The organism is Pseudomonas sp. TE6288, from assembly GCF_054062095.1.
The window spans coordinates 56,868-114,340 of sequence record NZ_JBSSEW010000014.1 but is presented as its reverse complement, the minus strand read 5'-3'; the positions used below and the strand labels follow the sequence as shown (position 1 = coordinate 114,340).

The 57,473-nt window shown below is 62.2% G+C and carries 54 protein-coding genes (1 of these 54 only partly in view); all 54 read left to right on the top strand.

The window, feature by feature from the left end:
• On the top strand, positions 1-852 hold the 3' portion of the coding sequence (rfbH, locus tag ACVWY1_RS16380) for a lipopolysaccharide biosynthesis protein RfbH (RefSeq protein ID WP_277505262.1). 471 nt of this gene lie to the left of the window's left edge; 852 of the gene's 1,323 nt are visible here — the last part of the coding sequence; its start codon lies off the left edge, out of view; it ends in the stop codon at positions 850-852.
• On the top strand, positions 852-1,547 hold the full coding sequence (locus ACVWY1_RS16375; RefSeq protein WP_457378512.1) for a sugar phosphate nucleotidyltransferase: 696 nt from the start codon (positions 852-854) through the stop codon (positions 1,545-1,547). Before rfbH ends, ACVWY1_RS16375 begins: the two co-directional genes overlap by 1 nt.
• Entirely contained in the window at positions 1,544-2,908 is a 1,365-nt protein-coding gene (locus ACVWY1_RS16370) for a GHMP family kinase ATP-binding protein (protein WP_457378511.1), read from the top strand. Before ACVWY1_RS16375 ends, ACVWY1_RS16370 begins: the two co-directional genes overlap by 4 nt.
• On the top strand, positions 2,905-4,800 hold the full coding sequence (locus ACVWY1_RS16365) for an N-acetylneuraminate synthase family protein (RefSeq protein WP_457378510.1): 1,896 nt from the start codon (positions 2,905-2,907) through the stop codon (positions 4,798-4,800). The genes ACVWY1_RS16370 and ACVWY1_RS16365 overlap by 4 nt, the downstream gene beginning before the upstream one ends.
• A gap of 10 nt (positions 4,801-4,810) precedes the next feature.
• Positions 4,811-6,007: an FkbM family methyltransferase gene (locus ACVWY1_RS16360; protein WP_158247511.1), complete on the top strand. Its 1,197-nt coding sequence runs from the start codon at positions 4,811-4,813 to the stop codon at positions 6,005-6,007.
• 7 nt (positions 6,008-6,014) lie between these two features.
• A complete protein-coding gene (locus ACVWY1_RS16355) occupies positions 6,015-7,802 on the top strand; it encodes a thiamine pyrophosphate-binding protein (protein WP_277505254.1) in 1,788 nt (595 codons plus the stop codon).
• Position 7,803: 1 nt separating this feature from the next.
• Positions 7,804-8,691, top strand: a complete 888-nt coding sequence (locus tag ACVWY1_RS16350) for a sugar phosphate isomerase/epimerase family protein (protein ID WP_102683056.1) — start codon at positions 7,804-7,806, stop codon at positions 8,689-8,691.
• On the top strand, positions 8,688-9,743 hold the full coding sequence (locus ACVWY1_RS16345) for a Gfo/Idh/MocA family protein (protein ID WP_277505253.1): 1,056 nt from the start codon (positions 8,688-8,690) through the stop codon (positions 9,741-9,743). Before ACVWY1_RS16350 ends, ACVWY1_RS16345 begins: the two co-directional genes overlap by 4 nt.
• Positions 9,736-10,566: an SDR family oxidoreductase gene (locus ACVWY1_RS16340; protein WP_457378509.1), complete on the top strand. Its 831-nt coding sequence runs from the start codon at positions 9,736-9,738 to the stop codon at positions 10,564-10,566. Before ACVWY1_RS16345 ends, ACVWY1_RS16340 begins: the two co-directional genes overlap by 8 nt.
• On the top strand, positions 10,560-11,435 hold the full coding sequence (locus ACVWY1_RS16335) for a class I SAM-dependent methyltransferase (RefSeq protein ID WP_457378508.1): 876 nt from the start codon (positions 10,560-10,562) through the stop codon (positions 11,433-11,435). Before ACVWY1_RS16340 ends, ACVWY1_RS16335 begins: the two co-directional genes overlap by 7 nt.
• Positions 11,432-12,493, top strand: coding sequence for an NAD-dependent epimerase/dehydratase family protein (locus tag ACVWY1_RS16330; RefSeq protein WP_457378507.1), 1,062 nt, complete (start codon positions 11,432-11,434; stop codon positions 12,491-12,493). Before ACVWY1_RS16335 ends, ACVWY1_RS16330 begins: the two co-directional genes overlap by 4 nt.
• A gap of 69 nt (positions 12,494-12,562) precedes the next feature.
• A complete protein-coding gene (locus ACVWY1_RS16325; RefSeq protein WP_277505246.1) occupies positions 12,563-16,072 on the top strand; it encodes an O-antigen biosynthesis protein in 3,510 nt (1,169 codons plus the stop codon).
• Positions 16,073-16,236: 164 nt separating this feature from the next.
• Positions 16,237-17,172, top strand: a complete 936-nt coding sequence (locus ACVWY1_RS16320; RefSeq protein WP_102685156.1) for a ketoacyl-ACP synthase III — start codon at positions 16,237-16,239, stop codon at positions 17,170-17,172.
• Positions 17,173-17,419: 247 nt separating this feature from the next.
• Entirely contained in the window at positions 17,420-18,274 is an 855-nt protein-coding gene (locus ACVWY1_RS16315; RefSeq protein WP_046854666.1) for a flagellin domain-containing protein, read from the top strand.
• 73 nt (positions 18,275-18,347) lie between these two features.
• On the top strand, positions 18,348-18,707 hold the full coding sequence (locus ACVWY1_RS16310) for a flagellar protein FlaG (RefSeq protein WP_102685155.1): 360 nt from the start codon (positions 18,348-18,350) through the stop codon (positions 18,705-18,707).
• Positions 18,708-18,785: 78 nt separating this feature from the next.
• The gene (gene fliD / locus ACVWY1_RS16305; RefSeq protein ID WP_277505635.1) at positions 18,786-20,192 is read left to right on the top strand and encodes a flagellar filament capping protein FliD; all 1,407 of its coding nucleotides are present in this window, start codon (positions 18,786-18,788) and stop codon (positions 20,190-20,192) included.
• 131 nt (positions 20,193-20,323) lie between these two features.
• A complete protein-coding gene (gene fliS / locus ACVWY1_RS16300; protein WP_046854669.1) occupies positions 20,324-20,719 on the top strand; it encodes a flagellar export chaperone FliS in 396 nt (131 codons plus the stop codon).
• 14 nt (positions 20,720-20,733) lie between these two features.
• A complete protein-coding gene (locus ACVWY1_RS16295; protein ID WP_046854670.1) occupies positions 20,734-21,030 on the top strand; it encodes a flagellar protein FliT in 297 nt (98 codons plus the stop codon).
• A gap of 168 nt (positions 21,031-21,198) precedes the next feature.
• Positions 21,199-22,674, top strand: a complete 1,476-nt coding sequence (fleQ, locus tag ACVWY1_RS16290; protein ID WP_277505238.1) for a transcriptional regulator FleQ — start codon at positions 21,199-21,201, stop codon at positions 22,672-22,674.
• Between the two features lie 155 nt (positions 22,675-22,829).
• Positions 22,830-24,047, top strand: coding sequence for a sensor histidine kinase (locus tag ACVWY1_RS16285; protein ID WP_457378506.1), 1,218 nt, complete (start codon positions 22,830-22,832; stop codon positions 24,045-24,047).
• Positions 24,044-25,420, top strand: coding sequence for a sigma-54-dependent transcriptional regulator (locus tag ACVWY1_RS16280; protein ID WP_277505234.1), 1,377 nt, complete (start codon positions 24,044-24,046; stop codon positions 25,418-25,420). Before ACVWY1_RS16285 ends, ACVWY1_RS16280 begins: the two co-directional genes overlap by 4 nt.
• A gap of 107 nt (positions 25,421-25,527) precedes the next feature.
• On the top strand, positions 25,528-25,860 hold the full coding sequence (fliE, locus tag ACVWY1_RS16275; RefSeq protein ID WP_046854674.1) for a flagellar hook-basal body complex protein FliE: 333 nt from the start codon (positions 25,528-25,530) through the stop codon (positions 25,858-25,860).
• 15 nt (positions 25,861-25,875) lie between these two features.
• On the top strand, positions 25,876-27,654 hold the full coding sequence (gene fliF / locus ACVWY1_RS16270) for a flagellar basal-body MS-ring/collar protein FliF (RefSeq protein WP_277505231.1): 1,779 nt from the start codon (positions 25,876-25,878) through the stop codon (positions 27,652-27,654).
• Positions 27,647-28,666 carry a flagellar motor switch protein FliG gene (fliG, locus tag ACVWY1_RS16265; RefSeq protein WP_023631000.1) on the top strand — a complete coding sequence of 340 codons (1,020 nt, stop codon included), beginning with the start codon at positions 27,647-27,649 and terminating at the stop codon, positions 28,664-28,666. The genes fliF and fliG overlap by 8 nt, the downstream gene beginning before the upstream one ends.
• A 105-nt stretch (positions 28,667-28,771) precedes the next feature.
• The gene (gene fliH, locus ACVWY1_RS16260) at positions 28,772-29,545 is read left to right on the top strand and encodes a flagellar assembly protein FliH (protein ID WP_457378505.1); all 774 of its coding nucleotides are present in this window, start codon (positions 28,772-28,774) and stop codon (positions 29,543-29,545) included.
• A complete protein-coding gene (gene fliI, locus ACVWY1_RS16255; RefSeq protein ID WP_046857712.1) occupies positions 29,535-30,890 on the top strand; it encodes a flagellar protein export ATPase FliI in 1,356 nt (451 codons plus the stop codon). The genes fliH and fliI overlap by 11 nt, the downstream gene beginning before the upstream one ends.
• Before the next feature lie 6 nt (positions 30,891-30,896).
• Positions 30,897-31,349 carry a flagellar export protein FliJ gene (fliJ, locus tag ACVWY1_RS16250; protein WP_046854677.1) on the top strand — a complete coding sequence of 151 codons (453 nt, stop codon included), beginning with the start codon at positions 30,897-30,899 and terminating at the stop codon, positions 31,347-31,349.
• Between the two features lie 99 nt (positions 31,350-31,448).
• The gene (locus tag ACVWY1_RS16245; protein WP_104445088.1) at positions 31,449-31,754 is read left to right on the top strand and encodes an STAS domain-containing protein; all 306 of its coding nucleotides are present in this window, start codon (positions 31,449-31,451) and stop codon (positions 31,752-31,754) included.
• A gap of 8 nt (positions 31,755-31,762) precedes the next feature.
• Complete coding sequence (locus ACVWY1_RS16240) at positions 31,763-33,454, top strand: ATP-binding SpoIIE family protein phosphatase (RefSeq protein ID WP_277505224.1); 1,692 nt, start codon at positions 31,763-31,765, stop codon at positions 33,452-33,454.
• 104 nt (positions 33,455-33,558) lie between these two features.
• Positions 33,559-33,855 (top strand): Hpt domain-containing protein, encoded by a 297-nt coding sequence (locus tag ACVWY1_RS16235; RefSeq protein ID WP_046857713.1) that lies wholly within the window; start codon positions 33,559-33,561, stop codon positions 33,853-33,855.
• 72 nt (positions 33,856-33,927) lie between these two features.
• On the top strand, positions 33,928-35,286 hold the full coding sequence (locus ACVWY1_RS16230) for a flagellar hook-length control protein FliK (RefSeq protein ID WP_457378504.1): 1,359 nt from the start codon (positions 33,928-33,930) through the stop codon (positions 35,284-35,286).
• A gap of 174 nt (positions 35,287-35,460) precedes the next feature.
• The gene (gene fliL, locus ACVWY1_RS16225; protein ID WP_046854681.1) at positions 35,461-35,958 is read left to right on the top strand and encodes a flagellar basal body-associated protein FliL; all 498 of its coding nucleotides are present in this window, start codon (positions 35,461-35,463) and stop codon (positions 35,956-35,958) included.
• Positions 35,959-35,968: 10 nt separating this feature from the next.
• The gene (gene fliM, locus ACVWY1_RS16220; RefSeq protein WP_046854682.1) at positions 35,969-36,937 is read left to right on the top strand and encodes a flagellar motor switch protein FliM; all 969 of its coding nucleotides are present in this window, start codon (positions 35,969-35,971) and stop codon (positions 36,935-36,937) included.
• A gap of 46 nt (positions 36,938-36,983) precedes the next feature.
• Positions 36,984-37,439: a flagellar motor switch protein FliN gene (gene fliN / locus ACVWY1_RS16215; protein WP_046854683.1), complete on the top strand. Its 456-nt coding sequence runs from the start codon at positions 36,984-36,986 to the stop codon at positions 37,437-37,439.
• The gene (fliO, locus tag ACVWY1_RS16210; protein ID WP_139673300.1) at positions 37,440-37,892 is read left to right on the top strand and encodes a flagellar biosynthetic protein FliO; all 453 of its coding nucleotides are present in this window, start codon (positions 37,440-37,442) and stop codon (positions 37,890-37,892) included.
• On the top strand, positions 37,892-38,647 hold the full coding sequence (gene fliP / locus ACVWY1_RS16205) for a flagellar type III secretion system pore protein FliP (RefSeq protein ID WP_046854685.1): 756 nt from the start codon (positions 37,892-37,894) through the stop codon (positions 38,645-38,647). The genes fliO and fliP overlap by 1 nt, the downstream gene beginning before the upstream one ends.
• Before the next feature lie 21 nt (positions 38,648-38,668).
• Positions 38,669-38,938 (top strand): flagellar biosynthesis protein FliQ, encoded by a 270-nt coding sequence (gene fliQ, locus ACVWY1_RS16200; RefSeq protein WP_046854686.1) that lies wholly within the window; start codon positions 38,669-38,671, stop codon positions 38,936-38,938.
• A 7-nt stretch (positions 38,939-38,945) separates the two neighbouring features.
• A complete protein-coding gene (gene fliR / locus ACVWY1_RS16195; RefSeq protein ID WP_102685144.1) occupies positions 38,946-39,722 on the top strand; it encodes a flagellar biosynthetic protein FliR in 777 nt (258 codons plus the stop codon).
• Between the two features lie 2 nt (positions 39,723-39,724).
• Positions 39,725-40,867 (top strand): flagellar biosynthesis protein FlhB, encoded by a 1,143-nt coding sequence (gene flhB / locus ACVWY1_RS16190; RefSeq protein WP_277505218.1) that lies wholly within the window; start codon positions 39,725-39,727, stop codon positions 40,865-40,867.
• A gap of 247 nt (positions 40,868-41,114) precedes the next feature.
• Entirely contained in the window at positions 41,115-42,848 is a 1,734-nt protein-coding gene (locus tag ACVWY1_RS16185) for a hypothetical protein (protein ID WP_457378503.1), read from the top strand.
• A 413-nt stretch (positions 42,849-43,261) separates the two neighbouring features.
• Entirely contained in the window at positions 43,262-45,391 is a 2,130-nt protein-coding gene (gene flhA, locus ACVWY1_RS16180) for a flagellar biosynthesis protein FlhA (RefSeq protein WP_277505214.1), read from the top strand.
• Between the two features lie 11 nt (positions 45,392-45,402).
• A complete protein-coding gene (gene flhF / locus ACVWY1_RS16175; protein ID WP_139673288.1) occupies positions 45,403-46,716 on the top strand; it encodes a flagellar biosynthesis protein FlhF in 1,314 nt (437 codons plus the stop codon).
• A 114-nt stretch (positions 46,717-46,830) separates the two neighbouring features.
• Entirely contained in the window at positions 46,831-47,664 is an 834-nt protein-coding gene (gene fleN / locus ACVWY1_RS16170; protein ID WP_023630864.1) for a flagellar synthesis regulator FleN, read from the top strand.
• Complete coding sequence (gene fliA, locus ACVWY1_RS16165) at positions 47,661-48,401, top strand: RNA polymerase sigma factor FliA (protein ID WP_038706555.1); 741 nt, start codon at positions 47,661-47,663, stop codon at positions 48,399-48,401. Before fleN ends, fliA begins: the two co-directional genes overlap by 4 nt.
• Before the next feature lie 105 nt (positions 48,402-48,506).
• A complete protein-coding gene (locus tag ACVWY1_RS16160) occupies positions 48,507-48,881 on the top strand; it encodes a chemotaxis response regulator CheY (RefSeq protein WP_023630863.1) in 375 nt (124 codons plus the stop codon).
• Positions 48,882-48,900: 19 nt separating this feature from the next.
• Complete coding sequence (locus ACVWY1_RS16155; protein ID WP_102685099.1) at positions 48,901-49,689, top strand: protein phosphatase CheZ; 789 nt, start codon at positions 48,901-48,903, stop codon at positions 49,687-49,689.
• A 12-nt stretch (positions 49,690-49,701) separates the two neighbouring features.
• On the top strand, positions 49,702-51,915 hold the full coding sequence (locus ACVWY1_RS16150) for a chemotaxis protein CheA (RefSeq protein ID WP_457378502.1): 2,214 nt from the start codon (positions 49,702-49,704) through the stop codon (positions 51,913-51,915).
• Positions 51,916-51,960: 45 nt separating this feature from the next.
• The gene (locus ACVWY1_RS16145; RefSeq protein ID WP_102685097.1) at positions 51,961-53,079 is read left to right on the top strand and encodes a protein-glutamate methylesterase/protein-glutamine glutaminase; all 1,119 of its coding nucleotides are present in this window, start codon (positions 51,961-51,963) and stop codon (positions 53,077-53,079) included.
• Positions 53,079-53,819, top strand: coding sequence for a flagellar motor protein (locus tag ACVWY1_RS16140; RefSeq protein WP_023631606.1), 741 nt, complete (start codon positions 53,079-53,081; stop codon positions 53,817-53,819). The genes ACVWY1_RS16145 and ACVWY1_RS16140 overlap by 1 nt, the downstream gene beginning before the upstream one ends.
• Before the next feature lie 3 nt (positions 53,820-53,822).
• Positions 53,823-54,680 (top strand): flagellar motor protein MotD, encoded by an 858-nt coding sequence (gene motD, locus ACVWY1_RS16135; protein ID WP_139673281.1) that lies wholly within the window; start codon positions 53,823-53,825, stop codon positions 54,678-54,680.
• A 78-nt stretch (positions 54,681-54,758) separates the two neighbouring features.
• Complete coding sequence (locus ACVWY1_RS16130) at positions 54,759-55,547, top strand: ParA family protein (RefSeq protein WP_023631839.1); 789 nt, start codon at positions 54,759-54,761, stop codon at positions 55,545-55,547.
• Positions 55,547-56,467, top strand: a complete 921-nt coding sequence (locus ACVWY1_RS16125) for a CheW domain-containing protein (protein ID WP_457378501.1) — start codon at positions 55,547-55,549, stop codon at positions 56,465-56,467. Before ACVWY1_RS16130 ends, ACVWY1_RS16125 begins: the two co-directional genes overlap by 1 nt.
• A gap of 67 nt (positions 56,468-56,534) precedes the next feature.
• A complete protein-coding gene (locus ACVWY1_RS16120; RefSeq protein WP_023630607.1) occupies positions 56,535-57,014 on the top strand; it encodes a chemotaxis protein CheW in 480 nt (159 codons plus the stop codon).
• 1 nt (position 57,015) lies between these two features.
• On the top strand, positions 57,016-57,411 hold the full coding sequence (locus tag ACVWY1_RS16115; protein WP_023630608.1) for a DUF2802 domain-containing protein: 396 nt from the start codon (positions 57,016-57,018) through the stop codon (positions 57,409-57,411).
• Positions 57,412-57,473 lie beyond the last annotated feature (62 nt).

Genomic DNA, 57,473 nt, shown 5'->3' with positions numbered 1-57,473 from the left:
ATCGGCCCGCGCACCAAGGCGATCATGCTCGCTCACACCCTGGGTAACCCGTTCAACCTCAAGGTCGTGCGGGAGCTGTGTGACCGCTACGGGTTGTGGTTGATCGAGGATTGCTGCGATGCCCTGGGTGCCACCTACGATGGCCGTCAGGTCGGCAGCTTTGGTGACCTTGGCACGCTCAGTTTCTATCCCGCGCACCACATCACCATGGGGGAGGGTGGGGCGGTGTTCACCGATTCGCCGCTGCTCAAGCGTATCGTCGAGTCGTTCCGGGACTGGGGGCGCGACTGCTATTGTGGCCCAGGCGAAGACAATACCTGCCACAAGCGTTTCTGCTGGCAACTCGGCGACCTGCCCCAGGGGTATGATCACAAGTACACCTATTCGCACCTGGGCTACAACCTGAAGATCACCGACATGCAGGCTGCCTGCGCGCTGGCGCAGATGGACCGGGTGGATGACTTCATCGCCGCGCGCAAGCGTAACTTCGCCTGGCTCAGCGATCGCCTGGCCGGGTGCACCGAGCAACTGATCCTGCCCCACGCCACCCCCGACAGCGACCCCTCGTGGTTCGGTTTCCCGTTGACCCTGCGCGATGGCTGTGGCGTAGAACGCCTGGACCTGTTGCGCCACCTCGATGCGCAGAATGTTGGCACACGCTTGCTGTTTGCCGGCAACCTGACCCGCCAGCCGTACATGAAAGACCAGCAATACCGGGTAGCCAGTGACCTGAGCGTGACCGACAAGGTCATGAAGGACACGTTCTGGATCGGCCTGTGGCCGGGTTTGGGCGAGGCGCACCTGGAGCACGCGGCAAGCAGCATCGAAAGCTACGTGCGGAGACTGCGCTGATGCGCGCCTACGTGCTGTGTGGCGGCTTTGGCACGCGCCTGCAGAGTGTGACCCAGGGCGGTCAGAAAGCCCTGGTGCCGGTGCATGGCGCACCGTTTCTGCAGGCGGTCCTGTGCCAGTTGGCGCAGGCGGGCGTGACCGAGGCGGTGCTGTGCGCACATTTTCGTGCCGACCAGATGGCCGAGCACCTCAGCGTGTTGGCAACGGCCAGTGGCCTGTCGCTGCATCTGGTGGTCGAAGCCCAGCCACTGGGCACCGGTGGGGCGTTGCTCAATGCATTGCAGGAGCAGCCCGCGCAGGCCCGTTATCTGGTGCTCAACGCCGATACCTACCTGGATGCGCCGGCCTATCGCCAGGCGCTGCAGGCCGACGGCAATTGTGTGGTCGGGGTCAAGGTTGCTGACCGCAGCCGCTACGGTAGCCTGGCGCTCGACGGCGAGGGTGGCTTGCGTGCGATAGAAGAAAAAGGGCCTGCTGGCCCGGGCCTGATCAACGCGGGGGTTTACGCCTTTGTTGCCACGGCATTTGCCGGTGCCACCGTGCAGGCATGTTCACTGGAGCGCGACCTGCTGCCCTCGCTGCTGCAACGGGCAACGGTGGGCGTAGGTGAATACGAGGGGCGCTTCATCGATATCGGCACGCCGGAGTCGTTCGCCCGTTATGCCAGTGAATTCCAGGGGGGCACTGCACCATGAACTCACTCGTCCAGACCCTGAGCATCAGCGCGCGGCGCAGCATTCTCGATGCCATCGAACATATCGAGGCCGGTGCCTTGCAGATCGCCTTCGTTGTCGACGATGGCGGTTGCCTGGTGGGTGTGGTGACCAATGGTGATGTGCGTCGACACCTGCTGCAGGGGGGGCAGACCGACGCCCCCGTCACTACCTGCATGAACCGCCAGTTCAGGGCGGTAGCTGTCGGCACTTCGCGAGAAGAGCTGCTGAAACTGTTCGACCTTGGCTACATTGCCATCCCAGGGGTAGATGCTGAGCAGCGCCTGGCTGAAGTCTACACCCGCCAGTTGGCCGCAAGTGCCGAGGTGCCGGTGCTGGCGCGGGCTCGAGCGCCGGTGCGCATGAGCTTCTGTGGAGGCGGTACCGACCTTACCTATTTCTTCATCGACCACCCGGCGGCGGTGCTCAGTTGCACGGTCGGTTTGTATGCCCATGCCACGCTGGTGCCACGCAAGGACCAGCAGATCAGCATTCATGCTGAAGACCTGGGGCGCGAGGAGCACTTCCATTCGCTGGCTGACCTGTTGGCAGCCCCTGAGAAAAGCCTGCTGGCCACCATCATTGCGGTGATCAAGCCTGACTACGGGTTTGACCTGTTCCTGCGTTCGGACTTCCCGGTGGGCTCTGGCCTTGGCGGGTCTTCGGCGGCCACCACGGCGACCATTGCAGTGTTCAACGAGCTGCGCCAGGACCGCTGGAGCACCTACGAGATCGCCGAGCTCGCCTTCCAGGCCGAGCGCCTGTGCTTTGGCATCGCGGGGGGCTGGCAGGATCAGTACGCCTCCGCGTTCGGCGGTTTCAACCTGATCGAGTTCGAGAACCAGCGCAACCTGGTGCACCCGATTCGCCTGGAAGACGCGATCCGCAACGAATTCGAATCGTGCCTGCTGCTGTGCAATACCGGCATCTCCCACGATTCGGGGCGCCTGCACGAACTGCAGCGCGAAGAGATTGAAGCCCAGGACTCGCAAACCGAACTGCTGCACGCCAGCGTGGCGTTGTGCCGGCGGATGCATCGCCACCTTATCCGTGGCGAACTGCGCGGTGTCGGGGTTTGTCTTGATGAGGCCTGGCGCCTCAAGAAGCGCTTCTCAACCGCGATCAGCCACGGTCGGCTCGACGATATCTATGAAGCGGCCATTGCCGCTGGCGCGGTGGGAGGCAAGTTGCTGGGCGCAGGCGGCGGCGGCTTCTTCCTGTTCTATGTCCAGCCACAGCTGCGCCAACGGGTGATACGCGTGTTGTCCGAGCTTGGCTGCGAAACCCAGAATTTCCGATTTGAATCCAGCGGCGTAACCTCATGGCGAGCGAAAATCCAATGACCCCCATTCTTCTTGACGGCACCCCGCTGGGCGGCGAGCACGTCTATGTCATCGCCGAGGTGGGCAACAACCACAACGGCTCCCTGGATTTGGCCCTGCGCCTGGTCGATGCCTCCATCGAAGCCGGTGCCGACTGCGTCAAGTTCCAGTTGCGCAACCGTGAAGCCCTGTACCGACGCAAGGCTGATGGCTCGCGAGCCGAAGACCTGGGCGTCGAGTACATCCAGGACCTGCTGGACAAGGTCGAGCTGAGTTTGGACGAGCACCGCCAGGTGCGTGACTACTGCGCCCAGAAGGGCATTACCTACCTGTGCACGCCCTGGGACGAGCCCAGTGTCGATGCGCTGGCGACCTTCGATGTGGCGGCGCTGAAAATCGCATCGGCCGACCTGTGCAACCCGTATCTCATCGCTAAGGCCGCCAGCCTGGGCAAGCCGTTGATTCTGTCTACCGGCATGTCGTTCGAGCACGAAATCATTCGTGCAATCGAGCAACTCAACGCGCTCGGCACGCCATTCGCGCTGCTGCATTGCAACAGCGCCTACCCGGCGCCGGAGTCCGATATTCAGCTGGGCTATCTGCGCCGTTTGCAGGAGCTGCACGGGCTGGTTGGCTACTCCGGCCATGAGCGAGGCATCGCCATCACCCTCGGCGCTGTGGCGCTGGGTGCCAAGCTGGTGGAGCGGCACATCACCCTGGATCGCGACATGGAAGGGCCGGACCACCTGGCCAGCCTTGAGCCGACCGAGTTCCGCCAACTGGTCGACGGTATTCGCCAACTGCAACTGGCCTTGCCGTGGCAAGGGCCTGGGCGTCATGCCAGCCAGGGTGAATTGCTCAACCGCGAGAACCTGGCTAAAAGCGTCATCGCGGCCCGCGATATCAGCCGAGGCACCCTCATCAGCGCCGATATGCTGCGGGTGGCCAGCCCCGGCCAGGGCCTGGCGCCGTATCGCCTCGAAGAGCTGCTGGGCAAACCGGCAAACCGTGATATCAGCCAAGGCGATTTCCTGTTCGACAGCGACCTGCAAGAGCAGCAGGCGAGCCAGCCTTTGACGTTCAACCTCCCCGTACGCTGGGGCGTACCAGTTCGGTACCACGACTTCGCCGATTATCATCGCCGCATTACCCCCGACCTGTTCGAGTTCCATCTCTCGTACCGTGACCTGAGCCTGGCACCGGCGCCTTTCCTGGCGCGCACCGAGTGTTCGCGGCTGGTCGTCCACGCCCCGGAGCTGTTCGAGAACAGCGAACTGCTGGACCTGGTGGCCGATGACCCGGCGTATCGTCAGCGCTCGATCGACAATCTGCAGCGGGTGGTGGATGCCACCTTGCAGATTGGTGAGTTCTTCCCCCACGCCGATGCCAGGTTGATCGTCGCCAACATCGGAGGTTTCTCTGCCGACCAGCCGCGACCGCTGGCTGAGCGTCGTGAACTGTACGAGCGCTTCCACGAGGCCTGTGCGCGGGTCGACTTTGCCGGAACCGAATTGATCCCGCAGAACATGGCGCCGTTCCCTTGGCATTTTGGTGGCCAGCGCCACCAGAACATCTTCATGATGCCCGACGAGCTGGCGGAGCAGGCACGCACCCATGGCTTGCGCTTGTGCCTGGACTTGTCCCACCTGCAGATGACCTGTTTCCACTTCGGCCTCGACTTCCAGGTTGCGCTGCGCGAGCTGCTGCCGTACTCGGCGCACTTGCATGTGGCCGATGCCAAGGGCACCAACGGTGAAGGTGTGCTGATGGGCACCGGCGACATCGATTGGCCTGCCAGTTGGGCACAGATTGCACAAAACACCCATGCCAGCTTCATCCCTGAAGTCTGGCAGGGCCACAAGGACCACGGTGCCGGCTTCTGGTCGGCGTTGCGTTTCCTCGAATCATTGTGAGGCGCCATTGATGACTGTTGAACATCTGAACGACCGCCTGGAGCGCTTGCTGAGCGAGCCCGTGGAAGCCATCCGCCAGCGCCAGCACGAAACGCTTGATCACCTGCTCGGCGGCCTGGACAAGCCCTTCATCCTGTTTGGCGCCGGCAACCTGGGGCGCAAGGCTGTCAAGGTCCTGCAAGGCATGGGGCTGCGCCCCGAGGCGTTCATCGACAACAATCCGGCTCTCTGGGGCAGCGAGGTTCAGGGCGTCCCGGTGTTCAAGCCAGCAGACTACGTGGCGCAGCACCAGGGCGAGCTGCCAGGCATGATCGCCACTATCTGGTGCGGCGAAGCGACCGATCGCATGCAGGATCGCCTTGAGCCCTTGCTGGCCTTGGGCTTCCAACGCATCGCGCTGTTCGGGCACCTGGCATGGCGTTACCACGAGAGCTTCCTGCCGCACTATTCGCTGGACCTCCCGGAAAAGGTGGTTGCCCAAGCCGAGCGCATTCGCCAGGCTTATGCCTTGCTGGGCGACGACGCATCGCGCCAGTTGTTCGTCGATCACGTGCAATGGCGTCTGTTCCTCGACTACGACCTGCTGCCGCCTGCTTCGCCACGTGCAATCTACTTCGATGCAGCGTTCAGCAACACCAGGGCTGACGAGGTGGTCTACGACATTGGCGCGTTCAATGGCGATTCTGTCGAAGGGTATCTGCACAGCGGCCGCCCGTTCAGCCAGATTCATTCGTTCGAGCCATCGTCGGCCAACCACGCGGCGTTGCGTGCCACGCTGGCGGCATTGGAGGGCAGCGAGCGCTTCCATGCCCACCAGAAGGCTGTCGGCGACAGCAGCGGTGAAATCTTCATGGAAGCCACTGGTGGCCCTGCTGCCCGTGTTGGCAGCGGCAGTGAGCGCGTGCAGGTGACAACCCTCGATGAGCTGGCCGAAACCATCGCCTCCCCGACGTTCATCAAGATCGATATCGAAGGGTTCGAACCGCAGTGCCTGGCTGGCGGCAAGCGCCTGATCAGCGAGCGCCAGCCGCTTATCGCCGTGTGCGTGTACCACGAGCAAGACCACCTTTGGAGCATCTTGCTGCAACTGCACGGTTACTACCCGGGCTACCACTTCAGCCTCGGGCCGCACCTGGCAGAAGGCTGGGACCTGGTGCTGTACGCCGTGCCTGCCGACCGTCTTCCCACTTTGAATCGTGCCGAGTAAAGCCCCCATGCGCGTTGCCGACTATATCTTCCAGTTCATCGCCGACCAGGGCATCGGGCATGTGTTCTTCCTGCCTGGCGGTGGTGCCATGCACCTGAACAATGCCTTGCTGCGCCAGCCGCGTCTCAGTGCGGTCAGCATGCTTCACGAGCAAGGCGCGGCCATCGCTGCCGAAGGCTATGCCCGTACCTCGGGGCGCTTCGGCGCCTGCCTGGTCACCTCCGGCCCTGGGGCCACCAACGCTATTACCGGCCTGGCCGGTGGCTGGTTCGAATCCACGCCGATGTTCTTCGTGTCGGGCCAGGTCAAGCGTGCCGATCTCAAGGGCGAGACTGGCCTGCGCCAGTTGGGGACCCAGGAGCTGGATATCGTCAGCGTGGTCAGCCCGCTGAGCAAGTACGCTGTGTGCCTGCTCGACCCCCTGCGCGTGCGGTACGAGCTGGAAAAGGCTGCCTACCTGATGCTGAACGGGCGCAAAGGCCCGGTGTGGCTGGATGTGCCTCTGGATGTTCAGGCTACCGAGATCGACCCTGGCCAGTTGGAAGGCTTCGAGCCGCCCGAAGATGACGCCCACTTGCCCGACGCGGCTGCGTTGCAGCGTTTGGCTCAGCGTTTGAAAGAGGCACAGCGCCCGGTACTGCTGGTTGGCAATGGTGTGCACTGTGCCTCGGCTGAAACCAGCCTGCGTCAGCTGGTCGAGCAACTGGGTATTCCGACCCTGACCACCTGGATCGGTGCCGACCTGCTGGAATTCGATCACCCGCTCTACTTCGGGCGTTGTGGTACGGTTGCCGCCCGTGGGGCCAACTTCACTGTGCAGAATGCCGACCTGGTACTGGCCATCGGTTGCCGCATGGATTTCTCCATCACCGGTTTCAACCGCGCGCATTTCGCCCGTGCTGCCGACATCGTGGTGGTAGACATCGATGCGGCCGAAATCGACAAGCTCGGTGATATGCCTGACGAGCGCTTCGTCTGCGATGCCAAGGCGTTCATCGACGGCCTGAGCCAGGCCACGGCGCAGGGTGGACATGCCTATCCCGCCTGGATCGAGCGTTGCACGACGTGGAAGCACAGCTACCCGGTAGTGCTGCCGGAGTACCGTAAGCCGAGCCCTTACGTAAATACCTATGTGTTTGCTGAAACCCTGTCGGCAGCCATGGCCGAAGGCGACCAGATCATTCCGGGTAGCTCCGGTGCGGCGCTGGACACCTTCTGGCTGGCCGTGCGCCTCAAGCGTGGCCAGCGCGCGGTGGCCACAGGCGGCCTCGGTTCGATGGGCTATGGCCTGCCAGCGTCCATTGGCGGCTGCCTGGGCAGCGGACGGCGGCGGACCATTTCGGTGGATGGTGACGGTGGTTTCGTCATGAACATTCAGGAGCTTGAAGTGGTACGCCGCCTGCGCCTGCCGATCAAGTACTTCATCCTCAACAACAACGGTTACGCCTCGATCCGCGCATCCCAGGGCGGGTACTTCAAGGAAACCATCGGCTGTGATCCGGACTCGGGGCTGACCCTGCCGGATATCAGCGCCCTGGCTGCAGCCTTTGGCCTGGCGACCGTGCGTATCACCGGTGAGGATGACTTGCGTGCCAGCCTGGACAAGGTATTGGCCCAGGAAGGCCCGGTGCTCTGCGAACTGATGGTCGAACCTGACCAGGCCATCGGTCCACGGGTGACTTCGCGCATCGGCCAGAACGGCGCGATGGTCTCAAGGCCATTGGAGGACTTGTTCCCCTTCCTTGAGCCAGAAGAGTTGCAGGCCAACATGCTGATTCCGCTGGTGGAGCAATGACATGAGCGATTACCTGAGCCAGTACGCCGACGCCGGCCTGTACACCATGCAAGGCCGGTTGGGGGCGCCCGAGGGCGGGCGCTTCCAGTCCTTCCCCCGCGATGGCTGGATGCGCGAAATCGAGAATGCCCGCAAAGCCGGGCTGCGTGGTATCGAGTGGATCTACGACCTGTATGGCGAAGGGGCCAACCCGCTGGAAACCCCGGAAGGCCGCGAGCAACTGCGCCAGGCGCTGAACGCCCACGAGGTTTCGGTGGTATCGATCTGCGCCGATTACTTCATGGATCGCCCGCTGCTGCGCTGCAGCGAAGCGGAGCATCAGCAGTTGCTTGAACGCCTGCAGTGGCTGTTGGGCATCTGCCCGGAAATGGGCGTTACCCGCGTGGTATTGCCGTTTGTCGATGCTTCCAGCATGCGTACCGTGGATGAGTGCGAGCAGGTCGTCAAGGCGCTGACCAAAGTGCTGCCCGAAGCCGAGCGCTTTGGGGTGGAACTGCACCTGGAGACCGACCTGGGGCCTCAGGATTTTGCGGCATTCCTGGCACGTCTGGACCACCCGATGGTGTGGGTGAACTACGACGCGGGCAACAGTGCATCGCTGGGGTTCCGCCCGGCAGATGAGTTTGCTGCCTACGGCAAGCGCATTGGCAGTTTCCACATCAAGGACCGGCGCCAGGGCAGTACTACCGTGCCCCTGGGGCAGGGGGATGCTGATTTTGCCGAGCTGCTCGAACAACTGCGCCGTTATGACTACCGCGGCGATTTCGTGCTGCAGGTGGCACGCGGTGAGCCGGGTGATGAAGTGCGCTGGCTGGCGCAGATGGCGACGCTTGCCTGTGAGTGGCTGCGTGGCAACGCCTTGAGCGAGAAAAAGGGAGCAAACCTGTGAAAGTGCTGTTCTGTGGCCTGGGTGGGATCGGCCAGCGTCATTTGCGCAACCTGCGCCAGTTGCTGGGCGAGCGCCTTGAGGTGCACGCCTATCGAGTACGTGGCCAGAAGATCAAGCTGCGCGACAACCTGACCATCGATGAAGGCGCCGACCTGGAAACCGACTACGGAATCACCGTGCACCGGGACCTGGACGCGGCGCTGGCGGTGGCGCCGGACGCTGCGTTCATCTGCAACCCAAATGCGCTGCACGTACCGGTAGCGCTGGCCTGCGTCAAGGCCAACGTACCGGTATTCATGGAAAAGCCCCTGGCCAGCGACCTGCACGGTGTGGCCGAGTTGCTGGAGGAGGTTCGCCAGCGCCGCCTGGTGTTCCACGTGGGCTACCAGTTCCGCTTCCACCCTGGCCTGCAGCGCATGAAAGCCTTGCTCGACAGCGGCTTCTTCGGTCGCCTGATCAGTGTGCGTGCCGAAATCGGCGAGTACTTGCCCAATTGGCATCGTTATGAAGATTACCGGCAGATGTATGCGGCCCGTGCCGACCAAGGTGGCGGCGTGGTGCTTTCGCAGATCCATGAAATGGACTTGCTCTATTGGTTCTTCGGGCTGCCGCAGAGTATCACCAGCCATGGCGGCCAGTTGAGTGGCCTGGAAATCGACGTCGAAGACAGTGTGTCTTCGTTGCTGCGTTATGAGAGTTCCGCCGGGCGCTTCCCGGTGATGCTGCATCAGGACTACCTGCAGCGGCCGCCGGTGCGTGTGTTCAAGATCGCAGGCGATGCCGGTGTGGCTGAGATGGACCTGCTGGCCAACCGCCTGCGGGTGTATGACACCCAGGGTGAGTTGTGCGAGCAGGATGCCTTTGAAGGTTTTGCGCGCAACGACATGTTCCTTGCCCAGGCCGGGCATTTCCTGGAATGCGTGGCCAGTGGCGAGCGGCCGGTCGTGGACTTGCATGATGGCTTGCAGAGCCTGCGCCTGGCTCTGGCTGCCCTGCGCTCGCTGAAGGATCAGCGCGAAATCCGCCTTGATGAGGTTCAGGTCGATGAATGACGTGCAGGCACTGTTTGATCTGAGCGGCCGCGTGGCAGTGATCACCGGTGGTGCCGGCTTGCTGGGTTACCAGCATGCCGCCACCATTGCCGGTCTGGGCGGCACGCCAGTTTTGCTGGATATCGACGCCTCTGGTCTTGAGCGCAATGCCGCGAAACTTCAGGAAACCTATCCCTGCAAGCCCCTTGCCCTGGTCGCCGACATCACCGACCTGGCTGCCGTGAAAGATGCCGCCGATCAAGTGCAGGCCGCGTTCGGCAAGGTCGATATCCTGATCAACAACGCTGCCCGCAACCCCAAGGTCGAAAACACCGACGGCCAGGATTTCTCGCGGCTTGAGCATTTTCCCTGGGAGCAGTGGCGCCTGGATATCGACGTGGGGCTGGGGGGCGCTTTCAATTGCGCCAAGATATTTGGCAGCCAGATGGCGAGCCAAGGGCGTGGGGTGATCATCAACATTGCCTCTGATCTTGGCGTCATTGCGCCGGACCAGCGTCTGTACCGTGTCGATGGCCGTGAGGCGGACAACCAGCCGGTGAAGCCTGTGACCTACTCGGTGGTCAAGCATGGCCTGATTGGCCTGACCAAGTACCTGGCCACTTACTGGTGCGAGCAGGGCGTACGTTGCAACGCCTTGTCTCCAGGGGGTGTTTTCGCTGGGCAGAACGATGTGTTTCTCAGCCGCCTGACCCAGCTCATTCCGCTGGGGCGCATGGCCGAGGCTGACGAGTACCGGGGGGCGATAGCCTTCCTGTGCTCGGATGCCAGCACTTACATGAACGGTACGAACCTGGTGGTCGACGGGGGGCGCAGCACATGGTGACCTCGCCTGGGGACTTCATTGCCCGCGCCTGCATCTGTTGTGCCAGCGAGCAGTTGGACAAGTCCGGCGCGGTGCTGATGCCCTTCGTGGCCAAGCGGGTCTTTGATCACGACCCTGTCGAGATCACTACCGAATGGGGCCTGCGCGACCTGCGTGTTGGCATGGCCTACACCCTGTGCAATTCGGTGCAGTGCCAGGTGTGTGGCGCGCTGTTTCTCGACTACCGCTTCACGGATACGCAGATGGCCGCGTTGTATGCAGGTTATCGGGACGAAGCCTACACCCGTCAGCGCGACCACTACGAACCCGGCTATGCCGCCGTGGCCGAGCATTACCACGGGCGTGAGGACTATATCGCCGACGTCGAGCACTGGCTGGCAAGGCATGTCCCCAGGCAGCCTGCGGTGCTCGACTGGGGAGGTGGCAGCGGCCTGAACACGCCGTTCCGGGGGCAGCATTCGCTGCTGCACGTGCATGACATATCGGCGGTAGAGCTGGCCGATGGGGCTGAGTCGATCAGCCCGGACCAATTGGTGCGTGGCCGCTACGATCTGGTGACATGCTGCCAGGTGCTGGAACATGTCTCATCGCCAAGGTCGCTCCTCGAGCAGATCCTCCCAGCGATGGGTCGCGACACTTTGCTTTATCTCGAAGTGCCTCATGAGGCGCTGATGCGCGAGCATCCGGATAGCCTGACCCTCGCCAGGGCCAAGAAGCACTGGCACGAACACATCAACTTCTTTACCCAGCAAGCACTCCATCGGCTGGTAGAGGGTGCCGGGCTGAGGGTGGTCGATAGCCACCTGTTGCCGGTTGACCTCGGCTGGCGCAAAGCCGAGGTGATGGGCGTGCTGGCGAGGTTGGCATGATGTTCGAGGCGTTCGACCCGCGTAGCGATGGCCAGGTTGGCGAGGAGCTACGGCGCCTGCCCGTGCTGGCTGAGTTGCATGAAGCGTTGGCCGGCAAGCACTTGTTGGTGACCGGGGGAACCGGCTTCTTCGGGCGCTGGCTGCTGGCGCTGGTCAATCAGCTCAACCGCGTAGGGGCTGACATCGAGGTGACGCTGGTCTCGCGGGATCCGGCTGCTTTCCTGGCGGCAATGCCGGGCTATCGCGAATGTGCCTGGCTGCGTTGGCAGGTCACCGACATTCGCCGCTTGGGCGCGCTGCCCGGGCGGCCTGCGCAGTTGATCGTGCATGCAGCAGCAGATACTTCGGCCGCTGCTCATGCGCAGCCCTTGGCGTTGTTCGAAACAATTGTCGAAGGCGCCCGTCGGGTGTTTGACCTGGCTGTGCAAAGCGGTTGCGAGCGCGTGCTAATTACAGGCTCTGGCGCCCAGTACGGCGACTTGCCCAGTGACCGTGGGGTGCCAGAGCAGCATGCCGGTGCCTGCCCAAGCAACCAGGCCGGCAGCGCGTACGGCGAAGGCAAGCGGGCGCAGGAAACCCTGGCCGCCCTGTATGCCCAGGCCCATGGCCTGCCGGTAGTGATGACCCGCTGCTTTGCTTTTGCAGGCCCCGGCCTGCCACTGGATGCACACTTCGCTATCGGCAACTTTGTGCGCGATGCCCTGTTCGCCGACGAAATCGTACTCAATTCAAGCGGCGAGGCTGTGCGCAGCTACCTACATGGTGCCGACCTGGCTGCTTGGCTACTGCTGTTGCTGGTGCGCGGCGAACCTGGGCAGGCCTACAACGTCGGCTCCGACCAGCCAGTGACTATCGCCGAGCTGGCTGCGCGGGTCATTGCCCGTGTCGCGCCGCACAAGCCGCTGCGCATCCTGGGGCGGCCAGAGGGCGCAGCGCGCTCTTTCTACGTGCCCGATACAAACCGTGCCAAGGCACTGGGGCTGCAAACCTGGACTTCGCTGGACGGCTGCATCGACAGCATGGCCCGTTGGGCCCGTGCACTGCCGCGTTCGGCCTGAGCTTCAGTGCCATCGATCCGGGGCTGTAGCCCCGGCGACCTTCCATTTCTTGCTCAAGGTGTGACGCTGATGCGTGAACTCTTTTCCAGGCGGCCTCAGCCCTATTACATCTATGTGTCGGAATACCGGCGCAGCTCTGCAGGCATTCGCGTTTTGCACATGCTCTGCGACGCGCTGAACCGTTCTGGCCAGGAGGCCTACATTGTCACTGTCCAAGGCCAGCCAGAATTGGTGACGCCCTTTCTCAGTGACGACATCAAGCGCCGCCATGAAGCGTTGGGGCTGGAGCCCATTGCCGTTTACCCAGAGGTCATCGACGGCAACCCCTTGAACGCCAATATCGTGGTGCGCTATCTGCTGAATCAGCCAGGGTTCATCAGAACCACCGCAGATTTCGGCGATAACGACATCTTTTATGCCTACACCCGTGACCTGGTGCAGCCAGGCATGCCGGCCGACCGCGTGATGTTCCTCCCGGCGTTCGATCTGAGCGTTTTCCGTCCCAGCGATGACCCCAGCAAGCGGGTTGCGGGCAAAGTTTGCTACTACCTGGGGCGTAGCCAGCAGGCCACGATCGATCCGTCACTGCTGCCGGCAGACGCTGTCGAGATCACGCCGCACTGGCCAGACAGCTGGGAGGCACTGAGCGATTTGTTCCAGCAGTGCGAGTACTTCTACTGCGGTGAGTCCTCGGGGCTGGCCGCCGAGGCTGTGCTGTGTGGTTGCCTGGCTGTGGTTCTGCCGAGCCGCTGGGCACCCAACAAGATTGCCCAGCACGAAAGCAAAAGCCATGGCGTAGCCTGGAGCCTTGAGCCGGATGAGCTCGAGCGGGCCAGAAGCACGATTGGCATGCTGCGTGAGCGCCTGTTGATGCAGCAGCGTGAGTTTTGGGAGGCTCTGGATCGCTTTATCGAAACGACCCAGGCAGCTGCGCGCATGCTACTGGCGACGGCCCCTGCGCGCTCGCTGCCTGCCTGGCTGCAGGGGCGCCACAGCATGGCGCAGCGACGTTTGGCATCGACCGATGCCAGCCTGCGCCCGGCAACGGCAACTCTCGACATACGGGTGCTCGCTGATGGCGCTGTTGGCTCTGCAGCATTGGCTCGTACGCTGCAAAGCCTGGAGGGCTGCCCGCTCGATACGCTTCAGGTGACGGTGCTTGCCCCCTCGCAGGTGGTGCCTGGCGTGGAGCATGTGTTCTGGGACGGCAACCAGACGGCCAGTGTAGTCAATGCCCTGGTGCAGCGGTCGACGGCGCGCTGGCAGTTGATCGTGCGGGCGGGGGTGGTCTTTAGTCATGATGCGTTGCTGGTCATCGGTCGTGAGCTGGCGGTGCTGCCCGATGAATGTGTGGCGCTGTATGCCGATGAGGTCAGTCGCGCCGCGGATGGCAGCCTTGGCGAGGTGCTGCGCCCCGATCTGAACCTTGACCTGTTGCTGGGAGACCCGGGCGGGCTCGGTGGGCACTGGTTGTTGCGCCAGGACGCGTTGCTGCAACTGGGCGGTTTCGATGGCGCTTATGGGCAAGCCTTCGAACTTGACTACCAGCTGCGCCTGATCGAGCATTTTGGCCTTGGTTGCGTTGCTCATGTGGCTACGCCCTTGCTGGTCAAGGATTTGGCGCAACGCCAGGCGTGCCCTCACGAGCAGGCCGCTATTGCTCGGCATCTCAACGCCCGTGGCTATGATCTGGGGAAGGTGACGACCCTGCCTTCAGGGCGCTACCGCATCGCCTATGGCCAGGCCTCGCAGGCCTCGGTAAGCATTCTCATACCGCTGCGAGGAACATTGACGCAGTTCCAACGTTGCATCACTTCGCTGCTGGAACGCACTCGCCATGAAGTGCTGGAGGTGCTGCTGATTGCACCTACCGACCTCGACGAAGAGGTTCACGCCTGGCTCGCGGCCGTTGAACAGATTGCAGGTGGGCTATTGCGTGTCCTGTCGTTCAAGGCGGGTCTGCCCTGGGTGTACCTGTGCAACCAGGCTGCCCAGCAGGCCAGCGGTGAGTATCTGGTCTGGCTGGAAGGCGCCACGACGGAACTTGGGCAGGACTGGTTAGGCCTGCTTCTGGAGCACGCCCGGCGCCCGGAAGTAGGGGCGGTGGGCGGCAAGCTGCTGACACCGGCAGGCGACATTTTCAGTGCGGGCATGGTGCTGGGGCTAGAGGGGGTGGCGGGGGCCGCGTTCGAGGGGCTTGGGCATCAGGACGCTGGCTACATGCATCGTCTGGAGCTTGCGCATTGCGTTTCGGCGCTGAGTCACCACTGCCTGGCGCTGCGTCGCGATCTGTTTCTTCAGGCGGGCGGTTTCGACGAGGACCCCTTGTTCGATCGTTGGGTCGCTGTCGACCTGTGCCTGAAACTTCAGCAAGCGGGCTACCTGAACATCTGCACGCCTTGGGTCCAGTTGATTGTCGACCCGCCGCAAGTCGATGCGCCAAGCGACGATGAAGAGCTGGCCATGTACCGGCGCTGGCTGCCCGCGTTGGCAAGCGACCCTGCCTACAACTGCAACTTCTCGCTCAAAGGCAAGGGCGGCTTTTCTGCACGCAAAAGGCCCTTGATCCGTGAGTTGAATGTCCAGGGCACTTCCCAGGCCAAGGTCATCGTTTACCCGGATGGGGTGCGTCCGATATCCGCACTGCGTGGTCTGCACCCGTTCGATAGCTTGCGCGCCAGCGGGGCTGTCGATGGCATGGTGGCGTTGGAGCCGTTGTCGGTTGTCGAGCTTGAACGGGTCAACCCGGATGTGATCGTCATGCAGCAGCATCTGAGCGAGGCGCGCTTGGCTGCAATGGCACGGATGCGAACCTTTTCGAATGCCTTCAAAGTGTTCGACCTGGGTGAATGGCTGGCGCCGCCCCTGCGCGACAGCCGCCTGATGCGAGCCAAGGATATGCCCGACCACTTGCGCCGCGGGCTGGCACAGGTTGATCGGTTCATTGTCGCCACGCCTGCGATGGCCGAACTGTACATGGGGCTGCATGCTGACCTGCAGGTACTGCCGACGCGCCTGCCGGCGCACCTTTGGCGCGGGCTTTCCAGCCGGCGTAAGGTTTCGCCGCGACCGAGGGTCGGGTGGATTGCAGATGCTGCTGGCGATGCCGATCTCGCGTCTGTACTGGATGTGATCAAGCAGTTGGCCGATGAAGTGGACTGGGTGTTCTACGGCCATTGCCCGGAAGAGCTGCGCGGTTGCATCCGGCAGTTCCAGCCCGTGGTGGTGGAGGCGGCGTTCCCGGCGCTGCTCGCCGGGCTCGACCTCGACTTGGCGCTGTTGCCTCGCGAAGCGTCCCTGATCAACGACTGCAGGGACGATGTGCGCCTGTTGCAGCTGGGCGCCTGCGGTGTGCCGGTGATCTGCAGCGACGTGCGCAGTTATCAGGAGTATGGCGCGTATCCGTTCAAGCGGGTGGCCAACACGGCACAGGCATGGCTGGATGCCATCAGGTTGCATCTGTCCGATCCAGACGCGTGTGCCATGCTGGGGGATGCCCTGCGTGAGGCGGTCATGGCAAACGGGCTTCTTGAGGGGCAGGCGCTGATGCAATGGCATGCTGCCTGGCAGCCTGACTGACGACTGAAAAGGGGCGCGGCGTTGCCGTGCCCGGCCGTTTGGTCGTATAACCGTGACTTGGCAGTCGAAACGCGCATCTTTAGTCTATCGAGTCAGGACAGCCACGTCTGAAGGGCTTGCAAGGCCTGTCCCGCAATATCCGCCATGTCTACCGGGAAGCCACAATGATTGGCATTAAAAGCATCGCCAGTTACGTACCTGTGGAGGGTGTCGACAACTACGCCCAAGGTGCGAAATTCGGCAAGGATCAAGAATTCATTTTCGGCAAGATCGGCTCGACCTTCTTGCCGCGCAAGGCCGATACCCAGGAAACCTCCGACCTGTGTGTCGAGGCCGCCAGAAATCTGTTCGCCGCCAACCCGGCGCTGGACCCAGCGTCCATCGACATCGTCATCGTCGTCACCCAGAACGGCGATGCCGAGGGGCTGCCGCACACCGCCGCTATTGTCCAGCACAAGCTTGGGCTGCCGACCGCCATCGCGGCGTTCGACGTTTCGCTGGGCTGCTCGGGCTATGTCTACGGGCTGTATGCAATGAAGGGGTTCATGGAAGCTGCAGGTCTGAAGAACGGCTTGCTGCTGACCGCCGACCCCTATTCGAAGATCGTCGACCCCGAGGACCGCAACACCACCATGCTGTTCGGCGACGCCGCCACGGCAACCTGGATGGCCGACGGGGCTGCCTGGCAGTTGGGCAAGTCGTTGTTTGGCAGCGACGGTGCCGGTGCCGAGCACCTGCGTACTACGGATGGCAAGTTCTTCATGAATGGCCGTCAGGTCTACAACTTCGCACTGGTCAAGGTGCCGGCGCACTTGCAGCAGTTGCTTGAGGCTAGCGCGTTGAAGGCCGGGGATATAGACCTGTACTGTCTGCACCAAGGCAGTGCCGCCATTGTCGACGCGGTTTCCGCGCGTTTCTGCGAGGGCGCGTACAAGGAAAAATTCGTCAAGGACATGGTCGAGACTGGCAATACCGTTTCTTCGAGCATTCCACTGTTGCTGGAGAAACATGTACTTGGCTCGCAGCACAAGCGCGTGGCCCTGAGCGGATTTGGTGTGGGGCTGTCCTGGGGTTCGGCCATCATCGAACGCAATGCCTGACCTTCGGCGGGGATGAACAAGAAGCGCTGGCCAGACACGGCCGGCGCTTTTTTATTTCTGATGTGCAATTCCTGGCGTCAAACCCTTGATTTCATTGGGGTGGCAGGATGCCAGTAAAAAATTTGAGAAATCGCCCTAAAGCAAACTGCCCTGACGACGATAAACATTACGAAGGTTCTCTAGGCCACCTACCCGGCGAATTGCCAAGGCCGGAAGCCGTAGTACCCAATCCAACGAGGAATTCGTCATGGCTTTGACTGTAAACACCAACACCACCTCTCTGGGCGTTCAGAAGAACCTGAACCGTGCTTCCGACGCACTCAGCACTTCGATGACCCGTCTGTCCTCCGGCCTGAAAATCAACAGCGCCAAAGACGACGCCGCCGGCCTGCAGATCGCTACCCGCATGACCTCGCAGATCCGCGGTCAGACCATGGCTATCAAGAACGCCAACGACGGTATCTCCATCGCCCAGACCGCTGAAGGCGCGATGCAAGAGCAGACCAACATGCTGCAGCGTATGCGCGAACTGGCCAACCAGGCGCGAAACGACTCCAACAGCACCCTGGACCGTGAAGCTCTGGACAAAGAGTTCCAGTCGATGCTGAAGGAAATCGACCGTATCTCCGCCAGCACCGAGCTGAACGGCAAGAAACTGCTGAACGGTACTTCCGGCGTCATGACCTTCCAGGTCGGCTCCAACACCGGTAGCGACAACCAGATCACCATCAGCCTGAGCTCGTCGATGAGCACTGGCACCGGTGGCGCTCTGAGCGGCCTGAACGGTAAAGCAATCACCGGTACCAGCGCCAACATCGAAGCCAACTTCACCGCTGCCATGAGCGCCATCGACGACGCTCTGCAGGCAATCAACACCTCGCGTGCTGACCTGGGTGCTGCCCAGAACCGTCTGACCAGCACCATCAACAACCTGCAAAACGTCAACGAGAACGCCGAAGCCGCTCGTGGCCGTGTACAGGACACCGACTTCGCTGCCGAAACTGCCCAGCTGACCAAGCAGCAGACCCTGCAGCAGGCTTCGACCTCGGTTCTGGCCCAGGCCAACCAGCTGCCATCGGCAGTACTGAAGCTGCTGGGCTAATCTGCCTGATAGCTGATGGCGGGGGAGTGCTCTCCAGGCGCTTCCCCGCCTTTTTCATTGTGAGGTGGTAGGCATGGACATGAGCGTCAAGCTGAACCTGTCTTACCCGGCCGCGCGGACGGCCGAGCAGGTTGCCGAAAAACCGGTTGCCCGGTCGGTGGATTTTTCCGCTGATGGCGAAAAAAAACAGGACCCGATCAAGGTGCATGACGCCGACAAGGTCAAGGGTGCTGTCTCGGAAATCGAGAAGTTTTTCAAGGAAACCCGACGCAACCTGGAGTTCGTCACAGACGAAGAGTCCGGTAAGATCGTGGTTAAAGTCATCGCCAGCGAAACCGGTGAGCTGATTCGACAACTACCCTCGGAAGAGGCGCTGCGAATTGCCCACAGCCTGAGCGATGTCAACAGTGTTTTGTTCGACGCCAAGGTCTGATCCGGCGGCGAATACAGTCTTGTGATTCAGTCGGCCTTGCAAGCGCAAGGCTGGCGCAATGAGCAGAGGAGCGACAGCATGGCAAGCCCGATTACTACGAGCACGGGAGCAGGCTACGGGCTCGATATCACCAATATCGTCAAGGTGTTGGTCAATGCCGACACGTCGGCCAAGGCCAACCAGATTGCCCGGCAGACCAGCAACAACTCGGCGATGATCTCGGGTATCGGCTCTCTGCGCAGTGCGTTGACTGCATTCCAGGACGCCATGAAGAAGCTCAACGACAAGGACGCTCCTTCGTTCAATGCATTCGCGGGCACGTCGGCCAATGAAAGCGTGGTCAAGATCAAGGCGGGCAACACCGCCGTGGCTGGCAGCTATGACGTGCGGGTCACCCAGTTGGCGACCGGCTCGAAGGTGGCCTCCGCGAAATTCGTGGGTGGCGCCGATACGCCCATACCTGCTGGCGAGATGACCATCAGCCAGAACGGCAAGGACTACAAGATCGACGTCCCTAATGGTGCCACGCTCAAAAGCGTGCGTGACCAGATCAACAAGGAGATCGGGGCCAAGGGTATCACCGCCAACATCATCAACGAAGCGGGTGGTTCGCGTCTGGTGTTCGGTTCCACCACGACAGGTGCAGGCAGCGATATTTCTGTAAGCGGCCTGGGGCTGGATATCGACGGCACCCAGAAGATGGTGGGTGATGGTGCGGGATACATCAATGGCCTGGCCCAGGATGCGAAGTTCTCTATTGATGGCTTGGAGCTGACAAGCTCGAAGAATACCGTTGATGACGCGGTCAGCGGCTTGAGCCTGGAACTTACCGGTGTCTCCGATCCGAAGGTCACCAGCGGCGTCAAGGTAACCGTGGCGCTGGATAATGAAGGCCTGAAAAAGTCGGTACAGTCGTTCGTCGATGCCTACAACACCCTGCAGAAAGCGGTGAGTGCGCTCACCACGCCTACCAAGGATGAAAATGGCAAGGTCACCAGTCTCGGCCCGCTGAGCAACGACCCGACGACCAAGGCGCTGCTGGGCGATCTGCGCAAGGTAATCGCAGACACTGCAGGCAACGGCAACCTGAACACGCTCAGCCAGCTGGGGATCAACACCCAGAAAGATGGCACCCTGGAGTTCAACAGCACCAAGTTCACCGCTGCCTTGAACGACAAGAAGCTTGGTGCAGAGATTCAGGGGCTGTTCACGGGTGACCAAGGCGTGTTTACGCGGATGAACAAGGCTATCGATCCGTACAATGCGTCGGGCGGTACGCTGGACAGCCGCAAGAACAACCTTGACCAGGCTGCCAAGAACCTCGCCAACCAGAAGGACGCGCTGGACAACCGTATCGAGTTGTTGACTGTATCGTTGACCAAGAAGTTCTCGGCGCTTGACGCAGCCTTGGCCAAGATGCAGAAGCAGGGTGAGCAGATCACCTCCATCTTCGAAGCGATGAACGCCCAGGCCAAGAAATCCTGATCGAATCGCGTGATGCAAGCCCGGCGACACCTTTGAGGTGCTCCGGGCTTTGCTGTTTTCTGGCTAAAGTTTTTTGACGTAACGGCGATACAGCAGGTATATGCACCTTTTCGCTGCAACGAGGTAGATCCATGAACCCGATGTTGGCCCTTCGGCAATACCAGAAAGTCAATGGCGCGGCACAGACTTCCGAAGCCAGCCCCCACCGTCTTGTGCAGATGCTCATGCAGGGTGGTCTCGACCGCCTGGCTCAGGCCAAGGGCGCCATTGCCCGCAAGGATGTCGCCCAGAAGGGCATTCTGCTCGGCAAGGCCATCGATATCATTGGCGGCCTGCGCGAAGGGCTGGACCTGGAAAACCATGGGCAGGAGCTGGCGGACCTGGACAACCTGTACACTTACATGAGCAGACGCCTGGTCGAGGCGAATGCCAAGAGTGATCCGCAGATCATCGACGAGGTTGCTCGCTTGCTGATCACGGTCAAGGAAGGCTGGGATGCTATCGGCGATCAGCAGCCGACGCCCTGAATCAGGAGGTTGTCATGAGTGAGGTAATCGAGCGTATCGATCAGACCCGCAAATTTCTGTTGGACGCCCTGGCCGCTCGTGATTGGGAGGCAGTGGGGGAGCTGGATCTGGAATGCCGTCTGTGTGTCGACGATGTGCTGGCCGAGGCACTGTCGAATGAGGACGAAGTGCGAGCGAGCCTGGAGGAGCTTCTGGTGGTCTACCGCCAGCTAATCGAAATTGCAAGTGGTGAGCGTCAATCAATAGTCGATGAGATGGCGCAGATCCGTCAGGCGAAAAACGCCACGAAGGTATACCATCTGTTCAGTTGACCACGGATGTTTTATCAAAACGGCGCGCCATAAATTTGACTGTGTGCCGTTTTTTGACTTTACTAGTGGCTGTTTTCCAAATTCAGACGTCCGAACACTGACCATTCAGTCGGAATGATGTCGTGCACGCCCAGCGGGCGCCGATATGACTAGGGAAGTTGCTATTGCATGTGGCGTGAAACCAAGATTCTCCTGATCGATGACGACAGCGAACGCCGCCGCGATCTGGCGGTGGTCCTGAATTTTCTCGGTGAAGAAAACCTCTCTTGCTCCAGCCAGGACTGGCAGCAGGTGGTCGAGGGTTTGTCTTCCAGCCGTGAAGTGCTGTGTGTTCTCATCGGTACCGTAAATGCCCCGGCCAGCGTACTGGGGCTCCTTAAGACAGTGGCCGGGTGGGATGAGTTCCTTCCGGTTCTGCTTCTGGGGGAAATTTCTTCTGCGGACTTCCCCGAGGACCTGCGCCGTCGTGTGCTGTCCAATCTCGAGATGCCGCCGAGCTACAGCCAGTTGCTCGATTCCCTGCACCGTGCCCAGGTTTACCGCGAGATGTACGACCAGGCCCGCGAGCGCGGTCGTCAGCGCGAGCCCAACCTGTTCCGCAGCCTGGTGGGTACCAGTCGTGCCATCCAGCATGTGCGGCAGATGATGCAGCAGGTCGCCGACACCGATGCCAGTGTGCTGATCCTCGGCGAGTCCGGCACCGGCAAGGAAGTGGTGGCGCGCAACCTGCACTACCACTCCAAGCGCCGCGAGGCACCGTTCGTGCCGGTCAACTGCGGGGCGATCCCGGCGGAGCTGCTCGAAAGCGAATTGTTCGGTCACGAGAAGGGCGCCTTCACCGGGGCGATCACCAGCCGTGCTGGGCGCTTCGAGCTGGCCAATGGTGGCACGTTGTTCCTCGACGAGATCGGCGACATGCCGCTGCCGATGCAGGTCAAGCTGCTGCGCGTACTGCAGGAGCGCACCTTCGAGCGGGTCGGCAGCAACAAGACCCAGAGCATCGACGTGCGCATCATCGCTGCGACGCACAAGAACCTCGAGACCATGATCGAGGATGGGACCTTCCGCGAAGATTTGTATTACCGGTTGAACGTGTTCCCTATCGAGATGGCGCCGTTGCGTGAGCGGGTGGAAGATATTCCGCTGCTGATGAACGAGTTGATCTCGCGCATGGAGCACGAGAAGCGTGGGTCGATCCGGTTCAACTCAGCGTCGATCATGTCGTTGTGCCGCCACGGCTGGCCGGGCAACGTCCGCGAGTTGGCCAACCTGGTGGAGCGCATGGCAATCATGCATCCGTATGGGGTGATCGGCGTGGCGGAGCTGCCGAAGAAATTCCGCTACGTCGATGATGAAGACGAGCAGTTGGTGGACAGCCTGCGCTCCGACCTGGAAGAGCGCGTGGCGATCAACGGCCATGCGCCGAATTTCGCCAACCACGCCATGCTGCCGCCGGAAGGCTTGGACCTCAAGGACTACCTCGGCAGCCTGGAGCAGGGCCTGATCCAGCAGGCACTGGATGATGCCAATGGCATCGTTGCGCGTGCTGCCGAGCGTCTGCGTATCCGTCGGACCACGCTGGTCGAGAAGATGCGCAAGTACGGCATGAGCCGGCAAGGTGGCGAAGACCAGGCCGACGAGTGACGTTTGCTCGCCCGGGGTCGCGATGCGGCCCCGGGCGTTGACGTCGATCAGCGTGCAATGCTGCCTGGTGTCATTGTCCCCATCTTCGGCACGGCTATTGCTACACCGCAGGCAACATACCGTTTTTATGACGGTCAGCCATGCGAGAGAGCACGATGCCCCAGGCCGCCCACCGTTCCCCAGCCCCCGATTCGCGAGGGCACACCCCGCTTGAGCAGGAGAGCCGGCAGGGTCTTGAGCAGGCGTTCGCCCTGTTCGATCAGGTCTCCAGCCAGTTGAGCCACTCGTACAGCATGCTTGAGTCGCGGGTCAGCGAGCTCAAGGGCGAGTTGGCAGTGGTCAGTGCGCAGCGCATGGCCGAGCTGGACGAGAAAGAGCGCCTGGCCAACCGTCTGCAGAATTTGCTCGATCTGCTGCCTGGCGGGGTGATCGTCATCGATGGTGAGGGCTGTGTGCGCGAGGCGAATCCGGCGGCTTGCGAGCTGCTGGGTGAACCTTTGACGGGGCTGCTGTGGCGCCAGGTGATTGCGCGCAGTTTCGCGCCGCGCGAGGACGACGGTCATGAGGTTTCCTTGCGTGACGGGCGTCGTTTGTCCATTGCCACCCGCTCTCTGGATGCCGAACCTGGGCAGTTGGTGCTGCTCAATGACCTGACCGAAACGCGTCGCCTTCAGGGTCAGTTGGCGCGACACGAGCGTCTGTCTTCGTTGGGGCGCATGGTTGCCTCCCTTGCGCATCAGATTCGCACGCCCTTGTCGGCCGCGATGCTCTATGCCAGCCACCTGGCGGACCCGGAGCAGGCGTTGGCCTGCGACACGCGCCTGCGTTTTGCCGGCAATCTCAAGGAGCGCCTGCACGAACTGGAGCATCAGGTTCGCGACATGCTGGTGTTCGCCCGTGGCGAGCTGCCACTCAATGATCGAGTCAGCCCCAAGGGGTTGTTCCAGGCCTTGCAGCAAGCCGCTCACTCCCATGTGCAGGGGCATGCGGTGCGCTGGCAATGCGATACCCATCTGGGAGAACTGCTGTGCAACCGCGATACGCTGGTGGGTGCATTGCTCAACCTGATCGAAAATGCCGTGCAGGCCGGTGGCGAGTCGGCGCGTTTGAAGATTCATCTGCTGCGCCGCGAAAACGCTGTGCACCTGTGTGTCAGCGATGCAGGCAGTGGTATCGATAGCCAGTTGTTGACTCGCTTGGGGGAGCCGTTTTTGACCACCAAGTCCACGGGTACCGGGCTGGGGGTGGCTGTGGTCCAGGCAGTGGTGCGGGCGCACCGCGGTACGCTGCGCCTGCGTTCCCGGGTGGGGCGCGGTACATGCGCCACCGTGGAGCTGCCATTGATCGGTGTTCAGGAGGAGGCGGGGCAATGACGATGAAGGTGCTGCTGGTCGAGGATGACCGAGTCCTGCGCCAGGCGCTGGCCGACACCCTGGAGATCGGCGGCCTCGCTCACCGTGCAGTTGGCAGTGCTGAGGAGGCGTTGCGGGCGGTCGCAGAGGAATCCTTTGCGCTGGTGGTCAGTGATGTGAACATGCCGGGCATGGATGGCCACGAGCTGCTGGCACAATTACGCCGTCACCACCCGCACTTGCCGGTGCTGCTGATGACGGCTCACGCGGCTGTGGAGCGTGCGGTGGAGGCCATGCGCCAGGGAGCGGTCGACTATCTGGTAAAACCATTCGAACCCAAGGCCTTGCTCGACCTGGTGGCACGCCATGCCGTGGGTGGCGGTGCCGTGGGTGACGAGGCGGGGCCTGTTGCCTGTGAGCCTGCCAGTCGGCAACTGCTGGAGCTGGCTGTAAGGGTTGCGCAAAGCGACTCGACGGTGTTGATTTCCGGTGAGTCCGGCACAGGCAAGGAAGTGCTGGCGCGTTTCATTCACCAACAGTCGCGCCGGGCCGGGCAGGCGTTCGTGGCGATCAACTGCGCCGCGATCCCTGACAACATGCTCGAAGCCACGCTTTTCGGCCATGAGAAGGGTGCCTTTACCGGGGCTATCGCCGCGCAGGCTGGCAAGTTCGAGCAGGCGGACGGCGGTACCTTGCTGCTCGATGAGATCTCTGAAATGCCGTTGGGGCTGCAGGCCAAGTTGCTGCGTGTGCTGCAGGAGCGTGAAGTGGAGCGGGTGGGCGGGCGCAAGCCGGTGGTGCTGGATATTCGCGTGCTCGCTACCACCAACCGCGATCTGGCGGAGGAGGTTGCGGCCGGGCGCTTCCGGGAGGACCTGTACTACCGCCTATCGGTATTCCCCATGGCTTGGCGTGCATTGCGTGATCGGCCGGCCGACATCGTGCCGCTCGCTGAGCGTTTGCTGGCACGTCATGTCAGCAAGATGCGCCACGCTCAGGTCAAGCTATCCGCTGAGGCGCGGGCCTGCCTGCAGGCTTATGCCTGGCCTGGCAACGTTCGCGAGCTGGATAATGCGCTGCAGCGGGCGTTGATCCTGCAGCAGGGCGGAGTGATCGAGGCGGCGGATTTTTGTCTGGCTGGCGCCATTCCATTGTCGGCATCCAAAGTGGCCACTATTGAGCCAGTATTTGCGGATTCTGCGGTTGAGCCTGGTGGCCTGGGTGATGACATGCGTCGCCACGAATACCAGATGATCATCGACACCTTGCGTGCCGAGCGCGGTCGTCGCAAGGAGGCGGCCGATCGTCTGGGGATCAGCCCTAGAACCTTGCGTTACAAGCTTGCGCAGATGCGTGACGCTGGGTTCGATGTCGAGGCTAGTCTGTTCGGCTGATACGTCCTTTTGAATGTTTTCTGAATGGCTGGCACTTCTCTTGCTAGCTCCATCACTATTCGCTGCATGAGTGTCAAAAAAAGTGCGGCCGCCGGAGAGAGAAGTCCATGACCCAAGGTGTTGAATTCAATCGTCTGATGTTGGACATGCGCGCCATGCAGGCCGATGCCATGTCCCTGCCCAAGGTTGGCGCCGCGCCTGAGCTCGCGCCCGGGCAGAGCAGCTTTGCCGATATGCTCGGCCAGGCCATTGGCAAGGTGAATGAGGTTCAGCAGGCATCCAGCCAATTGTCCAGCGCCTTCGAAATTGGCAAGAGCGGTGTTGACCTGACTGACGTGATGATCGCCTCGCAAAAGGCTTCCGTGTCGTTCCAGGCACTTACCCAGGTTCGTAACAAGCTGGTGCAAGCGTACCAGGACATCATGCAGATGCCGGTATAAGGGCGAGAGTGAGTCATGGCCGAAGCAGTCGTCGATAACGCCCCCGCCAAGAGTGGCCCCCCAGTAGCCAAGCCGCCGCTGTTCGGCATGTCGTTCCTGGAAAACATTTCGCAGATGCCCATGCTGCGTCAGGTCGGCCTGCTGGTCGGGCTGGCGGCAAGCGTGGCCATCGGCTTCGCCGTGGTGCTCTGGTCGCAGCAACCGGACTACCGCCCGCTCTATGGCAGCCTGGCGGGCATGGACACCAAGCAGGTGATCGATACCCTGGCCACCTCCGACATCCCGTATCGCGTGGAGCCCAACTCCGGCGCGCTGCTGGTCAAGGCCGACGATCTCTCCCGTGCGCGTCTGAAACTCGCTGCGGCCGGCGTGGCGCCGAGCGATGGCAATGTCGGCTTCGAATTGCTCGATAAAGAGCAAGGGCTGGGTACCAGCCAGTTCATGGAAGCTACCCGTTACCGTCGCAGCCTTGAAGGCGAGCTGGCGCGTACGGTATCGAGCTTGAACAACGTCAAGGCTGCCCGTGTGCACCTGGCGATCCCGAAAAGTTCGGTGTTCGTGCGCGACGAGCGCAAGCCCAGCGCCTCGGTACTGGTCGAGCTGTATCCGGGGCGCGCTCTGGAAGCTGGCCAGGTGATGGCGATTGTCAATCTGGTGGCGACCAGTGTGCCGGAGCTGGACAAGTCCCAGGTGACCGTAGTCGACCAGAAGGGCAACCTGCTCTCCGACCAGTTGCAAGACACGGCCCTGACCATGGCCGGCAAGCAATTCGACTACAGCCGTCGCATGGAAAGCATGCTCACTCAGCGTGTGCACAATATTCTGCAGCCAGTGCTGGGTAACGACCGCTACAAGGCAGAGGTGTCTACTGACGTCGACTTCAGTGCTGTCGAGTCCACCTCCGAACAGTTCAACCCCGACCAACCGGCGCTGCGCAGCGAGCAATCGGTCAATGAGCAGCGTGCCAGCAGCCAAGGGCCGCAGGGTGTGCCGGGGGCGTTGAGCAACCAGCCGCCGGCCGGCGCCTCTGCCCCCGAAAACGCTACCGCTGGCGCGACACCTGCCGGCGCGATCCAGCCGGGCCAGCCGCTGCTGGATGCCAATGGCCAACAGATCATGGACCCGGCGACTGGCCAGCCGATGCTGGCGCCATACCCGAGCGACAAGCGCCAGCAAAGCACCAAGAACTTCGAACTGGACCGTTCCATCAGCCACACCCGCCAGCAGCAAGGTCGCCTGACCCGCCTGTCGGTAGCCGTGGTGGTGGACGACCAGGTCAAGCTCGATGCCGCTACCGGCGAAGCCACCCGCACCCCGTGGGGCGCCGAGGACCTGGCGCGCTTCACCCGCCTGGTACAGGACGCGGTGGGCTTCGATGCCAGCCGTGGTGACAGTGTCACCGTGATCAACGTGCCGTTCGCCGCCGACCGTGGCGACGAGCTGGTCGATATTCCGTTCTACTCGCAGCCCTGGTTCTGGGACATCGTCAAGCAGGTGCTGGGCGTGTTGTTCATCCTGGTGCTGGTGTTCGGCGTGCTGCGTCCGGTGCTCAACAACATCACAGGTGGCGGCAAGCAGGCGGCCACGGACAGCGACATGGAGCTGGGCGGCATGATCGGTCTGGATGGCGAACTGGCCAACGACCGCGTCAGCCTGGGTGGCCCGACAAGCATTCTGTTGCCGAGCCCGAGCGAGGGTTACGAGGCACAGCTCAACGCAATCAAGGGCCTGGTGGCCGAAGACCCGGGCCGGGTGGCCCAGGTCGTGAAAGAGTGGATCAACGCCGATGAGTGACAATCGAGCCATTACCGCCAAGCTGAGCCGCGTCGACAAGGCGGCCATCCTCCTGCTCTCGCTTGGCGAGACCGATGCCGCGCAGGTCCTGCGCCACATGGGGCCCAAGGAAGTTCAGCGGGTCGGTGTGGCCATGGCGCAGATGGGCAACGTCCATCGCGAGCAGGTCGAGCAGGTGATGAGCGAGTTCGTCGAAATCGTCGGCGACCAGACCAGCCTGGGTGTCGGCTCCGACGGCTATATCCGCAAGATGCTCAACCAGGCCCTCGGCGAGGACAAGGCCAACGGCCTGATCGACCGCATCCTGCTCGGTGGCAACACCAGCGGCCTGGACAGCCTCAAGTGGATGGAGCCGCGTGCCGTGGCCGATGTCATCCGCTACGAGCACCCGCAGATCCAGGCCATTGTGGTCGCCTACCTCGACCCCGACCAGGCCGGCGAGGTGCTGAGCAACTTCGACCACAAGGTGCGCCTGGACATCGTCCTGCGCGTATCGTCGCTCAACACCGTGCAGCCGGCGGCACTCAAGGAGCTCAACCAGATCCTCGAGAAGCAGTTCTCCGGCAACTCCAATGCCGCGCGTACCACCCTGGGTGGCATCAAGCGCGCCGCCGATATCATGAACTTCCTCGACAGCTCTGTGGAAGGTGCGCTGATGGACTCGATCCGCGAGATCGACAGTGACCTGTCGGAGCAGATCGAAGACTTGATGTTCGTCTTCAACAACCTGGCCGACGTCGACGATCGCGGCATCCAGGCGCTGTTGCGCGAAGTGTCGTCGGACGTGCTGGTGGTGTCGCTCAAGGGCGCCGACGAGCGGGTCAAGGACAAGATCTTCAAGAACATGTCCAAGCGTGCGTCCGAGCTGCTGCGCGACGACCTGGAGGCCAAGGGGCCGGTACGGGTCAGCGACGTGGAAACGGCGCAGAAGGAAATCCTCACCATCGCCCGCCGCATGGCCGAGGCCGGCGAGATCGTGCTTGGCGGCAAGGGCGCCGAGGAAATGATTTAAGCGGCAGGTTTCAAGCTGCAAGCGACAAGAAACAGCGGGTCAAGCAAGGGCTGCCGTTTCTTGCTGCTTGAAGCGTGATGCTTGCAGCTAAAGAGGTTTTTGAGCATGTCCACCACCGAACACCCCAGCGATCTGATCCGTGCCCGCGACCTTGAGGGCGTGGATGTATGGTCGTTGCCTAGCTTCGATCCGGAGCCTGAACCACAGCCTGAGCCTGAGCCGACCGTCGTCGAGGAAGAAGTCGAAGAGGTGCCGCTGGAGGAAGTCCAGCCCCTTACCCTCGAAGAGCTTGAGGCCATTCGCCAGGAGGCCTACAACGAAGGTTTCGCCACGGGCGAGCGGGAAGGCTTCCACAGTACCCAGCTCAAGGTTCGTCAGGAGGCCGAAGTGGCGCTGGCCGCCAAACTTGCGAACCTGGAGCAGGTCATGAATCACCTGCTGGAGCCGATCGCCGAGCAAGATACGCAGATCGAAAAGGCGCTGGTGCTGCTGGTAGCGAACATTGCCCGCCAGGTCATCGGCCGCGAGCTGCGCGCAGATTCCAGCCAGATCACCCATGTGCTTCGCGAGGCACTGAAGCTGCTGCCAATGGGCGCTGACAACATCCGTATCCATCTCAACCCCCAGGACTTCGAGCTGGCCAAGACCCTGCGCGAGCGCCATGAGGAAGATTGGAAGCTGCTTGAGGACGAAGCCCTGCTGCCTGGCGGTTGCCGGATCGAAACCGCCCACAGCCGCATCGACGCGACCATGGAAACCCGTATCGAGAAGGCCGTGGCGCAGCTGTTCGACCAATCCCATGACCAGGCATTGCACCCCGCGGCGCCAGATATTCAGGTCGAACTCGATGAGCCTGCAGGTGAAGCCGATGCGCCTTGAACGCACCAGTTTCGGCAAGCGCCTTGAAGGCTACGCCGATGCGGTGAGGCTGCCTGAGCAGCCAATCGTCGAGGGCCGCCTGCTGCGTATGGTCGGCCTCACGCTTGAGGCCGAAGGCCTGCGGGCAGCAGTGGGTAGCCGCTGCCTGGTGATCAACGACGACAGCTATCACCCTGTGCAGGTCGAGGCCGAAGTCATGGGCTTTGCCGGTGGCAAGGTGTTCCTGATGCCGGTCGGCAGCATTGTCGGGCTGGCGCCCGGTGCCCGCGTGGTGCCGCTGGATGACAGCGGCCGCTTGCCGATGGGCATGAGCATGCTCGGGCGGGTGCTCGATGGCGCCGGCCGTGCGCTGGATGGCAAGGGCGGCATGAAGGCCGAGGATTGGGTGCCGATGGATGGCCCGGTCATCAACCCTCTGAACCGTGACCCGATCAGCCAGCCATTGGACGTGGGCATTCGCAGCATCAATGGCCTGCTTACCGTGGGTCGCGGCCAGCGTCTGGGGCTGTTCGCCGGTACTGGTGTGGGCAAGTCGGTGCTGCTGGGCATGATGACGCGCTTTACCGAGGCCGAAATCATCGTGGTGGGGCTGATCGGCGAACGGGGCCGCGAGGTGAAGGAGTTCATCGAGCACATTCTTGGTGAAGAGGGGCTCAAGCGTTCGGTGGTGGTGGCCTCGCCTGCGGATGATGCCCCGCTGATGCGCCTGCGGGCAGCCATGTATTGCACGCGAATCGCCGAATATTTCCGTGACAAGGGCAAGAACGTCCTGCTGTTGATGGACTCGTTGACCCGTTTCGCCCAGGCCCAGCGTGAGATCGCCCTGGCAATCGGCGAGCCGCCGGCCACGCGTGGGTATCCGCCGTCGGTGTTCGCCAAGTTGCCCAAGCTGGTGGAGCGTGCCGGTAATGGCGAGCCGGGCGGTGGCTCGATCACCGCGTTCTATACCGTGCTCTCCGAGGGCGACGATCAGCAGGACCCGATCGCAGACTCGGCGCGGGGCGTGCTCGACGGACACTTTGTGTTGTCCCGGCGCCTGGCCGAAGAGGGGCACTACCCGGCCATCGATATCGAAGCCTCGATCAGCCGGGTGATGCCTCAGGTGGTAGACCCTGATCACTTGCGCCAGGCGCAGAAATTCAAGCAGTTGTGGTCGCGCCTTTCGCAAAGCCGCGACCTGATCAGCGTCGGTGCGTATGTGGCTGGCGGTGATCCGGAAACCGACCTGGCCATTGCCTTGCAGCCCAAACTGGTGGACTTCCTGCGCCAGGGTCTGGATGAAAACGTGGGCATGGCCCAGGGCCGCGAGCAGTTGGGCGCAATCTTTGCGCCGCCGGGGAACTGATAGGCCATGGCCCAGCCCAGCCGTGCCGCACGCCTGGCTCCCGTGGTGACCATGGCCGAGGAGGCCGAGCGCAAGGCCGCTCAGCGGGTTGGGCACTTTCAGCGAATGTTGACCGATGCGCAGGCCAAGCAGGCCGAGCTTGAAAGTTTCCGCGAGGCCTACCAGCAGCAGTGGATCAGTCGTGGCTCCAAGGGGGTCGACGGCAACTGGCTGGTCAATTACCAGCGTTTCCTCGGTCAGTTGGAAACGGCCATGACCCAGCAGCGCCAGAGCATGGCCTGGCACCAGAACAACCTCAACAACGCACGCAACGCCTGGCAGCAGACCTACGCACGGGTGGAGGGGTTGCGCAAGCTGGTGCAGCGCTACCTCGACGAGGCACGCAGGGCTGAAGACAAGCGCGAGCAGCGCCTGCTCGACGAGTTGTCCCAGCGCTTGCCGCGGCAGGGGCATCTGTAGGAAGGAGCTTGGCCGCCCGGCGCCAGCGCCTTGCACCAGCCCATGGTGCCTGCTAAACCTTCAGGAGTTGCATTCGCCATCACCGAAGGAATCGCTCGTATGGCAGTCGAAACTGATTTTTCACAGGACGGGAAAAAGCTGACGATCAAGGTCAAGGGTCGTTTCGATTTCGGCAAGCATCAGGAATTCCGGGATGCCTACGAGCGCCAGCGCCCGCGCCCGGATTCCGTGGTGGTCGACCTGAAGGAGGCCACTTATCTCGACAGCTCGGCGCTGGGCATGCTGTTGTTGCTGCGCGACCATGTCGGCGGTGAGGAGTCGGATATCCGCGTGGTCCATGCCAGCCCGGACGTGCGCAAGATCCTCGCCATCTCCAATTTCGAAAAACTGTTCGACATCAGTTGAGTGCCGTCATGCCCGCCGAGCAGGCGTTGACCGTGCTGGTGGCCGAAGACGGCGCCGCAGATCGCCTCTTGCTGGCGCAGATTGTCCGCCGCCAAGGGCATGAGGTGTTCACCGCCGAGAACGGTGAACAGGCCGTGGCGATGTTCACCGAGCGACGGCCGCAACTGGTTCTGCTCGACGCCTTGATGCCGGTGATGGACGGTTTTGAAGCTGCGCGGCGAATCAAGGCGTTGGCTGGCGAAGCCCTTGTGCCGATCATCTTCCTGACCTCACTCAACGAAGAGGAGGGCCTGGTACGCTGCCTGGAGGCCGGGGGCGACGACTTCATGGCCAAACCTTACAGCGCCGTCATTCTTGCAGCGAAAATCCGCGCCATGGACCGTTTGCGCCGATTGCACGCCACGGTGCTTGAACAGCGTGACCAGATCACCCGTCACCATCACCACTTGCTCAACGAGCAGCGCGTGGCCAAGGCGGTGTTCGACAAGATCGCCCATTCCGGCTGCCTGAAGGCGGCAAATATCCGTTACCTGCAATCGCCCTATGCACTGTTCAATGGCGACCTGCTGTTGGCAGCATTCACGCCGTCTGGCGACATGCATGTACTGCTGGGGGATTTTACCGGCCACGGTTTGCCGGCTGCAGTGGGGGCCATGCCGCTGGCGGAGGTGTTCTATGGCATGACCGCCAAGGGCTATGGCCTGGCCGAGACGCTGCGGGAAATGAACGCCAAGCTCAAGCGTATCCTGCCGGTGGACATGTTCTGCTGCGCGCTGTTGCTCAGCCTTAGTTTTCAGCGCGGTACGGTCGAGGTCTGGAATGGCGGGATGCCGGATGGCTATCATCTTTCTGCCGAAGGTGAGGTGCTGGGCATGCTGTGTTCCCATCATCTGCCATTGGGGGTACTGGCACCGGAGCAGTTCGACGATGCCACACAGGTGTTGCCACTGGCGGTCGGCGAGCGGTTGTTCCTGCTGTCCGATGGAGTGGTGGACACGGGGGATGCCCAGGAACGCTTGTTCGGGGTCGATCGCTTGCGCGATGTGCTGGCTGGCAACCGCAACCCCGATCTATTGTTCGATGAGGTGATGCAGGCTTTGGCAGGTTTCGGCGGGCAGTCGCGTGATGACATCAGTTTGTGCGATATCCGCATGTCTGCCCCCGATGAGTTGGTGGCACAACCAGTGGTGTACTCCGACAGTGGTAGTTCGAGCCCTCTGGACTGGTCGCTGCGGTTCGAATTGCGGGGGCAGAGCCTGCGCCGCTTCAACCCCGTGCCTTACCTGGTGCAACTGTTGCAGGAAATTCACGGACTCAGGCCTAGCAGCGGGCGCCTGCACAGCGTCCTGAGCGAGTTGTATTCCAATGCGCTGGAGCACGGCGTGCTGGCGATGGACTCCCGGCTCAAGCGCGACGCCCAGGGCTTTGCGCAGTATTATCGGCAGCGTGCCGAGCGCTTGATGCACGAGGTGGACGGGTTCGTGAGCATCGGGCTGCAGGTTGAACCGCGGGGTGCTGGCGGGCGTCTGATGATCGAGGTACGAGACAGTGGCGCAGGCTTCGACGTGGCGCGTGAGCTTGCCAGGGCGCCTGAGCAGCAAGCTTTCAGTGGACGAGGCATGGGTCTGGTACAGCGCCTGGCAGGTCAGGCCCGCTGGCTGGAGGGTGGTCGCCTTGCCCAGGTGGATTTTGAATGGTGAGCCTGCGGGATGCCTGCGGGGTCTGGCTAAGCGAGGCTTGATCAGGGAGTGAGCAAGTGGACGTTCACATCAATCAACAGGTGTTGAGTGACTTGCAGGAGGTCATGGAAGATGGCTACCTGCAGTTGCTGGAGACCTTTCTGGAAGACTCCGAGCGACGCCTGAACCAGTTGCACAAGGCCAGGGATGCCGATGAGCTGGGCATGGCAGCGCACAGCTTCAAGGGCAGTAGCAGCAATATGGGGGCCGTTGGCCTGGCCGCCTTGTGCCAGCAGCTTGAAGAACGTGTGCGCCAGCAGCCTTTGTATGGTATCGAGGACCTGATCAATCGCATCGATCAGGAATACCTGGTGGTCCAGCGTTACTATCGCAGTGAACGGCAACGAGTTTCCGCGCAATAGCCGAACCTGGCGCGAGTTTTGCTTTTCCAGCCCCAGACGTATTTTTCCAGGTTCTGGAGCGGAGATTGTTCAATGCCAGTCGCACCCAATCAATTGTTGCAAGCCGGCCTCGCCAATCAGGCGCAACGCCAAGCTGCCAGTGCGGCGGAAAAGCCGCTGCAGGCCGCGAAGCAAGGCGCCGGCTTTGATCAGGTGATGGCCCGACAAGAGCGTGACAGCACCCCGGTCAAGAGTGCCCCGGCAAGGGATGAAAAGCCCGTCAGCCAAGTGCCGTCGGCGAAGAACAAGGCGCAGCCTGACCCAGCCGCGGGCGGCAAGCAGGCCGCGGGTAAGGCGCCGGCCGTTGCCGATGACGGCAAGAGCTTGCCATCGACTGCATCTTCGCAGTCCGCCGACGACACTGATGAGGCCGCCGATGGCAGTGCAGTGCCCCCGCTCGATGCCAGCCTGGTCGCCGGCCAGGTGACCGATGCCCAGGCCGGGGCGCAACTGCTCCAGGCCCAGGCGGAAGCGGTGGCGCCCGTGTTGCAGGCGGCGGTTCAAGCGCCGCTGCAGCCTGCACCAGCGCCGGTGCAGGTAGCGCAAGAGGCTGAGCAAACCACGGCGTTCGACCCCGAGGCCGATGCGCTTGCCGATATGCCGGCCTTGCGCCTGGCGCTTGAACAGGATGCGCAGTCCAAGGGCAAGACGTCTGCCCATGCCGTTGTCGATAACAACGGTCAGCAAACTGCCAGTCCTGCTGCTGCAGCCGTCAATACCTTGGCGACTTTGGCCGAGAAAGGGGAGTCGGAGCCGGGGCAGGGTGAGCGTGGTGACAAGGCCTTTGCCGGCCTGCTCGATGACGGCCTCAAGGATATCAAGGGTGCCAGCAGTGATACCCGCGTCGACGATTTCGCCAACCGCCTGGCCAGCCTTACCCAGGCGGTGACGCCCAAGACCGCCAACACCGTGCCCGTCACGCCTGGCCCGCTGCAGCAACCGTTGGCGATGAACCAGGGCGGCTGGACCGAGGGGTTGGTCAACCGGGTCATGTACCTCTCCAGCCAGAACCTCAAGTCTGCGGACATCCAGCTTGAGCCGCGGGAGTTGGGACGCCTGGATATTCGCGTCAACGTGGCGACAGACCAGTCGACCCAGATCCACTTCGTCAGCGGCCATGCCGGTGTGCGCGACGCCCTCGACAGCCAGGTGCATCGCCTGCGAGAGCTGTTCGCCCAGCAGGGCTTGGCCCAGCCCGACGTCAGCGTGGCTGATCAGTCCCGTGGCCAGCAGCAACAGCAAGAGGCGCAGCAGGGTGGGTCGGGCCTGTCCGGCGTGGCGGCGCGGCGTGGCAACGCAGCGGACGGGGACGATGCCGATCCCGCTGAAGTCGCGCGCCCTGTCGAGCAGCAGGTGGTGGTAGGCGACAGTGTGGTCGATTATTACGCTTGATTGTTCGGGCTTGCCTGGCGTTGCCTGTGTGCAGCGACGCCAGGCGAAATTTTACAGATGCCGCATCTCGTAAAGTGGTTGCACCCCCAGAAGCTCGCAAAGGCAAATCTGGCATAACACTTGCTCAGCCACGTCATCCTTCTTTGAAACCCCGATGGACGACGGATTATTGGCATGGCGAAGAGCGACGCAGTGAAAGACCCCGCCACTAAAGGCAAACTCAAGCTGATCCTGCTGTTGGTGCTGGCGCTGCTTCTCGCAGTCGGCCTGTCGGTGGGTGCGACCTGGTTCTTCATGCACAAGAGCGAGTCGGCTCCGGCGCCTGAAGCAGCTCAGAGCAACATCAAGCCAGCGGCGATCTACGAGCCCCTGGCACCGGCCTTTGTCGTCAACTTCAACCAGAATGGCCGCCAGCGCTACATGCAGGTGAGTATCACCATGCAGGGCCGCAGCCAAGCGGACCTGGAGGCGCTGAAAGTACACATGCCGGTGATCCGCAACAACCTGGTGATGATGTTCTCCGGGCAGGGTTTCGACACCCTCGCCGCGAGCCCGGTCGGCCAGGAAATGCTGCGCCAGAAGGCTACTGCGGTGGTCCAGGAAGTGGCGCAGAAGGAAGTCGGCAGGCCGGTCGTCGACCAGCTGCTGTTCACCAATTTCGTATTGCAGTAGGAGCACATAGATGGCCGTGCAGGACCTGCTGTCCCAGGATGAGATCGACGCCCTGCTGCATGGGGTGGACGATGGGCTGGTACAAACCGAGAGCACCGGCGAGCCCGGCAGCATCAAGAGCTACGACCTGACCAGTCAGGATCGTATCGTCCGGGGGCGCATGCCGACCCTGGAAATGATCAACGAGCGTTTCGCCCGTTACACCCGCATCAGCATGTTCAACCTGCTGCGCCGCTCCGCCGACGTGGCGGTGGGCGGCGTGCAGGTGATGAAATTCGGCGAGTACGTGCACTCGCTGTACGTGCCGACCAGCCTGAACCTGGTCAAGATCAAGCCGTTGCGCGGCACCGCGCTGTTCATCCTCGACGCCAAGCTGGTGTTCAAGCTGGTGGACAACTTCTTCGGTGGCGACGGCCGTCATGCCAAGATCGAGGGGCGTGAATTCACCCCGACCGAGCTGCGCGTAGTGCGCATGGTCCTGGACCAGTGCTTCGTCGACCTCAAGGAAGCCTGGCAGGCGATCATGCCGGTCAACTTCGAGTACATCAACTCCGAGGTCAACCCGGCCATGGCCAACATCGTTGGCCCCAGCGAGGCCGTGGTGGTTTCGACCTTCCACATCGAACTCGATGGCGGTGGCGGCGACCTGCACGTGACCATGCCGTACTCGATGATCGAGCCGGTGCGTGAAATGCTCGATGCCGGCTTCCAGTCCGACCTGGACGACCAGGACGAGCGCTGGGTCAAGGCGCTGCGTGAGGATGTTCTGGACGTCAATGTGCCGCTGTCGGCCACTGTTGCCCGCCGCCAGCTCAAACTGCGCGACATCCTGCACATGCAGCCAGGCGACGTGATCCCGGTGGAACTGCCGGAGCACCTGGTATTGCGCGCCAATGGCGTGCCGTCGTTCAAGGCGCGGCTGGGATCGCACAAGGGCACCCTGTCGCTGCAGATCATCGACCCGATCGAGCGCCGCTGACGGCGTGCCGGTCGCTTAAACGTATTGAATGCCTGTCGAGGAAATCATGGCTAACGAAAACGAGATCAACTCTCCAGAGGAACAGGCCCTGGCCGATGAGTGGGCTGCGGCCCTGGAAGAGACCGGCGATGCCGGCCAGTCCGACATCGATGCGCTGTTGGCTGCAGACTCCGGCGCCGGCCGCCTGCCGATGGAAGAGTTCGCAAGCTCCCCCAAGCCCAACGAGAATGTCAGCCTCGAAGGTCCCAACCTGGATGTGATCCTGGATATTCCGGTGAGCATCTCGATGGAAGTGGGCAGCACCGAAATCAACATCCGCAACCTGCTGCAACTCAACCAGGGTTCGGTGATCGAGCTTGATCGCCTCGCCGGCGAGCCGCTGGATGTGCTGGTCAACGGCACGCTGATCGCCCATGGCGAGGTCGTGGTGGTCAACGAGAAGTTCGGCATTCGCCTGACCGACGTGATCAGCCCCAGCGAACGTATCAAGAAGTTGCGCTGAGTGAAGCGCATGGTGCGGGCCATGCTGGCCCTTGGCACGTTGCTGGCCAGTGAGGTGGTGATCGCCGCTGCCGAGCCGGTAACCGTGCCGGCTGCGGCGCCTGCCCCTGGCGGCTTCGGCGCGCAGCTGGCGCAGACCGTATTCGGCCTGCTGGTGGTCGTCGGCCTGATCTTTTTCCTGGCCTGGTTGCTGCGGCGCATGCAGGGCTCGGTGCAGCGGGGCGCTCCGGTCATCGAGATCGTCGGCACCCGTGCCATTGGCCCGCGCGACCGGCTGCTGCTGATCCAGGTGGGCAAGGAGCAGATTCTCATTGGCCATACCCCTGGCAGCATCGAGGCGTTGCATGTGCTGGCCGAGCCTGTCGACGTGCCCGCCGATGCGCGCCAGGCCACGCCGGAATTCGCCCAGCGGCTGCTTGAGCTGATGGGCAAGGATCAGAAGGACAAGAAGTGATGACCGGCGCACTGCGCTTACTGTTGACGCTGGCGCTGCTGCTGGCTGCACCGCTGGCCCTGGCTGCCGACCCGTTGTCCATCCCGGCCATCACCCTGTCCAATGGGGCGGACGGGCAGCAGGAGTATTCGGTCAGCCTGCAGATTCTGCTGATCATGACTGCGCTGAGCTTCATTCCGGCGTTTGTCATCCTGATGACCAGCTTTACCCGCATCATCATCGTCTTCTCGATCCTGCGACAGGCTCTGGGCCTGCAACAGACACCCTCGAACCAGATCCTCACCGGCATGGCGCTGTTCTTGACCATGTTCATCATGGCGCCCGTGTTCGAGCGAGTGAACAAGGATGCCATCCAACCTTATCTGGCCGAGCAGATGACGGCCCAGCAGGCCATCGACAAGGCCCAGGGTCCGTTGAAGGACTTCATGCTGGCGCAAACCCGGCAGAGCGACCTGGACCTGTTCATGCGCCTATCCAAGCGCACCGATATCGCAGGCCCGGATCAGGTGCCGCTGACGATCCTGGTGCCGGCGTTCGTGACCTCCGAGCTCAAGACGGCGTTCCAGATCGGCTTCATGATCTTCATCCCGTTCCTGATCATCGACATGGTGGTCGCCAGTGTGCTGATGGCCATGGGTATGATGATGCTGTCGCCGCTGATCATTTCGTTGCCGTTCAAGATCATGCTGTTCGTGCTGGTCGATGGATGGGCGCTGATCATGGGTACCCTGGCCGGCAGTTTCGGCGGTGTCTGATGCCACCAAGGAGAGTCTTGCATGACACCTGAAGTCGCAGTCGACCTGTTCCGTGAAGCCTTGTGGATGACCTCCATGATGGTGGCTATCCTGGTGGTGCCGAGCCTGCTGGTCGGCCTGGTGGTGGCAATGTTCCAGGCGGCCACGCAGATCAACGAACAGACCCTGAGCTTCCTGCCGCGCCTGTTGGTGATGCTGGTCACGCTGATCATCGCCGGCCCTTGGCTTGTGCAGAAGTTCATGGAGTACTTCATTGGCCTGTACACCAGCATCCCGCAGTTGATCGGTTGACGCGGCCATGCTGGAGCTGACCGATACTCAGATCGGTACCTGGGTGGCCACCTTCATCCTGCCGTTGTTTCGGGTGACGGCGCTGCTGATGACCATGCCGATCTTTGGCACCAAGATGCTGCCGGCCCGGGTGCGGCTGTATGCGGCATTGGCCATTACCGTGGTGATAGTGCCGGCCCTTCCGCCGTTGCCACCGATTGACCCCTTGAGCCTGCGCGGCGTGCTGTTGTGCGGCGAACAGGTGATCGTTGGGGCGTTGTTCGGGTTTTCCTTGCAGTTGCTGTTTCAGGCCTTCGTGATTGCGGGGCAGATCATTGCGATCCAGATGGGCATGGCGTTCGCCTCCATGATGGACCCGACCAACGGCGTCAACGTGGCGGTGGTCAGCCAATTCATGACGATGCTGGTGAGCGTGTTGTTCCTGTTGATGAATGGTCACTTGGTGGCGTTCGAGATCCTCACCGAGAGCTTTACCACGCTACCGGTTGGCAGTGCCCTGGTGGTCAACCATTTCTGGGAGATGGCGGGGCGTTTGAGCTGGGTGCTGGGGGCTGGGTTGCTGCTTGTCTTGCCAGCCATTGCGTCGCTGCTGGTGGTCAACATTGCCTTCGGTGTAATGACCCGCGCAGCGCCACAGTTGAATATTTTCTCCATCGGCTTCCCGCTGACACTGGTGTTGGGCCTGATCATTTTCTGGATCGGCCTGGCCGATATTCTTTCCCATTACCAGGCACTGGCCAGCGAAGCGCTGCAGTGGCTGCGTGAGCTGGCACGGGCGCGCTGAGCATGGCAGAGAGCGAGAGCGGTCAGGACAAGACAGAGGAACCCACCGACAAGCGCAAGAAGGACTCGCGCGAAAAGGGGGAGATTGCCCGTTCCAAGGAGCTGAACACCGTCGCGGTAACCTTGGCCGGCGCGGGTGCGCTGATGGCGTTCGGTGGCTACCTGGCCGAGACGTTAATGGCCTTGATGCGCATGAATTTCAGCCTTACCCGGGAGGTGGTGGTCGACGAGCGCTACATGGCGGCATTCCTGTTGGCCTCGGGCAAGATGGCCATCTGGGCTGTGCAGCCGGTAATGCTGCTGCTGTTCGTGATTTCATTCGTGGCGCCCATTGCGCTGGGAGGGTTCTTGTTCTCGGGCAGCTTGCTGCAGCCGAAGTTCAGCCGCATGAACCCGCTGTCGGGGATCAAGCGCATGTTCTCGCTGAATGCGTTGACCGAGCTGGTCAAGGCCATGGCCAAGTTCTTCATGATCCTGATCGTTGCCCTGGTCGTGCTGTCGGCGGACCGTCAGGCGTTGCTGGCCATTGCCAATGAGCCGCTCGAGCAGGCGATCATCCACTCGGTGCAGGTGGTGGGGTGGAGTGCGCTGTGGATGGCGGCGGGGCTGCTGTTGATTGCGGCGGCGGATGTGCCGTTCCAGCTTTGGCAGACGCACAAGAAAATGAAGATGACCAAGCAGGAAGTGAAGGACGAGTACAAGGACAGTGAGGGCAAGCCTGAGGTCAAGCAGCGTATCCGGCAGTTGCAGCGTGAGGCGTCGCAGCGGCGGATGATGGCCGCAGTGCCTGAGGCGGATGTGATCATCACCAACCCGACTCACTATGCGGTGGCGTTGCAGTACGACCCTGAGAAGGGGGGGATGGCGCCGTTGCTGGTGGCCAAGGGCACCGATTTTGTCGCGCTGAAGATCCGTGAGATCGGTGCCGAGCACAATGTGCAGATACTGGAGTCGGCGGCCCTGGCGCGGGCCATCTACTACTCTACCGAGATCGAGCAGGAGATTCCGGCGGGGTTGTACCTGGCGGTCGCACAGGTGTTGGCCTATGTGTTCCAGATCCGCCAGTACCGCGCCGGCAGGGGCAAGCGGCCAGAGCCATTGAAAGAAGACCTGCCGATTCCGCCAGATCTTCGCCGCGATAACTGAAATCCGTGAGGCCTACGCAGGCTTTTTGACTGGCCCATGTGCTGATAGCGCAACATAATCGTGCGCACGCTTGACCGGTTGAAACGGGGCTGCGAGAACAGTCCAAAGCGTTTCAGTGTCAGTCCCCATCCCTTTGTTATTTAATGCTGGGAAATATACCTAGTATTTTTGTCAGTTGTGGAGAGCTCCGGGTAAGGCTTAAATGGCTAAGTATCATTATTTATCTTAACTTGGATGTGAGGGTCTGATGATGAACTTTAGCAGAAAGCCGCGCCAGTCAGAGCTTGATCATTTTTATGAATTGCTGCCACCAATTGCAAATTCTAGCTATAAGTATATTTTTCCTGATGCCTTTGTTCATGATTTGCCGAGTGGGGACGCACCGGTGGGTATTAATGCCAGTGCGTTGAATGCTGATGATGAACTGGTTTGGTGGCTGGAAACGCCGACTAGTGTCGAAGGCTATCCTATCCAATTGACGCTGGAGGGCGCTGACGCTACTTCTGTTCCAATCGTTTACGCCGGTACGATTCCTTTCGATACACAAGGGGTGCTCGAGTTCACAGTTCCCAAGGCCGATGTGGTAGAAGGGATTGTTGAGGTCTACGCGAGTATCACTAACCCCGATACTGACGTAAGTGAACTAACACCGAAATTGAAAGTGAAAATCGATCTGCAGGCGCCCGGCGGCCCGGTCGATCCCTCCGGTGTTCAGCAAAACCTGGCTCTGGTCACTGCAGCGTTGCTTATTCCCGGGGAAATCAGTGGGGTGGAGCTGCAGCAAGGCATTACCTTTACAGTCGCTCCCTACCCTGGGATGAAACAATGGGACACGGTGGAGCTGAAAATGCCGGGGGCAACGCTGAGCAAGCGTCTGGATACAGCGGCGGAGGTCAATCAGCCCGTGGTATTTACCGTACCCCCCCAAGAGCTTCTCTGTTTTGCTGGGCGCACATCGGTAGGCATCCACTATAGAATCGTGGATGAGGTGGGCAATGTGAGTCAGCCTTCACCCAGTGCTGAGTTCATCATCGACAACATTCAAAACCCGCAAGCTGCCCCGCAGTTCTTGGATGTCAATCCTTCGTCTGGCACGGTGGCGCTCGCTGCTTTGCCTGGGCCCAATACGGCGGTACGTGTAGCGACCTCTGGGTTGTTTGTGGGGGAGGTCGTGACGTTGAAGTGGTCTTTGGTGACGACCAACGGAACGACGCTTTCTGGAACGCGGGTTGAAACGGTAGCGTCGTCGTCCACCGACCTGACGTTCGACGTCCCCGGCAATTCCGGGTTGGCCCTGGAGGCAGGGCAGCTGACTGCCTATTACGAGGTGCCCGGCAGGAGTCGCTCAAGTAAAACCGTTGCCACGCTTACCGGCGCTTTGGTCAGCCACCCTTTGACATTTGGCGCCGACATCAGCATCACGGCAAGCCTCAGGTACATCATCCTGAAGGGGCGAGCACCTCTGCATCCAACAGCCGATTCCAAGGGCTCTTATCAGCGGCAAGGCAGTGGCGGCCAGCCGCCCTACACTTACTCGTCAAGTAACGAGGCGGTTGCCAAGGTTAATGGTCAGGGCGTGGTAGTTGCGCAGGACAACGGTGTGGCGGAAATCAGCGTGACCGATGCCAATCAGCAAGTCGCAAAGTACAAAATTACATTCAGTGGCGTCAGACTGGTTGAGGTGCGCCCGAATCAGTGGTGGACCGGGCATGTATTCCACGGAAGCCGCCCGGAGTTTCACTCACTCTCGGTCTTGCAGATGCAGTCGTTCTGGGAGCAGTACAGAAACGATGACGTTACTAAGAGCGTGGCTACTATTCTTGGGTGGACTCAACCCTTGCTGTGGTCCGGCGATAACTACTACCCCGCTGGTACAGCCTATGTTCTGGACTTTAGTGTGTTGAATCCTGATTTCCGTGGTGAAGAAAAAAGAAGTGGAGGTACTCAGCTGCCATCGTTGGCACGGGTGGGCTGGTCATGAGCGCTTATCAATAATCTGCTGTTGAATGAATGTAACAGTTTTCTGATCTTGATATGGGGTCTACACCTTCTCAGGTAGGTCGCCACCTCTCAATATGCCCGATGCAGTGCATCGGGCTTCTTTGCAGTGGCATGTGAGGGCGCGCTGTGGGCCGCTTTGCGTGGAGGCTCGTGATGAAGAGCTTTCAGTTGGGAAGCCGCACAGCTGCGGCTTGCGTGATCAGCTCCGTCATGGCCTGGCAACAGCGAGCAGCAGGGAGCCGCTGAAGAAATCTTGCCTCTTCCGCTGGGTCTGCCCGCGAAGAGGTCGGTACATGTAACAAAAGCTCCAGGCGAGCAAAGTTGGAAAGCTTCTTGCAGAGCCACGCCCGAGCGCCCCTTGGGCGTCAAAGTTTTGCTTGAAGAGGAATCGCGGTGGATCGCACTCAGTTAATCAGCAGCGCCCGTAACAACCTGGCCGGCCTCGGTCGGGGCAATCTCGGCGTGCCGCTGCTGCTGCTGGTGATGTTGGCAATGATGATGTTGCCGATACCGCCGTTCCTGCTCGATGTGTTCTTCACCTTCAACATCGCCCTGTCGATCGTGGTGCTTCTCGTCTGCGTCTATGCGCTGCGTCCCCTGGACTTCGCAGCCTTCCCGACGATCTTGCTGGTGGCGACCCTGTTGCGTCTGGCGCTGAACGTCGCGTCCACCCGTGTGGTCATGCTGCACGGCCAGGAAGGCCATGGCGCCGCGGGCAAGGTGATCCAGGCCTTCGGTGAAGTGGTGATCGGCGGCAACTATGTCGTCGGTGCCGTGGTCTTCGCCATCCTCATGATCATCAACTTCGTGGTGGTGACCAAGGGTGCTGGGCGTATCTCCGAAGTGAGCGCCCGGTTCACTCTCGACGCTATGCCCGGCAAGCAGATGGCCATCGACGCCGACCTCAACGCCGGCCTCATCGACCAGGCCCAGGCCAAGGCGCGGCGTAGCGAAGTTGCCCAGGAAGCCGAGTTCTACGGTTCCATGGACGGTGCCAGCAAGTTCGTGCGCGGTGACGCCATCGCCGGCCTGCTGATCCTCTTCATCAACCTCATCGGCGGCATGCTCATCGGCATGCTCCAGCACGGCATGAGCTTCGGCGACGCCGGCAAGGTCTATGCCTTGCTGACCATCGGTGACGGTTTGGTGGCGCAACTGCCCTCGCTGCTGCTGTCCACCGCCGCCGCGATCATGGTCACCCGCGCCTCGGGCTCCGAGGACATGGGCAAGTTGATCAACCGTCAGATGTTCGATTCGCCCAAGGCGCTGGCGGTGTCTGGCGGGTTGATGATTGTCATGGGATTGGTGCCGGGCATGCCGCACATGGCCTTCCTGGGCCTGGGCGGGGTGGCCTGCGGTGGCGCCTACCTGCTCTGGAAAAAGCAGCAAAAGACCAAGGTCGCGGCCCAGCAGGAGGCCGAGCGCCAGCAGGACCTGTTGCCTTCGCCGCAGCGTGCCATGGAAACCAAGGAACTGGGCTGGGACGATGTCACCCCAATCGACATGATCGGCCTTGAGGTTGGCTACCGCCTGATTCCGTTGGTCGACCGCAATCAAGGGGGGCAGTTGCTTGCGCGCATCAAGGGCGTGCGCAAGAAGCTCTCCCAGGACCTGGGCTTCCTCATGCCCACCGTGCATATCCGCGACAACCTCGACCTGCAGCCCAGCGCCTACCGCCTGACGCTGATGGGTGTGATTCTGGCCGAGGCCGAGATCTACCCGGATCGGGAGCTTGCGATCAATCCGGGCCAGGTGTTCGGTGCCCTCAACGGCATCGCCTCACGAGATCCGGCATTTGGCCTGGAGGCAGTATGGATCGATGTCGGTCAGCGTGCCCAGGCGCAATCGCTGGGCTATACGGTGGTGGACGCCAGCACCGTGGTCGCCACCCACCTCAACCAGATACTGCAGAAGCACTGTCACGAACTGATCGGGCACGAGGAGGTGGTGCAACTGCTGCAGGTGCTGGCCAAGGTCTCGCCGAAACTGGCGGAGGAGGTGGTGCCGGGCGTCATTTCCTTGTCGGGCCTGCTCAAGGTCCTGCAGGCACTGCTCGCCGAACAGGTGCCGGTGCGTGACATCCGCAGCATTGCCGAAGCCATCGCCAACAACGCGGCGAAGAGTCAAGATACCGCCGCGCTGGTGGCGGTGGTGCGCGTCGGGTTGTCCCGCGCCATCGTGCAAAGCATTGTCGGCGTTGAGTCCGAGCTGCCTGTGATCACCTTGGAGCCAAGGTTGGAACAGATCTTGCTCAATAGTCTGCAAAGGGCCGGGCAGGGTCAGGAAGATGGTGTTCTTCTTGAGCCGAGCATGGCCGAAAAGCTTCAGCGTTCGTTGATCGAGGCAGCCCAGCGCCAGGAAATGCAGGGCCAGCCGGCCATCCTTCTGGTAGCCGGCCCGATCCGCGCCATGCTGTCGCGCTTCGGCCGCCTGGCTGTACCGAATTTGCATGTTTTGGCGTATCAGGAAATACCTGACAACAAGCAAGTCACCATCGTTGCCACCGTGGGCCCGAACGGCTGAGGTAGTGGGTTATGCAAGTTAAGCGTTTTTTTGCCGCCGATATGCGTCAGGCCATGAAGCTGGTCCGGGATGAGCTCGGCTCCGACGCCGCCATCATCGGCAACCGGCGCATTGCCGGCGGTGTCGAGCTGACGGCTGCGCTGGACTACAAGCTGTCCGCCCTGGCCCCGCGCGTGCCCAACGCAGAGCTCGAAGACGAGCTGCGCAAGACCCAGTCGCGCATCGTTACCGCCCAGGCCGAACTGACCGGGCGTGGCGATGCCGTCGAAGGCGGCAACCGGCAATTGTTCGCCGGGCAGCCGCTGACCGCCTCGGAGCCGCTGATCGAGCCTCATGTCGACGAGCCCGCGCCGGTTGCCGCGCCAGCCTCGGCACCCGTTGATCCACGTCTGTTCGATGCCATGCGTTTCGAACTGACCGGCTTGCGCGAGCTGCTTGAAGTCCAGCTCGGTTCGCTCGCCTGGAGCCAGCTGCAAGGCAGCAAGCCGCAGCAGGCCAACCTCTGGCGCCGGCTTCAGCGCCTCGGCCTTTCCGGTGGCCTGGCCCGCGAACTGCTCGACCTCACTGCCGGGATCGAAGAACCACGCCATGCCTGGCGCATGGTCCTGGCGCACCTGGCGCGGATGATCGACGTGCCCGAGATCGAACCGATCGAGGAGGGCGGAGTGATCGCCATGGTCGGCCCGGCTGGCATGGGCAAGACCACCACGCTGGCCAAGCTGGCCGCCCGCTATGTGCTCAAGTACGGCGCGAACAACCTGGCGCTGGTGAGCATGGACAGCTTCCGCATTGGCGCCCAGGAACAGCTCAAGACGCTGGGCCGCATCCTCAATGTGCCGGTCACCTACGTCGACCCGGGCGAGTCGCTGGCCCAGGCCCTGGAGCCGCTGCTGCGCAAACGTGTGGTGCTGATCGACACCGCCGGCCTGCAGGCCAGCGACCCGGCGCTGCGCATGCAGCTCGAGACCCTGGCCGGGCGCGGCATCGCCGCAAAGAATTACCTGGTGCTGGCGACCACCAGCCAGAAGCAGGTGCTCACCGCCGCCTACCATAGCTACAAGCGCTGCGGCCTGGCCGGGTGCATCCTGACCAAACTCGACGAAACGGCCTGCCTCGGCGAAGTGCTGAGCCTGGCAATCAGTCATGAATTGCCGGTGGCCTATCTGACCGATGGGCCGCGCATTCCCGACGACCTGCAGCTACCGCGCAAGCACCAGTTGGTAAGCCGCGCAGTCAGTGTGCAATTGCAGGAAGAGCCCAGCGACGAGGCCATGGCCGACATGTTCGCTGATCTGTACCACAACCCTGGCAAGCGCGCGGGTTGAGGGTGAATACTGTGCAAAGTACCTACATCATGGGGTTGCCCGGCCGGACCGTGGCCTTGAATGTTCAGCCCCTCATGTGGCCTGGGTCCAAGCGAGACAAGGTAAAGAACAGACATGGGTAGCATGCATCCCGTACAGGTGATCGCCGTGACCGGTGGCAAAGGTGGCGTCGGCAAGACTAACGTTTCAGTGAACCTGTCCCTGGCGCTGGCCGAACTCGGCCGCCGGGTGATGTTGCTGGATGCCGACCTGGGCCTGGCCAATGTCGACGTTCTGTTGGGGCTCACGCCCAAGCGCACCCTCGCCGACGTGATCGAAGGCCGTTGCGAGCTGCGTGATGTGCTGTTGCAGGGGCCGGGTGGTGTGCGCATCGTCCCGGCGGCCTCCGGCACGCAGAGCATGGTGCACCTGGCGCCCGCGCAACACGCCGGCCTGATCCAGGCCTTCAGCGACATCGGCGACAACCTCGATGTGCTGGTGATCGACACGGCTGCGGGTATCGGTGACTCGGTGGTCAGTTTCGTTCGCGCCGCCCAGGAAGTGCTGCTGGTGGTGTGCGACGAGCCGACCTCGATCACCGACGCCTATGCGCTGATCAAGCTGCTCAACCGCGATTACGGGATGAATCGATTCCGTGTGCTGGCCAACATGGCCCAGAGCCCGCAGGAAGGCCGCAACCTTTTCGCCAAGTTGACCAAGGTCACGGACCGCTTCCTCGACGTCGCCCTACAATACGTCGGTGCCGTGCCTTACGACGAATGCGTGCGCAAGGCCGTGCAGAAGCAGCGGGCGGTCTATGAGGCCTTCCCTCGGTCCAAGTGCGCGCTGGCGTTCAAGGCCATCGCGCAGAAGGTCGACAGCTGGCCGCTGCCTGCCAACCCGCGTGGGCACCTGGAATTCTTTGTCGAGCGCCTGGTGCAGCCCACCAGTGCAGGGCCGGTGCTATGAACGCGAGCGGTTTCAAGATGTACAGCAAGGCCGCCAAGGATGCGCAGTACGAGCTGATCGAACGCTATGCGCCGTTGGTCAAGCGTATCGCCTATCACCTGCTGGCGCGCTTGCCGGCCAACGTCCAGGTCGAGGATCTGATCCAGGCCGGGATGATCGGCTTGCTGGAAGTGGCCAACAAATACGATGCCAGCAAGGGTGCCAGTTTCGAAACCTACGCCGGTATCCGTATTCGCGGCGCCATGCTCGACGAGGTGCGCAAGGGCGATTGGGCGCCACGTTCGGTACACCGCAATACGCGCATGGTCAGTGACGCGATCCGCTGTGTCGAAGCAAAGACTGGCCGCGACGCTAAAGATCACGAGGTTGCTGCCGAACTCCAATTGAGTCTCGATGATTACTACGGGATTTTGAATGACACCTTGGGCAGCCGCCTGTTCAGTTTCGACGATCTGCTGCAGGACGGCGAACATGAAGGGCTGCACGAGGACGGAGCCAGCGGCCAGCTGGAGCCGGCGCGTGACCTGGAAGACGAGCGCTTCCAGGCTGCGCTGGCCGATGCGATCGCCAACCTGCCGGAGCGCGAACGCCTGGTCCTGGCGCTGTACTACGACGAAGAGCTGAACCTCAAGGAAATCGGTGAGGTGCTGGGGGTCAGCGAATCGCGTGTCAGCCAGTTGCACAGCCAGTGCGCCGCGCGTTTGCGCAGCCGCCTTGGGGAGTGGCGGGCACGTTGAACCCGGGTTCAGTGCAGTCGTTTTTTTTGTAGTGCCGAATTGATTGAGCGCGCGCTCGGCGCCGAGCGCGTTTAAGACTGCTTGGAGGTCTAATTGAACAAAGACATGAAAATCCTCATCGTTGACGACTTTTCGACGATGCGGCGGATCATCAAGAACCTGTTGCGTGACCTGGGGTTCACCAACGTCAAGGAAGCTGATGACGGCAACACGGCACTGCCGATGCTCACCAGCGAGCATTTTGACTTTCTGGTGACCGACTGGAACATGCCGGGCATGACTGGTATCGACCTGCTGCGCGCCGTTCGCGCCGACGAGCGCCTCAAGCACCTGCCGGTGCTGATGGTCACCGCGGAAGCCAAGCGCGAGCAGATCATCGAAGCTGCCCAGGCCGGCGTGAACGGCTATGTGGTCAAGCCTTTCACCGCCCTGGCGCTGAAAGAAAAGATCGAAAAGATCTTCGAACGCGTCAACGGCTGAGTCACGTCTGGGGGGCGCAATGGAGTCAACCAACAACTCTTTGGGTGAGTTCGAATCAACCCTGAAGAAGCATGCGCAGGAGCTGGTCGAGAGCCTGGAGCGCGGCCGCTTCGGTGAGGCGGTGCAGCTGATCCACCAACTGAACCAGACCCGCGACCGCGGGCTGTACCAGGAAGTCGGCAAGCTCACCCGCGAACTGCACAGTGCAATCGTCAACTTCCAGATCGACCCGGCCATGCCGCAGGCCGAGGAAGTGTCGCAGATTACCGATGCCGCCGAGCGCCTCTCCTACGTGGTCCGTCTGACCGAAGGTGCGGCCAACCGCACCATGGACCTGGCGGAGGCGTGCACCCCGGTGCTCAACGACCTCGCCGCCGAGGCCCAGAGCCTGTCCGCCGACTGGCAGCGCTTCATGCGTCGCGAAGTGGCGGCGCCGGAGTTCCGTGAGCTGGTCAAGCGTGTGGACAGTTTCCTGACGCACAGCGCCGAAGGTAATCAGAAGGTCGCCGGCCATATCAACGATATTGTCCTGGCCCAGGATTATCAGGATCTCACCGGCCAGGTGATCAAACGGGTGACCACCCTGGTCACCGAAGTCGAAAGCAATCTGCTCAAGCTCGTGCTGATGGCAAGCCAGGTCGACCGCTTTGCCGGTATCGAACATGACCACCAGCAGCTGCGTGCTGAAAAAGATCAAGAAAAACATCCGACTCGGGGTGAAGGTCCGCAGATTCATGCCGATAAGCGTGAAGACGTCGTGTCCAGCCAGGACGATGTCGACGATCTGTTGTCCAGCCTGGGTTTTTAAGGAGCACGTTTAATGAGCTTCGGCGCCGATGAAGAAATCCTTCAGGATTTCCTGGTAGAAGCCGGCGAAATCCTCGAGCAACTGTCCGAGCAATTGGTCGAGCTGGAAAGCCGGCCCGATGATGCGGACCTGCTCAACGCGATTTTCCGCGGTTTCCACACTGTAAAAGGGGGCGCCGGCTTCCTTCAGCTCAATGAGTTGGTGGAGTGCTGCCACATTGCCGAGAACGTGTTCGACATCCTGCGCAAAGGTGAGCGCCGGGTCGACGCGGAACTGATGGACGTGGTGCTCGAAGCACTCGACACGGTCAACAGCATGTTCGGCCAGGTGCGCGAGCGCACCGACGTCACGCCGGCCACCCGTGAGCTGCTGGCGGCGCTGTCGCGCCTGGCCGAGCCCGCTGGCGCCGACGAACCGGCCCCGGTCGAGGTGGCTGTTGTCGCCGAAGCGCCGGCTGCCGAGCCCGACATCACCGACACCGAGTTCGAGCAACTGCTCGATTCGCTTGATGCAGTCAAGGCTGAAGCCCAGGTTCACGAGCAATTGCAGGGTGAGCAGGTCAGCGCGGGTGGTGACGAGATTACCGACGCCGAATTCGAGTCGTTGCTCGACCAGCTGCACGGCAAAGGCCAGTTCTCGCCCGATGCCGCTGCCAGTGAGCCAGCGGCCGTTGCCCCTGCCAGTGATGAGATCACCGACGACGAGTTCGAGTCGCTGCTCGATCAGTTGCACGGCAAGGGCACCTTCGCCGTCGATGCATTGCCTGGCGTCGCTGCGCCTGCAGCCACCGCGGCACCAGCGGCGGCTGACGAGAGCATCACCGAACACGAATTCGAGGCGTTGCTCGACCAGTTGCACGGCAAGGGCAAGTTCTCTGGCGAGGCGGTTGTGGCCGAGGCGCCAGCCGCCGCCGTCGCCGCGCCTGTCGCGGCCAAGGCCGAAGCCAAGCCGGTTGCCAAACCTGCGCCGACGCCTGCTTCCGCGCCAGCCGCCGCCAAGCCTGCCGCACCGGCCCGGGCGCCGGCGCCGGCCGCCGACAAGCATGGCGCCAGCGAGGCGGAGACTACCGTGCGGGTCGACACCGCGCGTCTGGACGAGATCATGAACATGGTCGGTGAGCTGGTGCTGGTGCGTAACCGCCTGGTGCGCCTGGGGCTCAACAGCGGTGACGAGGCCATGTCCAAGGCCGTGTCCAACCTCGATGTGGTCACCGCCGACCTGCAGACCGCAGTCATGAAGACGCGCATGCAGCCGATCAAGAAGGTTTTCGGGCGTTTCCCACGCCTGGTTCGCGACCTGGCCCGCCAACTCAAAAAAGAGATCAACCTGGAGCTGGTCGGCGAAGAAACCGACCTGGACAAGAACCTGGTCGAGGCCCTGGCCGACCCGTTGGTGCACTTGGTGCGCAACGCCGTCGACCATGGCGTCGAGATGCCCGACGAACGCGAGGCTTCCGGCAAGTCGCGCATGGGTCGGGTGGTGCTGTCCGCCGAACAGGAAGGTGACCACATCCTGCTGTCGATTTCCGATGACGGCAAGGGCATGGACCCGAGCATCCTGCGCGCCAAGGCCGTGGAAAAGGGCCTGATGGACAAGGACGCGGCCGACCGCCTGAGCGAGTCGGACTGCTACAACCTGATCTTCGCCCCGGGGTTCTCGACCAAGACCGAGATTTCCGACGTGTCCGGCCGCGGCGTCGGCATGGACGTGGTGAAGACCAAGATTTCCCAGCTCAACGGCTCGATCAACATCTTCTCGGCCAAGGGCCAGGGCTCGAAGATCGTCATCAAGGTGCCGCTGACCCTGGCGATCATGCCGACGCTGATGGTGATGCTGGCCAACCAGGCGTTCGCCTTCCCGCTGGTCAACGTCAACGAGATCTTCCACCTCGACCTGTCGCGCACCAACGTGGTCGACGGCCAGGAAGTGGTGATCGTACGCGACAAGGCGCTGCCGCTGTTCTACCTCAAGCGCTGGCTGGTCCAGGACCACGAGCACGAGGAGCAGCACGAAGGTCATGTGGTGATCCTGTCGGTTGGCACCCAGCGCATTGGCTTCGTGGTCGACCAGTTGGTCGGCCAGGAAGAAGTGGTGATCAAGCCGCTGGGCAAGATGCTGCAGGGAACCCCGGGCATGTCCGGCGCGACCATCACCGGTGACGGCCGTATCGCGCTGATCCTCGACGTCCCGAGCATGCTCAAGCGTTACGCCGCCCGGCGTATTTGATTTCGGTGGCGCGCCCAGGCGGGTGCGCCGCCTAACGGAGTGTTTATGGCAGTCAAGGTCCTGGTGGTGGATGATTCCGGTTTCTTCCGCCGCCGTGTCTCGGAAATTCTCGCGTCCGACCCGACGATCCAGGTGGTGGGTACGGCGACCAACGGCAAGGAAGCGATCGACCAGGCGCTGGCGCTCAAGCCCGATGTCATCACCATGGACTATGAAATGCCCATGATGGACGGCATCACCGCGGTGCGTCACATCATGCAGCGCTGCCCGACGCCGGTATTGATGTTCTCCTCGCTGACCCATGAAGGCGCCCGCGTCACCCTCGACGCCCTGGATGCCGGTGCGGTCGACTACCTGCCGAAGAACTTCGAAGATATCTCGCGCAATCCGGAGAAGGTCAAGCAGATGCTCTGCGAGAAGGTCCACACCATCTCGCGCAGCAACCGCCGTTTCAGCGCCTATTCCAGCCCGGCCCCGGCCGCGGCGCCGGCCAGCAGCCAGGCCCCGGCCAGCAGCTTTGCCGGCACCGCGCCTGCGCGCACTGCCGCCCCGGCCCGCGCCGCTGCGCCGGCTGCCACGCATTCGCCGGCGCCCAAGCGCAAGCCGTACAAGCTGGTTGCCATCGGCACCTCCACGGGCGGCCCGGTGGCGCTGCAGCGGGTGCTGACCCAACTGCCCGCCGGTTTCCCGGCGCCGATCGTGCTGATCCAGCACATGCCGGCTGCCTTCACCAAGGCCTTCGCCGAGCGTTTGGACAAACTGTGCAAGATCAGCGTCAAGGAGGCCGAGGACGGTGACGTGCTGCGCCCGGGCCTGGCCCTGCTGGCCCCGGGTGGCAAGCAGATGATGGTCGATGGCCGTGGCACGGTGAAGATCCTGCCGGGCGACGAGCGCCTGAACTACAAGCCTTGCGTGGATATCACCTTCGGTTCCGCCGCCAAGTCCTACGGCGACAAGGTGCTTTCGGTGGTTCTCACCGGCATGGGCGCCGATGGCCGCGAGGGCGCGCGCCTGCTCAAGCAGGGTGGCAGCACCGTGTGGGCGCAGGATGAAGCCAGCTGCGTGATCTATGGCATGCCCATGGCCATCGTCAAGGCCAACCTTGCCGACGCCGTCTACAGCCTGGACGAGATCGGCAAGCACCTGGTCGAGGCGTGCGTCTGATGGATGTGTTGAGCCTGATCGGCCTGATCCTCGCGTTTGTCGCCATTGTCGGCGGCAACTTCATGGAGGGTGGCCACGTCGGTGCGCTGATCAACGGCCCGGCGGCGCTGATCGTGCTGGGCGGTACCCTGGCGGCGGCATTGCTGCAGTCGCCACTGTCGTCGTTCAAGCGTGCCCTGCAGATCATTCGCTGGATCTTCTTCCCGCCACGGGTCGACCTGGCCGGAGGCATCGATCGGGTGGTGAACTGGAGCCTGACGGCGCGCAAGGAAGGCTTGCTGGGCCTGGAGGGCGTGGCCGACGCCGAGCCCGACCCTTATGCGCGCAAAGGCCTGCAGTTGCTGGTCGACGGTGCCGAGCCGGAAGCCATTCGCAGCATCCTCGAAGTCGACTTTCTGACCCAGGAGTCCCGTGACATCCAGGCCGCCAAGGTGTTCGAGAGCATGGGCGGCTACGCGCCAACCATCGGCATCATCGGTGCGGTAATGGGCCTGATCCATGTGATGGGCAACCTGGCCGATCCTTCGCAGCTGGGCAACGGCATTGCCGTGGCCTTCGTCGCCACCATCTATGGCGTGGCCAGTGCCAACCTGATCCTGCTGCCGGTTGCCAACAAGCTCAAGGCCATCACCCTGCGCCAGTCGCGTTACCGGGAGATGCTGCTCGAAGGCCTGCTGTCGATCGCCGAAGGCGAGAACCCACGCTCGATCGAGCTGAAGCTGCAAGGCTTCATGGAGTAAGCCATGGCCCGCCGTCGCAAAGTCGAAGAGCACGAGAACCACGAACGCTGGCTGGTCTCGTATGCCGACTTCATCACCCTGCTGTTCGCCTTCTTCGTGGTCATGTACTCGATTTCGTCGATCAACGAAGGCAAGTACAAGCAGATTTCCCAGGCGCTGATCGGGGTGTTCAACGACCCCGAACGCAGCATGAAGCCGATCCCGATCGGCGATGAGCGCCCGCTGAGCGTCAAGCCGGCCGAGCCGCTGATCAAGGACAGCGAGCAGACCGATGCGGGCCTGGCCCAGACCAGCGCCGACCCGCTCAAGACCATTACCGACGATGTGCGTGATGCCTTTGGCGACCTGATCAAGTCCGACCAGATGACCGTGCGCGGTAACGAGTTGTGGGTGGAGATCGAACTCAATTCCTCGTTGCTGTTCGCCAGTGCCGACGCCATGCCCAGCGATGTCGCCTTCGAGATCATCGAGAAGGTGGCCAGGATCCTCAAGCCGTTCGCCAACCCAGTGCATGTGGAAGGGTTCACCGACAACCTGCCGATCCGCACCGCGCAGTACCCAACCAACTGGGAGCTTTCGTCGGCGCGGGCGGCAAGCATCGTGCGCCTGCTGGCCATGGAGGGGATCAACCCGGCCCGCATGGCCTCGGTGGGGTACGGCGAGTACCAGCCGGTGACCGGCAACGACACTGCCGAAGGCCGTGCGCGCAACCGCCGCGTGGTCTTGGTGATTTCGCGCAACCTCGAGGTGCGTCGCAGCCTGACCGGCAGCGGCAGCGCCAATGCCACCCCGGATGCGGCGATGCGCCGGGCTGGCACACAAAGTGCACCAGCCTCGCCAGCACCGAGGACCGGGGGCTGATTTCGTCAAATCCCCGTCACTGAACTTCACACCGTTCCCGGCAGGGCAGGCGGCCATACCGGGAGGAAGCAACGCACGATGAGAGTCTGGGCAGTAGCCAATCAAAAAGGTGGCGTCGGCAAGACCACCACCACCATCGCCCTGGCCGGCCTGCTGGCCGAGGCGGGCAAGCGCGTGGTCGTGGTCGACCTTGACCCGCACGGCTCGATGACCAGCTATTTTGGGCACAACCCGGATGCGCTGGAGCACAGCTGCTACGACCTGTTCCTGCACAAAGGCACGGTGCCCGACGGGCTGCCGGGTCAGCTGCTGCTACCCACCAGTGACGAGCGTATCTCGCTGCTGCCGTCGAGCACCGCGTTGGCAGTGCTCGAGCGTCAGTCGCCGGGCCAGAGTGGCCTGGGCCTGGTGATCGCCAAGAGTCTGGCGCAGCTGTGGCAGGATTTCGACTTCGCCCTGATCGACAGCCCCCCCTTGCTGGGCGTGCTGATGGTCAACGCCCTGGCCGCCAGCCAGCAGCTGGTGATCCCGGTGCAGACCGAGTTTCTCGCGGTCAAGGGCCTGGAGCGCATGGTTGGCACGCTGGGCATGATCAACCGTTCGCGCAAGCAGGCGTTGCCGTACCAGATCGTGCCGACCCTGTTCGACCGCCGCACCCAAGCTTCGCTGGGTACCTTGAAAGTGCTGCGCGACACCTATGGCGATCAAGTCTGGCAGGGCTACATCCCGGTGGATACGCGCCTGCGCGATGCCAGCCGCAACGGTGTCACGCCCTCGCAGTTCGATGGCAAAAGCCGTGGCGTGGTGGCCTACCGGGCGCTGCTCAAGCACCTGCTGACTTATCGCTCCGCGCTGCAGGTGGCCTGATGAACCAGGCACCGCACATCACCAGCAAGCCGCAGATGGCCTTGCAGTCCTACCTTGATGGATTGCTGCAGGAAGCCACCGAGCCGTTCGAGTTGCCGCCCGCGCAGGATGCGCCTGTCGCGCAGCCCGTGGAGCAGGCTCCCGGCGATGAGTTCGAAGCGGCGGTCCGCGAGGAACAGGCGCGCGATGCCCAGCGCCAGGTCACGCCAGCGGCGCCTGCGCCCCGCCCATTCGCCGAGCCGCAGGCCAAGGTCCTGCCGACCGTGCTGCCGCCCACCACGCCTGTCATGGAACCGGTGGTGGCGGTCGTAGAGCGCGAGGTGGTGGCCGAGGCCAGCATTCCGCTGTTGATCGAGCCCCCGGCCATCGAGCCGGCGGCGCCACTGGTGGAACTGCACGTGCCGGCGGCGCCTGCCGCGCCGACACCACCGGCCACGGTCGACGGGCGCCCGGAGTGGGCCGCCGAGCCATTCGAATGCCTGCTGTTCGATGTCGCCGGGCTGACCCTGGCGGTACCGCTGGTGTGCCTGGGGTCGATCTATACCCTGGCCGGTCAGGAGCTGACGCCACTGTTCGGCCAGCCGGACTGGTTCCTCGGCATCCTTACCTGCCAGGCGGGCAACCTCAAGGTACTGGATACCGCCCGCTGGGTCATGCCCGACCGCTACCGGGACGATTTTCGCCAGGGCTTGCAATACGTCATTTCGGTCCAGGGCTACGAATGGGGGCTGGCGGTACACCAGGTCAGCCGCTCGCTGCGCCTGGATCCGAGCGAGATCAAGTGGCGCAGCCAGCGCGGCCAGCGCCCCTGGTTGGCCGGCACGGTAATCGAACACATGTGCGCGCTGCTCGATGTTGCCGAGCTGGCCGAGCTGATCGCCAGTGGCGCGGTCAAGCAGATGAACACCAAACACAACTGAATCAACGCCGCTACTGCCGCGGCAACACAGAGCACACCGCCAATGGCGGATTTTGAGGGCTAGGGGAATGAAAAAGTCGTCTGCACAAGGTTCCGAAGATCCGATCCTGCAGTGGGTAACCTTCCGTCTGGACAACGAGTCCTACGGCATCAATGTCATGCAAGTGCAGGAAGTCCTGCGCTACACCGAGATCGCCCCGGTACCGGGTGCCCCCAGCTATGTGCTGGGCATCATCAACCTGCGCGGCAATGTGGTGACGGTGATCGACACCCGCCAGCGCTTCGGCCTGATGTCGAGCGAAGTCACCGACAACACCCGTATCGTCATCATCGAGGCGGACAAGCAGGTGGTCGGCATCCTCGTCGACAGCGTCGCTGAAGTGGTGTACCTGCGCCAGTCGGAGATCGAGACTGCGCCGAACGTCGGCAACGAAGAATCGGCCAAGTTCATCCAGGGCGTGTGCAACAAGAATGGCGAGCTGCTGATCCTGGTCGAGCTGGACAAGATGATGACCGAGGAAGAGTGGTCCGAGCTGGAGAACATCTGAGTTGATCTTCGAGGTTGCTGTCATCTTCCTGGCGCTGCTGTGGGCACTGAGCCTGTGGTTCTTTCTCAACTACAGCAAGCGCCAGCGCGAGCTGGCCGCCCAGCAGGCGCAGGGCGATGCGCTGCGTGACCAGCGCATCAAGGACCTCGCCAAACGCCTGGACGATTACCAGAACGGCACCGTGCGCATGGGCGAGGCGATCCATGAACTGCGTGCGGTGGTGGCGCCGCTGCCCGAGAAGCTCCAGCAACTCGAGCAGCGCGACCCCAACAGCGTCACCTTCGCCCAGGCCGCCAAGCTGGTGGGGATGGGTGCCAGCGTCGAGGAGCTGACCCAGACCTGCGGGTTGACCCAGGCCGAGGCGCAGTTGATGAGCAAGCTGCACCGCGGCGAGTGATGAACGGGGCGATGAAAGTCGCCCTGTTTTTTTGGGCTTTCAAATCACGACGACTGGCAATC

Excerpts from the sequence above, each read along its gene's own strand:
- ACVWY1_RS16375 (WP_457378512.1), top strand. The coding sequence starts at position 852 with ATGCGCGCCTACGTGCTGTGTGGCGGCTTTGGCACGCGCCTGCAGAGT.
- ACVWY1_RS16370 (WP_457378511.1), top strand. The coding sequence starts at position 1,544 with ATGAACTCACTCGTCCAGACCCTGAGCATCAGCGCGCGGCGCAGCATT.
- ACVWY1_RS16365 (WP_457378510.1), top strand. The coding sequence starts at position 2,905 with ATGACCCCCATTCTTCTTGACGGCACCCCGCTGGGCGGCGAGCACGTC.
- ACVWY1_RS16360 (WP_158247511.1), top strand. The coding sequence starts at position 4,811 with ATGACTGTTGAACATCTGAACGACCGCCTGGAGCGCTTGCTGAGCGAG.
- ACVWY1_RS16355 (WP_277505254.1), top strand. The coding sequence starts at position 6,015 with ATGCGCGTTGCCGACTATATCTTCCAGTTCATCGCCGACCAGGGCATC.
- ACVWY1_RS16350 (WP_102683056.1), top strand. The coding sequence starts at position 7,804 with ATGAGCGATTACCTGAGCCAGTACGCCGACGCCGGCCTGTACACCATG.
- ACVWY1_RS16340 (WP_457378509.1), top strand. The coding sequence starts at position 9,736 with ATGAATGACGTGCAGGCACTGTTTGATCTGAGCGGCCGCGTGGCAGTG.
- ACVWY1_RS16335 (WP_457378508.1), top strand. The coding sequence starts at position 10,560 with ATGGTGACCTCGCCTGGGGACTTCATTGCCCGCGCCTGCATCTGTTGT.
- ACVWY1_RS16330 (WP_457378507.1), top strand. The coding sequence starts at position 11,432 with ATGATGTTCGAGGCGTTCGACCCGCGTAGCGATGGCCAGGTTGGCGAG.
- ACVWY1_RS16325 (WP_277505246.1), top strand. The coding sequence starts at position 12,563 with ATGCGTGAACTCTTTTCCAGGCGGCCTCAGCCCTATTACATCTATGTG.
- ACVWY1_RS16320 (WP_102685156.1), top strand. The coding sequence starts at position 16,237 with ATGATTGGCATTAAAAGCATCGCCAGTTACGTACCTGTGGAGGGTGTC.
- ACVWY1_RS16315 (WP_046854666.1), top strand. The coding sequence starts at position 17,420 with ATGGCTTTGACTGTAAACACCAACACCACCTCTCTGGGCGTTCAGAAG.
- ACVWY1_RS16310 (WP_102685155.1), top strand. The coding sequence starts at position 18,348 with ATGGACATGAGCGTCAAGCTGAACCTGTCTTACCCGGCCGCGCGGACG.
- fliD (WP_277505635.1), top strand. The coding sequence starts at position 18,786 with ATGGCAAGCCCGATTACTACGAGCACGGGAGCAGGCTACGGGCTCGAT.
- fliS (WP_046854669.1), top strand. The coding sequence starts at position 20,324 with ATGAACCCGATGTTGGCCCTTCGGCAATACCAGAAAGTCAATGGCGCG.
- ACVWY1_RS16295 (WP_046854670.1), top strand. The coding sequence starts at position 20,734 with ATGAGTGAGGTAATCGAGCGTATCGATCAGACCCGCAAATTTCTGTTG.
- fleQ (WP_277505238.1), top strand. The coding sequence starts at position 21,199 with ATGTGGCGTGAAACCAAGATTCTCCTGATCGATGACGACAGCGAACGC.
- ACVWY1_RS16285 (WP_457378506.1), top strand. The coding sequence starts at position 22,830 with ATGCCCCAGGCCGCCCACCGTTCCCCAGCCCCCGATTCGCGAGGGCAC.
- ACVWY1_RS16280 (WP_277505234.1), top strand. The coding sequence starts at position 24,044 with ATGACGATGAAGGTGCTGCTGGTCGAGGATGACCGAGTCCTGCGCCAG.
- fliE (WP_046854674.1), top strand. The coding sequence starts at position 25,528 with ATGACCCAAGGTGTTGAATTCAATCGTCTGATGTTGGACATGCGCGCC.
- fliF (WP_277505231.1), top strand. The coding sequence starts at position 25,876 with ATGGCCGAAGCAGTCGTCGATAACGCCCCCGCCAAGAGTGGCCCCCCA.
- fliG (WP_023631000.1), top strand. The coding sequence starts at position 27,647 with ATGAGTGACAATCGAGCCATTACCGCCAAGCTGAGCCGCGTCGACAAG.
- fliH (WP_457378505.1), top strand. The coding sequence starts at position 28,772 with ATGTCCACCACCGAACACCCCAGCGATCTGATCCGTGCCCGCGACCTT.
- fliI (WP_046857712.1), top strand. The coding sequence starts at position 29,535 with ATGCGCCTTGAACGCACCAGTTTCGGCAAGCGCCTTGAAGGCTACGCC.
- fliJ (WP_046854677.1), top strand. The coding sequence starts at position 30,897 with ATGGCCCAGCCCAGCCGTGCCGCACGCCTGGCTCCCGTGGTGACCATG.
- ACVWY1_RS16245 (WP_104445088.1), top strand. The coding sequence starts at position 31,449 with ATGGCAGTCGAAACTGATTTTTCACAGGACGGGAAAAAGCTGACGATC.
- ACVWY1_RS16240 (WP_277505224.1), top strand. The coding sequence starts at position 31,763 with ATGCCCGCCGAGCAGGCGTTGACCGTGCTGGTGGCCGAAGACGGCGCC.
- ACVWY1_RS16235 (WP_046857713.1), top strand. The coding sequence starts at position 33,559 with ATGGAAGATGGCTACCTGCAGTTGCTGGAGACCTTTCTGGAAGACTCC.
- ACVWY1_RS16230 (WP_457378504.1), top strand. The coding sequence starts at position 33,928 with ATGCCAGTCGCACCCAATCAATTGTTGCAAGCCGGCCTCGCCAATCAG.
- fliL (WP_046854681.1), top strand. The coding sequence starts at position 35,461 with ATGGCGAAGAGCGACGCAGTGAAAGACCCCGCCACTAAAGGCAAACTC.
- fliM (WP_046854682.1), top strand. The coding sequence starts at position 35,969 with ATGGCCGTGCAGGACCTGCTGTCCCAGGATGAGATCGACGCCCTGCTG.
- fliN (WP_046854683.1), top strand. The coding sequence starts at position 36,984 with ATGGCTAACGAAAACGAGATCAACTCTCCAGAGGAACAGGCCCTGGCC.
- fliP (WP_046854685.1), top strand. The coding sequence starts at position 37,892 with ATGACCGGCGCACTGCGCTTACTGTTGACGCTGGCGCTGCTGCTGGCT.
- fliQ (WP_046854686.1), top strand. The coding sequence starts at position 38,669 with ATGACACCTGAAGTCGCAGTCGACCTGTTCCGTGAAGCCTTGTGGATG.
- fliR (WP_102685144.1), top strand. The coding sequence starts at position 38,946 with ATGCTGGAGCTGACCGATACTCAGATCGGTACCTGGGTGGCCACCTTC.
- flhB (WP_277505218.1), top strand. The coding sequence starts at position 39,725 with ATGGCAGAGAGCGAGAGCGGTCAGGACAAGACAGAGGAACCCACCGAC.
- ACVWY1_RS16185 (WP_457378503.1), top strand. The coding sequence starts at position 41,115 with ATGATGAACTTTAGCAGAAAGCCGCGCCAGTCAGAGCTTGATCATTTT.
- flhF (WP_139673288.1), top strand. The coding sequence starts at position 45,403 with ATGCAAGTTAAGCGTTTTTTTGCCGCCGATATGCGTCAGGCCATGAAG.
- fleN (WP_023630864.1), top strand. The coding sequence starts at position 46,831 with ATGGGTAGCATGCATCCCGTACAGGTGATCGCCGTGACCGGTGGCAAA.
- fliA (WP_038706555.1), top strand. The coding sequence starts at position 47,661 with ATGAACGCGAGCGGTTTCAAGATGTACAGCAAGGCCGCCAAGGATGCG.
- ACVWY1_RS16160 (WP_023630863.1), top strand. The coding sequence starts at position 48,507 with ATGAAAATCCTCATCGTTGACGACTTTTCGACGATGCGGCGGATCATC.
- ACVWY1_RS16155 (WP_102685099.1), top strand. The coding sequence starts at position 48,901 with ATGGAGTCAACCAACAACTCTTTGGGTGAGTTCGAATCAACCCTGAAG.
- ACVWY1_RS16150 (WP_457378502.1), top strand. The coding sequence starts at position 49,702 with ATGAGCTTCGGCGCCGATGAAGAAATCCTTCAGGATTTCCTGGTAGAA.
- ACVWY1_RS16145 (WP_102685097.1), top strand. The coding sequence starts at position 51,961 with ATGGCAGTCAAGGTCCTGGTGGTGGATGATTCCGGTTTCTTCCGCCGC.
- ACVWY1_RS16140 (WP_023631606.1), top strand. The coding sequence starts at position 53,079 with ATGGATGTGTTGAGCCTGATCGGCCTGATCCTCGCGTTTGTCGCCATT.
- motD (WP_139673281.1), top strand. The coding sequence starts at position 53,823 with ATGGCCCGCCGTCGCAAAGTCGAAGAGCACGAGAACCACGAACGCTGG.
- ACVWY1_RS16130 (WP_023631839.1), top strand. The coding sequence starts at position 54,759 with ATGAGAGTCTGGGCAGTAGCCAATCAAAAAGGTGGCGTCGGCAAGACC.
- ACVWY1_RS16125 (WP_457378501.1), top strand. The coding sequence starts at position 55,547 with ATGAACCAGGCACCGCACATCACCAGCAAGCCGCAGATGGCCTTGCAG.
- ACVWY1_RS16120 (WP_023630607.1), top strand. The coding sequence starts at position 56,535 with ATGAAAAAGTCGTCTGCACAAGGTTCCGAAGATCCGATCCTGCAGTGG.